Origin of the sequence: Aquamicrobium lusatiense (assembly GCF_014201615.1) — a bacterium.
Taxonomy (GTDB): Bacteria; Pseudomonadota; Alphaproteobacteria; order Rhizobiales; family Rhizobiaceae; genus Mesorhizobium; species Mesorhizobium lusatiense.
In genome coordinates, this window is sequence record NZ_JACHEU010000004.1 from 57,466 (window position 1) to 115,136 (window position 57,671).

The 57,671-nt window shown below is 63.7% G+C and carries 47 protein-coding genes and 1 pseudogene (2 of these 48 only partly in view); 28 read left to right on the plus strand and 20 right to left on the minus strand.

Going from position 1 to position 57,671, the window contains the following annotated elements:
• The 4 genes in view from HNR59_RS17400 to HNR59_RS17415 are tightly spaced (at most 10 nt apart) and all read right to left on the minus strand, a layout consistent with a single transcriptional unit that may run on beyond the window.
• On the minus strand, positions 1 to 824 hold the 5' portion of the coding sequence (locus HNR59_RS17400; protein ID WP_343060856.1) for an amidohydrolase family protein. Its footprint begins 430 nt before the window's first position; only the first 824 of its 1,254 coding nucleotides appear in the window; the start codon lies at positions 822 to 824; its stop codon lies off the left edge, out of view.
• Positions 825 to 826: 2 nt separating this feature from the next.
• Positions 827 to 1,660: an ABC transporter permease gene (locus HNR59_RS17405; RefSeq protein ID WP_183832459.1), complete on the minus strand. Its 834-nt coding sequence runs from the start codon at positions 1,658 to 1,660 to the stop codon at positions 827 to 829.
• 10 nt (positions 1,661 to 1,670) lie between these two features.
• The gene (locus HNR59_RS17410; protein WP_183832311.1) at positions 1,671 to 2,474 is read right to left on the minus strand and encodes an ABC transporter ATP-binding protein; all 804 of its coding nucleotides are present in this window, start codon (positions 2,472 to 2,474) and stop codon (positions 1,671 to 1,673) included.
• Complete coding sequence (locus HNR59_RS17415) at positions 2,471 to 3,283, minus strand: creatininase family protein (protein WP_183832312.1); 813 nt, start codon at positions 3,281 to 3,283, stop codon at positions 2,471 to 2,473. Before HNR59_RS17415 ends, HNR59_RS17410 begins: the two co-directional genes overlap by 4 nt.
• A 298-nt stretch (positions 3,284 to 3,581) precedes the next feature.
• On the opposite strand from HNR59_RS17415, the gene HNR59_RS17420 reads away from it, so the two are divergent.
• The 7 genes from HNR59_RS17420 (at position 3,582) to HNR59_RS17450 (ending at position 10,006) form a co-directional block, all read left to right on the plus strand.
• Positions 3,582 to 4,814: an NAD(P)/FAD-dependent oxidoreductase gene (locus HNR59_RS17420; protein ID WP_183832313.1), complete on the plus strand. Its 1,233-nt coding sequence runs from the start codon at positions 3,582 to 3,584 to the stop codon at positions 4,812 to 4,814.
• 63 nt (positions 4,815 to 4,877) lie between these two features.
• Positions 4,878 to 5,873 carry a D-erythronate dehydrogenase gene (gene denD, locus HNR59_RS17425; RefSeq protein ID WP_183832314.1) on the plus strand — a complete coding sequence of 332 codons (996 nt, stop codon included), beginning with the start codon at positions 4,878 to 4,880 and terminating at the stop codon, positions 5,871 to 5,873.
• Positions 5,870 to 6,808, plus strand: a complete 939-nt coding sequence (gene ltnD, locus HNR59_RS17430) for an L-threonate dehydrogenase (RefSeq protein WP_343060857.1) — start codon at positions 5,870 to 5,872, stop codon at positions 6,806 to 6,808. The genes denD and ltnD overlap by 4 nt, the downstream gene beginning before the upstream one ends.
• A 2-nt stretch (positions 6,809 to 6,810) precedes the next feature.
• A complete protein-coding gene (gene otnK, locus HNR59_RS17435; RefSeq protein WP_183832315.1) occupies positions 6,811 to 8,064 on the plus strand; it encodes a 3-oxo-tetronate kinase in 1,254 nt (417 codons plus the stop codon).
• 3 nt (positions 8,065 to 8,067) lie between these two features.
• The gene (gene otnC, locus HNR59_RS17440; RefSeq protein WP_183832316.1) at positions 8,068 to 8,718 is read left to right on the plus strand and encodes a 3-oxo-tetronate 4-phosphate decarboxylase; all 651 of its coding nucleotides are present in this window, start codon (positions 8,068 to 8,070) and stop codon (positions 8,716 to 8,718) included.
• Between the two features lie 2 nt (positions 8,719 to 8,720).
• The gene (locus HNR59_RS17445) at positions 8,721 to 9,488 is read left to right on the plus strand and encodes a hydroxypyruvate isomerase family protein (protein ID WP_183832317.1); all 768 of its coding nucleotides are present in this window, start codon (positions 8,721 to 8,723) and stop codon (positions 9,486 to 9,488) included.
• Between the two features lie 98 nt (positions 9,489 to 9,586).
• The gene (locus tag HNR59_RS17450) at positions 9,587 to 10,006 is read left to right on the plus strand and encodes an NAD-dependent epimerase/dehydratase family protein (RefSeq protein WP_183832318.1); all 420 of its coding nucleotides are present in this window, start codon (positions 9,587 to 9,589) and stop codon (positions 10,004 to 10,006) included.
• Between the two features lie 203 nt (positions 10,007 to 10,209).
• On the opposite strand, the gene HNR59_RS17455 is transcribed toward HNR59_RS17450, so the two are convergent.
• Positions 10,210 to 10,851, minus strand: coding sequence for a transglutaminase-like domain-containing protein (locus HNR59_RS17455; protein ID WP_183832319.1), 642 nt, complete (start codon positions 10,849 to 10,851; stop codon positions 10,210 to 10,212).
• A gap of 158 nt (positions 10,852 to 11,009) precedes the next feature.
• On the opposite strand from HNR59_RS17455, the pseudogene HNR59_RS17460 reads away from it, so the two are divergent.
• Both HNR59_RS17460 and HNR59_RS21045 read left to right on the plus strand, forming a co-directional pair.
• A pseudogene (locus HNR59_RS17460) lies at positions 11,010 to 11,339 on the plus strand (thiolase family protein); the annotation flags it as partial.
• Positions 11,340 to 11,350: 11 nt separating this feature from the next.
• On the plus strand, positions 11,351 to 11,593 hold the full coding sequence (locus HNR59_RS21045) for a hypothetical protein (RefSeq protein WP_425488676.1): 243 nt from the start codon (positions 11,351 to 11,353) through the stop codon (positions 11,591 to 11,593).
• Positions 11,594 to 11,617: 24 nt separating this feature from the next.
• Here HNR59_RS21045 and HNR59_RS17470 read toward each other — a convergent pair whose 3' ends face one another.
• Positions 11,618 to 12,214: a TetR/AcrR family transcriptional regulator gene (locus HNR59_RS17470; protein ID WP_183832322.1), complete on the minus strand. Its 597-nt coding sequence runs from the start codon at positions 12,212 to 12,214 to the stop codon at positions 11,618 to 11,620.
• Positions 12,215 to 12,633: 419 nt separating this feature from the next.
• Between HNR59_RS17470 and HNR59_RS17475 the strand changes: the two genes are divergently transcribed.
• The 7 genes from HNR59_RS17475 (at position 12,634) to paaZ (ending at position 21,448) form a co-directional block, all read left to right on the plus strand.
• Positions 12,634 to 13,470 carry an ATP-binding cassette domain-containing protein gene (locus tag HNR59_RS17475; RefSeq protein WP_183832323.1) on the plus strand — a complete coding sequence of 279 codons (837 nt, stop codon included), beginning with the start codon at positions 12,634 to 12,636 and terminating at the stop codon, positions 13,468 to 13,470.
• On the plus strand, positions 13,467 to 14,348 hold the full coding sequence (locus HNR59_RS17480; protein WP_183832324.1) for a branched-chain amino acid ABC transporter permease: 882 nt from the start codon (positions 13,467 to 13,469) through the stop codon (positions 14,346 to 14,348). Before HNR59_RS17475 ends, HNR59_RS17480 begins: the two co-directional genes overlap by 4 nt.
• A complete protein-coding gene (locus HNR59_RS17485) occupies positions 14,348 to 15,391 on the plus strand; it encodes a branched-chain amino acid ABC transporter permease (protein WP_183832325.1) in 1,044 nt (347 codons plus the stop codon). Before HNR59_RS17480 ends, HNR59_RS17485 begins: the two co-directional genes overlap by 1 nt.
• A 23-nt stretch (positions 15,392 to 15,414) precedes the next feature.
• Positions 15,415 to 16,596, plus strand: coding sequence for an ABC transporter substrate-binding protein (locus HNR59_RS17490; RefSeq protein WP_183832326.1), 1,182 nt, complete (start codon positions 15,415 to 15,417; stop codon positions 16,594 to 16,596).
• Positions 16,597 to 16,601: 5 nt separating this feature from the next.
• A complete protein-coding gene (locus tag HNR59_RS17495) occupies positions 16,602 to 17,411 on the plus strand; it encodes an ATP-binding cassette domain-containing protein (RefSeq protein ID WP_183832327.1) in 810 nt (269 codons plus the stop codon).
• Between the two features lie 73 nt (positions 17,412 to 17,484).
• Positions 17,485 to 19,296, plus strand: a complete 1,812-nt coding sequence (locus HNR59_RS17500; RefSeq protein ID WP_183832328.1) for an AMP-dependent synthetase/ligase — start codon at positions 17,485 to 17,487, stop codon at positions 19,294 to 19,296.
• A 94-nt stretch (positions 19,297 to 19,390) separates the two neighbouring features.
• A complete protein-coding gene (gene paaZ / locus HNR59_RS17505; RefSeq protein ID WP_183832329.1) occupies positions 19,391 to 21,448 on the plus strand; it encodes a phenylacetic acid degradation bifunctional protein PaaZ in 2,058 nt (685 codons plus the stop codon).
• Between the two features lie 177 nt (positions 21,449 to 21,625).
• Here paaZ and HNR59_RS17510 read toward each other — a convergent pair whose 3' ends face one another.
• On the minus strand, positions 21,626 to 22,222 hold the full coding sequence (locus HNR59_RS17510; protein WP_183832330.1) for a TetR/AcrR family transcriptional regulator: 597 nt from the start codon (positions 22,220 to 22,222) through the stop codon (positions 21,626 to 21,628).
• Between the two features lie 111 nt (positions 22,223 to 22,333).
• Positions 22,334 to 23,146, minus strand: coding sequence for a 2-(1,2-epoxy-1,2-dihydrophenyl)acetyl-CoA isomerase PaaG (gene paaG / locus HNR59_RS17515; protein ID WP_183832331.1), 813 nt, complete (start codon positions 23,144 to 23,146; stop codon positions 22,334 to 22,336).
• A 485-nt stretch (positions 23,147 to 23,631) separates the two neighbouring features.
• Here paaG and HNR59_RS17520 point away from each other — a divergent pair, with 485 nt between their 5' ends.
• The 3 genes from HNR59_RS17520 to HNR59_RS17530 all read left to right on the plus strand — a co-directional run bounded on the left by HNR59_RS17520 (position 23,632) and on the right by HNR59_RS17530 (position 28,677).
• The gene (locus HNR59_RS17520; protein WP_183832332.1) at positions 23,632 to 24,138 is read left to right on the plus strand and encodes a sigma-70 family RNA polymerase sigma factor; all 507 of its coding nucleotides are present in this window, start codon (positions 23,632 to 23,634) and stop codon (positions 24,136 to 24,138) included.
• A 62-nt stretch (positions 24,139 to 24,200) separates the two neighbouring features.
• Entirely contained in the window at positions 24,201 to 25,241 is a 1,041-nt protein-coding gene (locus HNR59_RS17525; RefSeq protein WP_183832333.1) for a FecR family protein, read from the plus strand.
• Between the two features lie 166 nt (positions 25,242 to 25,407).
• Positions 25,408 to 28,677 (plus strand): TonB-dependent receptor domain-containing protein, encoded by a 3,270-nt coding sequence (locus tag HNR59_RS17530; protein WP_183832334.1) that lies wholly within the window; start codon positions 25,408 to 25,410, stop codon positions 28,675 to 28,677.
• A 332-nt stretch (positions 28,678 to 29,009) separates the two neighbouring features.
• Here HNR59_RS17530 and HNR59_RS17535 read toward each other — a convergent pair whose 3' ends face one another.
• Both HNR59_RS17535 and HNR59_RS17540 read right to left on the minus strand, forming a co-directional pair.
• Positions 29,010 to 30,353, minus strand: coding sequence for a sigma-54-dependent transcriptional regulator (locus HNR59_RS17535; protein ID WP_183832335.1), 1,344 nt, complete (start codon positions 30,351 to 30,353; stop codon positions 29,010 to 29,012).
• Positions 30,350 to 32,152, minus strand: coding sequence for a sensor histidine kinase (locus HNR59_RS17540; RefSeq protein WP_246374816.1), 1,803 nt, complete (start codon positions 32,150 to 32,152; stop codon positions 30,350 to 30,352). The genes HNR59_RS17535 and HNR59_RS17540 overlap by 4 nt, the downstream gene beginning before the upstream one ends.
• A 386-nt stretch (positions 32,153 to 32,538) precedes the next feature.
• Between HNR59_RS17540 and HNR59_RS17545 the strand changes: the two genes are divergently transcribed.
• The 4 genes from HNR59_RS17545 to HNR59_RS17560 all read left to right on the plus strand — a co-directional run bounded on the left by HNR59_RS17545 (position 32,539) and on the right by HNR59_RS17560 (position 39,937).
• Positions 32,539 to 33,894 carry an MFS transporter gene (locus HNR59_RS17545; protein WP_183832337.1) on the plus strand — a complete coding sequence of 452 codons (1,356 nt, stop codon included), beginning with the start codon at positions 32,539 to 32,541 and terminating at the stop codon, positions 33,892 to 33,894.
• 578 nt (positions 33,895 to 34,472) lie between these two features.
• Positions 34,473 to 36,842: an AGE family epimerase/isomerase gene (locus HNR59_RS17550; RefSeq protein ID WP_183832338.1), complete on the plus strand. Its 2,370-nt coding sequence runs from the start codon at positions 34,473 to 34,475 to the stop codon at positions 36,840 to 36,842.
• A 111-nt stretch (positions 36,843 to 36,953) separates the two neighbouring features.
• A complete protein-coding gene (locus HNR59_RS17555) occupies positions 36,954 to 38,777 on the plus strand; it encodes a GumC family protein (protein ID WP_183832339.1) in 1,824 nt (607 codons plus the stop codon).
• Positions 38,774 to 39,937 (plus strand): glycosyltransferase family 4 protein, encoded by a 1,164-nt coding sequence (locus HNR59_RS17560; RefSeq protein WP_343060858.1) that lies wholly within the window; start codon positions 38,774 to 38,776, stop codon positions 39,935 to 39,937. Before HNR59_RS17555 ends, HNR59_RS17560 begins: the two co-directional genes overlap by 4 nt.
• Here the strand turns inward: HNR59_RS17560 and HNR59_RS20990 are convergent.
• A complete protein-coding gene (locus HNR59_RS20990; RefSeq protein WP_183832340.1) occupies positions 39,835 to 41,040 on the minus strand; it encodes a glycosyltransferase in 1,206 nt (401 codons plus the stop codon). The two genes, HNR59_RS17560 and HNR59_RS20990, sit on opposite strands and share 103 nt — an antisense overlap.
• Positions 41,041 to 41,188: 148 nt before the next feature.
• Between HNR59_RS20990 and HNR59_RS17570 the strand changes: the two genes are divergently transcribed.
• Positions 41,189 to 42,301: a glycosyltransferase family 4 protein gene (locus HNR59_RS17570; protein ID WP_183832341.1), complete on the plus strand. Its 1,113-nt coding sequence runs from the start codon at positions 41,189 to 41,191 to the stop codon at positions 42,299 to 42,301.
• Between the two features lie 175 nt (positions 42,302 to 42,476).
• Entirely contained in the window at positions 42,477 to 43,274 is a 798-nt protein-coding gene (locus HNR59_RS17575; protein ID WP_183832342.1) for a sugar transferase, read from the plus strand.
• Here HNR59_RS17575 and HNR59_RS17580 read toward each other — a convergent pair.
• A complete protein-coding gene (locus tag HNR59_RS17580; protein ID WP_183832343.1) occupies positions 43,228 to 43,605 on the minus strand; it encodes a hypothetical protein in 378 nt (125 codons plus the stop codon). The two genes, HNR59_RS17575 and HNR59_RS17580, sit on opposite strands and share 47 nt — an antisense overlap.
• A gap of 140 nt (positions 43,606 to 43,745) precedes the next feature.
• Between HNR59_RS17580 and HNR59_RS17585 the strand changes: the two genes are divergently transcribed.
• Positions 43,746 to 45,179: a hypothetical protein gene (locus tag HNR59_RS17585; RefSeq protein ID WP_183832344.1), complete on the plus strand. Its 1,434-nt coding sequence runs from the start codon at positions 43,746 to 43,748 to the stop codon at positions 45,177 to 45,179.
• 20 nt (positions 45,180 to 45,199) lie between these two features.
• Here the strand turns inward: HNR59_RS17585 and HNR59_RS17590 are convergent, their stop codons facing one another.
• Positions 45,200 to 46,543: a polysaccharide biosynthesis/export family protein gene (locus HNR59_RS17590; protein ID WP_425488677.1), complete on the minus strand. Its 1,344-nt coding sequence runs from the start codon at positions 46,541 to 46,543 to the stop codon at positions 45,200 to 45,202.
• A 93-nt stretch (positions 46,544 to 46,636) separates the two neighbouring features.
• On the minus strand, positions 46,637 to 47,515 hold the full coding sequence (locus tag HNR59_RS17595) for a glycosyltransferase family 2 protein (RefSeq protein WP_183832346.1): 879 nt from the start codon (positions 47,513 to 47,515) through the stop codon (positions 46,637 to 46,639).
• Positions 47,516 to 47,797: 282 nt separating this feature from the next.
• On the opposite strand from HNR59_RS17595, the gene HNR59_RS17600 reads away from it, so the two are divergent.
• Positions 47,798 to 49,060: a glycosyltransferase gene (locus HNR59_RS17600; protein ID WP_425488675.1), complete on the plus strand. Its 1,263-nt coding sequence runs from the start codon at positions 47,798 to 47,800 to the stop codon at positions 49,058 to 49,060.
• Here the strand turns inward: HNR59_RS17600 and HNR59_RS17605 are convergent.
• From HNR59_RS17605 to HNR59_RS17630, 6 genes are all read right to left on the minus strand, one after another.
• Positions 49,057 to 50,490 (minus strand): DUF4214 domain-containing protein, encoded by a 1,434-nt coding sequence (locus HNR59_RS17605; RefSeq protein ID WP_183832347.1) that lies wholly within the window; start codon positions 50,488 to 50,490, stop codon positions 49,057 to 49,059. The genes HNR59_RS17600 and HNR59_RS17605 overlap by 4 nt on opposite strands.
• Positions 50,487 to 51,929, minus strand: a complete 1,443-nt coding sequence (locus HNR59_RS17610; protein WP_183832348.1) for an aminotransferase class I/II-fold pyridoxal phosphate-dependent enzyme — start codon at positions 51,927 to 51,929, stop codon at positions 50,487 to 50,489. Before HNR59_RS17610 ends, HNR59_RS17605 begins: the two co-directional genes overlap by 4 nt.
• Positions 51,926 to 52,963 (minus strand): GHMP family kinase ATP-binding protein, encoded by a 1,038-nt coding sequence (locus HNR59_RS17615; RefSeq protein WP_183832349.1) that lies wholly within the window; start codon positions 52,961 to 52,963, stop codon positions 51,926 to 51,928. Before HNR59_RS17615 ends, HNR59_RS17610 begins: the two co-directional genes overlap by 4 nt.
• Before the next feature lie 181 nt (positions 52,964 to 53,144).
• Positions 53,145 to 54,077, minus strand: a complete 933-nt coding sequence (locus HNR59_RS17620) for an NAD-dependent epimerase/dehydratase family protein (RefSeq protein WP_183832350.1) — start codon at positions 54,075 to 54,077, stop codon at positions 53,145 to 53,147.
• A gap of 53 nt (positions 54,078 to 54,130) precedes the next feature.
• Positions 54,131 to 55,336, minus strand: coding sequence for an AGE family epimerase/isomerase (locus HNR59_RS17625; protein WP_183832351.1), 1,206 nt, complete (start codon positions 55,334 to 55,336; stop codon positions 54,131 to 54,133).
• 2 nt (positions 55,337 to 55,338) lie between these two features.
• Positions 55,339 to 56,604, minus strand: coding sequence for an HAD-IIIA family hydrolase (locus tag HNR59_RS17630; RefSeq protein ID WP_183832352.1), 1,266 nt, complete (start codon positions 56,602 to 56,604; stop codon positions 55,339 to 55,341).
• Between the two features lie 264 nt (positions 56,605 to 56,868).
• Here HNR59_RS17630 and HNR59_RS17635 point away from each other — a divergent pair, with 264 nt between their 5' ends.
• Positions 56,869 to 57,671: the 5' portion of an oligosaccharide flippase family protein gene (locus HNR59_RS17635; protein WP_183832353.1), read on the plus strand. 676 nt of this gene lie beyond the right edge of the window; 803 of the gene's 1,479 nt are visible here — the first part of the coding sequence; the start codon lies at positions 56,869 to 56,871; its stop codon lies beyond the right edge, outside the window.

The window sequence follows — 57,671 nt, forward strand, 5'->3', positions numbered from 1 at the left end:
ACGCCAGCGCGCGCGCCTGCCGCCAGTATTCGTTCCAGCTCGTCCGGCGCACGCAGCGACAGGGAGCAGGCATGGCCGCACAGCACGCGTCCGGCCATGCCGAAACGCGACGCGGCATCGATGATGAGCGACAGTCCGTCGGCTTCCGGCTCCAGTCCTTCATCGACATGAAAATCGAGGGTGAGATCATGGCGCGCGGCAAGGCTGAACATGGTTTCAACCTTGGTCGCCAGATCCGGGTTGCGGTAGAAGAAGGCACCGAACACGCCCCTGTCGGCCGCCACCCGCGCGGCGATGGCGCTTCCGGCTTCGGGTACGATATCTCCCAGAACGAGAGCTGCCGGTTGCAGATCGACACGGCCTTTCCATTCCTCGCGCAGCTCGCAGAGCACGGGCCATGCCGCCGGCACGTCCGGCGTCACCCAGTCGACGTGGCTGCGAACGGCACCGACGCCATGCGCGAAGGCTGCTTCCAGCGCGCGGCCTGCCCGCGCACGGATATCGGCGGCGGTCCAGTTCGGCCGGTCCTCTTCCATCAGCGCGATGGCATCGAACAGGGACTGGATCGGAGCCGGGTTTCCGGCTTTGATCCTTTGGATGGTGTGGGTCTTGTCGAGATGCACATGCACATCGGCCAGCAGCGGTGTCACGAAGCCGCCGCTAGCCTTCCCGACATCGCCGGGGTTTGCGGGAACGACATAGGCGACAAAGCCGTTCTTCACCACGATATCGTGGCGCCCGGAAAGCCCGGCCACGCCCACGCCCGACAGGCGCAACGTCCCGTCCGGCGCGTCTGTGCGTGGAATGTCGTGCCCTTTGGTCACGCTCAGGTCTCCCGACGGATTTCGCTTTCGTGCCAGCGTCCAAGCACGAGGCGCGACAGCCAGCTCGTGGCGAGGAAGATGACGATGCCGAGAACCGAAACGAGGAACAGGGCCGCGAACATGCGCGGGATCTCGTTGCGGAAGCTGGATTCCAGAATGCGCGAGGCGAGGCCCGTGTTCTGGCCGGCGGTGCCCGCGACAAACTCGGCCACCACAGCACCGATCAGCGCCAGACCGCCGGCGATCTTCAGCGCCGCCATGAAGTAGGGCAGGGCGCTGGGCGCCAGCAGAAAGCGGAGGCGCTGCAACGGCGTCGCACGGTAGAGCTTGAACAGGTCGCGTAGATTGTGGTCGGCGCTCCGCAGGCCGATCACCGTGTTCGACAGGATCGGGAAGAAGGCGACGATCCAGGCGCAGATGAGCAGCGCGGTGAAGGTGTCGCGCACATAGATGAGGATCAGCGGCGCAATCGCCACGACGGGCGTGACCTGAAGGATCACCGCGAAGGGGAAAAAGCTCATTTCCACGGTGCGGGACAGGGCGAAGATCATGCCCAGCAGAACGCCGCCGGCAATGGCGCAGGCCAGCGAAAGCATGGTCAGCCTCACCGTGAACATCATCGAGCTCATCAGCGAAGACCAGTCCTTCACCAGCGTTTGCGCGATCAGCGATGGTGCGGGGATGACGTAGTGAGGAACCTCATAGTAGCGGACCAGCCCTTCCCACACGAGAAGGGCGATCACGATGGCCATTGTCGGCATGATGACCGCCTGGCGGCGCTCGATGCGGGCGCGGCGGTTTTGTTCGGAATTGAGTACTGGCGTCTCGGTTGTCATGGCGAGGGCCTCAATGGTTGATGTCGTCATTTCCGAGCGTCTGATTGAGCGCGTCGGAAACGATTTCACAGCTTTCGGTATATTCGCGGGTGGTGCGGAAATTATCCGCACGGGGATAGCTTCCCGGAATAGCGATATCGGCGACGACGCGCCCCGGTCGGGCAGCCATCACCACGACGCGGTTGGACAGATAGACCGACTCATAAACGCTGTGGGTCACGAAGATCACGGTCAGCCCATGTTCCTGCCACAGGCGCAGAACGTCGTTGTTGAGCTTGAAGCGGGTCATTTCGTCGAGCGCTGCGAAGGGCTCGTCCATCAGCAGCAGACGGGGCTTGGTCACGATGGCGCGCGCAATCGAGACACGCATCTTCATGCCGCCCGAAAGCTCGCGCGGATAGGCTTTCGCAAACTTGCTCAGCCCCACCTGCGCCAGAACTTCCTCGACGCGCGGCGTTGCCTGTGCACGTGACATGCCGCCAAGCCGCAGCGGCAGGTAGACATTGTCGAACACGGATGCCCACGGCATGAGTGTCGGCTCCTGAAACACGAAGGCGACATCCTGCGGGCCGGTGCCGCTGCCCGGCGCATGGCCATTCACGGTGATAGAGCCGGCGGACACTTCCGACAGGCCTGCAATCATGCGCAGCGCGGTGCTCTTGCCACAGCCCGACGGTCCAAGGAAGCTGACGAACTGCCCGTCCTCGATGGAGAGCGACATGTCGCGGACAGCCACCACCCCCGTACCGTATTGCTTGTAGACGTTCCTGATTTCGATCAGTGGCTGCGAACCTGTCGTAGCTGCTGCGCTCATTGCGTGTCCTCACCCCAGGCCGGGTTGTTGTCGAGCCAGGTCAAAGGCGCGCGCTCCACCTCGGCGAGCACTTCGACGAGACGGTCGGCTGCATAATCGATGGTCTGGCGACCTTTTTCGGTCGTCGCGGCGGCGGCGTTGCCGGCAGCGCCGAAGGGGTTGATGTCATGCATCTGCCAGCCGGGCTTCGCGCCCGACAGCGCGATGTGACGATATTCGCTTTCAAAGGTTTCGGTGAGAGCCGAAAAATTCTGCGCCTTGTCCATCACCACCAGATCGGGGTGCATGGCAAGCATCACCGACGTCTCCATGTCGCCGGCATGAATGCCATGCAGCGTTTCATGCTCGTCATAGAGGCCATCCGGCAGGCCGTGCCCGAACCAGTTGACCGAAAACACCATCATGCCATGGCGCTGGCGCAGCTCGCGCGCAACGATATCCATGATGCTGATCTGCCCGCCATGGCTGTTGAGCAGCACCATCTTGCGAACGCCGCTGGCGGCAACGCAGGCACCGATCTCGCACCACATTGAAATAAGCGTCTGGGCGGAGAAGGTCAGCGTGCCGGGATACCGAGCGTGCTCATTGCTTTTGCCAACCGGCTGCGTGGGCAGAAAAAGCGTCCGGCTCGTTTCCGGCAGCCGCTCCACAATGGCTGCCACCATGCCGCTGACGATCGCGGCATCCACTGACAAAGGCAGATGCGGCCCATGTTGCTCCGTAGCGCCAACAGGCAGAACCGCGACGATGCCGCCACGATCGAGCCGGGAAAATTCCTCGCTCGTGTAATCCGACCAATATCTTTTCAAAATCAGAATTCCTCCCTCATGCTCCGCGCAGCTTCGCTACGAGAAAGCGCGGAGCAGCTTCAGATGCCGGCGCGCCTCCACGTCGCCACCAAAGCTGTTCTCCATCCCTGACGCAGCTGGCTTTCTCCCTGCTCCCAAGGGGCCGAAACTGCATCCTGAGCGATACTACTAAACGATCTGATCGATCGGTCAAACTAATTGTTTAAATTCTCCCGGGAATATGCAACCAAATGTCCTGCGGCCCTTCGAGGGAGCGAAGCGCGCAGTTCGTGCGGTGGGCCGTCAGTGGAGGATGTCGATGGTTGAAAGATGCATCATCGTGGGTGCCGGGCATGGCGGCTCGCAGGCCGCGGTCAGCCTGCGTCAGGAAGGATATTCCGGCGAGATCGTGCTGGTCAGCGATGAAAAGGACCTGCCGTATCATCGTCCGCCCCTGTCAAAATCCTACCTGAAGACCCCCGATGCGGAAGGGCTGGTGCTGCGCACGGAGGCCGTCTATCGCGACAATGCCGTAGAGCTGGAACTCGGCATATGTGCCGAACGGATCGATACGAGCGGGAAGCGGCTGGTTCTGGCTGGCGGGCGCGAGCTGGAATTCTCCGACCTCGTTCTGGCAACGGGTGCGCGGGCGAGGATGCCCGGGCTTCCCGGCATGGATCTCGATGGCGTCGTCACGCTGCGCACCATGGAAGACGCCCGCCGCATTCGTGCGGCGATGCCCCGGGTCGAGAATGTGGTGATTGTCGGCGGCGGTTTCATCGGCATGGAAATGGCGCATAGCTGCATCGGCCTCGGCAAGTCGGTTACGCTCATCGAAGCTGCGCCGCGGGTGCTTGCCCGTTCGGTCGCGCCGGTCGTTTCCGCCCATGTCGAGCAGCGCAGCCGATCTGTCGGCATCGACCTGATCACCGGCGCGCAGCTTGCCGCCATCCACGGCGAAAACGGGCGCGTTGCCGCCGTTTCCACCGCAGACGGCCGTCGTTTCGATGCAGACATGGTTGTGATGGGGATTGGCGCGGTGCCCAATGTGGAACTGGCCGCCGACGCGGGACTTGAAATCGCCAACGGCATCGTCGTCGATCCGAACCTGCGCAGCTCCGCAGCGAACATTCACGCCATCGGCGATTGCGTCAGCTTCGATCACCATCAGCTGGGAACGCGGGTCCGTCTGGAATCGGTGCAGAACGCAACCGACCATGCGCGGCATGTCGCGCTGGCCCTCACCGGGCGCGCACGTCCCTATGCCGAGGTTGCATGGTTCTGGTCCGATCAGGGCGACATGAAGCTTCAAACCGCCGGGCTGTCAGCCGGTGCGGACAATTGCATCGGATCGGGCGACCCCGAAGCCAACGCTTTCTCCGTCTATCATTTCAGCGGTCAAAGACTGGTCGCCGTCGATTCCATCAACCGGCCGGCGGATCATATGATCGCGCGCCGGCTTCTTGCAGCCGGCATCAGCCCCACGGCAGCGGATATCGCGGAAGGCCCCCAACGCCTCAAGCAAATGGCCAGCCCCGCCAGGGCAGGCTGAGCCCTACACATATTGCGCGGCTGCCGTGACGGTCGCGGAAACATCATTCGGAGTTCTGTGCAAATGCTTCACTGCCTTATCATCGGCGCGGCCGGCATGCTCGGCGACGGGCTGGCAAAGCGCCTCGTGAAGGATGGCCAAATCGGCGGCCGCAAGGTCGGGCGGATGACGCTGTTCGACATCGTTGCTGCCAATACGCCTTCAGCTGAAGAAATTGGCGTAACGGTCGAGACCGGCGATATTTCATTGCCGGAAACGGCGACAGATCTCATCGCATCCCGCCCCGACGTGATCTTCCATCTGGCGGCCATCGTATCGGGCGAGGCGGAGCGGGATTTCGAGAAAGGCTATCGCATCAATCTGGACGGCACCCGCCATCTGTTCGAGGCTATCCGCAAGGCGCATGAGGCGGATGGCTATTGCCCGCGCGTGGTCTTCACCTCCTCGCTTGCCGTGTTCGGCTCGCCCCTGCCTGATGTCATCGGCGACGACTACATCATCACGCCGCGCTCCAGCTACGGCACCCAGAAGGCCATCGGCGAACTGCTTCTGGCCGATTACAGCCGGCGCGGTTTCCTCGATGGTATTGGCATCCGCCTACCCACCATCTGCATTCGCCCGGGAAAGCCGAATGCGGCGGCTTCCGGCTTCTTCTCCGGTATCCTGCGCGAGCCGCTGGCGGGTCTGCCTGCAACCTTGCCGGTCGACACCTCCGTGCGCCACTGGTTCGCCAGCCCGCGCGCGGCGATCGGCTTCATGGCCCATGCCGCGGCGGTCAGCAGCGAGTTGCTGACCGAGCGCCGCAACATGACGATGCCCGGTGTTTCGGCAACGGTGGCCGATGAGATCGAGGCGCTGCGCACCACGGCCGGTGAGGCCGCAGTTGCCCTCATCCGCCATGAGAAAGACCCGGCCATCGAGGCGATCATCTCCACCTGGCCGCAGGCATTCGACGCCGGTCAGGCGCTCAGCCTCGGCTTCGAGGCTGACGAGTCGTTCGAAGCCATCGTGCGCGCTTATCTTGAGGATTACGCACCGGCTGTGGAGCGCGCATCGTGAGCGCAGCAGTGCAGGACACCACCGTCAGCGGAAAAAACTTCCTTCTGATCGGCCTTGGCGCAATGGGCTACGGCATGGGCCGTTCGCTGCTGCGCGCCGGCCTTCGCGTGGACGGCTTTGACCTGAATGCAGAAACGCAGGCACGCTTCCGCACCGAAGCAGGGCTTGACCGCACGCTGGCAGAAGCTGCAGGCGAAGCGGATGGTGCGATCCTCGTTGTGGTCAACGGCGCACAGACAAGCGAGGCCCTGTTCGGCGCGAATGGCCTTGCCGAAAGGCTGAAGCCGGGTGCGGTGGTGATCAGTTGCGCCACCATCGACCCGCAGCAGGCTATCGCTTTCGAGCAACGGCTTGCAGAAAAGGGCATTCTCTATCTCGATGCCCCGATCTCCGGCGGTTCGGCACGCGCCGCGCAGGGCAAGCTTTCGATCATGGCCTCCGGAAGGCCGGAAGCTTTTGCAAAAGCTGAGCCTGCGCTGGATGCCATGGCCGAAACCCTGTTCCGGCTGGGCGACAAGGCCGGGCCCGGCTCGGCGATGAAGAGCGTCAACCAGCTTCTGGCCGGCATTCATATCGCGGCCACCGCGGAAGCCTTTGCCTTCGGCATCGCGCAGGGGCTGGATGCGGACCAGATCATGCAGGTCATTCCCGCCTGCGCGGGCTCCTCATGGATGTTCCAGAACCGTGGTCCCTACATTGCCGATGGCGACTACCGGCCGCATTCGGCGGTCGATATCTTCGTCAAGGATCTGGGCATCGTCACCGAAGCGGCTTCCGGCGCAGCGCTAGACCTGCCCGTTTCACAGGCCGCGCTTGAGCGCTACCGTGCTGCTTCCGCCGCAGGCATGGGGCGCGAAGGAGATGTGGCGCTGGTCAAACTCTACGCTGCCCAAAGCGGCATCGACCTGCCGCCGAAACGCTACGAGGACAAGTGAACATGCTGCTGGGCTGCATAGGTGACGACTTCACCGGCTCTTCCGATCTGGCCAACACGCTGGTCAAAAGCGGCATGGCCACGACGCAATATTGCGGCGTACCGCAGGGCAGGGCCGATGCCGGCGTGGAAGCCGGGGTCGTGGCGCTGAAGACGCGCAGCATTGCGCCAGGGGAGGCTGTCGCGCAGTCGCTTGCGGCGCTGGACTGGCTGCGTGAACAAGGCTGCCGCCAGTTCTTCTTCAAATATTGCTCCACTTTCGATTCCACGCCGCAGGGCAATATCGGCCCCGTGGCAGAGGCGCTGGTGAAGGCGCTGGGCGCCGAAAAGGTGATCGTCTGTCCGGCTTTCCCGGCCACCGGCCGCACCATCTATCAGGGCCATCTGTTCGTGGGCGACAGGTTGCTCAGCGAATCCGGCATGGAGGCGCATCCGCTCACCCCGATGACCGATCCGGACATTCGCCGCTGGCTTCAGCGCCAGACCGCGCTGCCGGTTGGCCATGTCGGCTTCAGCGATGTGCGGCGCGGCGCGCAGGCCATCGGTGAAGCGCTCATCCGCCAGCAGGCGCAGGGCCACAAGCTGGTTGTCGTCGATGCGGTGCAGGATGAGGATCTGTTCGCCATCGGCGAGGCGGCAGCGGATCTTCCGCTGATCACCGGAGGCTCAGGTGTCGCCCTCGGCCTGCCGGAAAATTTCCGCCGCAAAGGGCTGATCGGAAACCGCGACGTTCAGTGGAAGGCGATTGATGGAGCCGGTGCCGTGCTTTCCGGCTCCTGCTCGCGTGCCACGCGGGCGCAGGTCGCGCATTACCGCGCCGGCCACCCTTCTCTGGAAATCAAGGCAGATGCCCTGATATCCGGCGACATGACTCTTGCCGCCGCCGCCGCATGGCTCCGGCAGAACCTCGACGGCGCGCCGCTGGTGTTTTCCTCCGCCGATCCGGAGGAGGTTGGCCGCGCTCAGAAACGTTACGGAACCGAAGAGCTTGCAGGCCGCATCGAAGCCTTCTTTGCCGGTCTGGCGGCACAGGCGCGCGAGCTTGGCGTGAAACGGCTGGTCTCCGCCGGCGGCGAAACATCCGGCGCGGTGGTGCAGGGCCTTGCCTGCGAAGCCTTGCAGGTTGGCCCCGAGATCGACCCCGGCGTGCCGATGCTGCGCCTTGGCGACGAGGATTTCGGCCTTGCCCTCAAGTCTGGTAATTTCGGCTCGGAGGATTTCTTCTCCAAGGCGCTGGCCATGCTGGAAGGGAGATAAGGGGTGAGCGAAGAGGCGCGTCTGCGTGAAACGATCTGCGCCATGGCGCGTTCGGTCTTCGATCGCGGCCTGACAGGCGGCGCATCCGGCAATATATCGGCGCGCCTGTCAGATGGCCGCTTGCTCGTCACGCCAACGGGGTCATCGCTGGGTACGCTCGACCCCGGCCGCCTTTCGCTGCTCGACACGCAAGGCCGCCTGATTTCCGGCGATGCGCCGACCAAGGAAATGCCGCTTCATTCGGCCTTCTACGAAACGCGCGGCGCGAAGTCCGGCGCCATCGTGCATCTGCATTCCACCCATTCGGTGGCGCTTTCGATGCTGCCGGAAACCGATCCCGACAATGTGCTGCCGCCGCTGACGCCCTATTCGGTGATGAGGCTCGGCAAGGTGAAGCTGCTGCCCTATTTCCGGCCGGGCGATGCGGCCATCGGCGAGGCGATCCGTGGCCTTGCCGGCAAGCGCGGCGCCATACTTCTGGCAAATCACGGGCCTGTGGTTGCCGCCAAGGATCTGGAAGCGGCACTTTACGCCATGGAAGAGCTTGAGGAGACCGCGCGTCTCGCGCTGCTCACGCGCGGCATGTCGCCCAGAATGCTGACGCCCGCGCAGGTGCGCGACATCGTCGATCATTTCAATATCGAGTGGGAATAATCATGAGCCTGTCCTTTTCAGCCAATCTCGGCTTCCTGTGGACGGAGCTGTCGCTGCCGGATGCGGTGCGCGCCGCAAAACGTGCCGGGTTCAGCGCTGTGGAATTGCACTGGCCTTATGCGACAGATGCTTCGGACCTGAAGCAGGCGCTGGCCGAAACCGACCTGCCGGTGCTCGGGCTCAACACATCGCGCGGCAATGTGGAAAATGGCGATTTCGGATTGTCCGCATTGCCGGGCCGCGAGCAGGATGCTCATGCCGCCATCGATCAGGCACTGGCGTATGCTGTGGAAATCGGCGCAACCGCTGTCCACGTGATGGCTGGCAAGATCGCTGCGCCGGAAGCACGCGAAACCTTCATCGCCAATCTGCGCTATGCCGCCGACAAGGCTAAACCTTCAGGCATCACGATCCTGATCGAGCCGATCAACCAGCACGATGCGCCGGGCTATTTCCTCAGCGACAATGCAACGGCTTCCGCCCTCATCGCAGAGGCCGGCCGCGACAACATCCGGATCATGTTCGACTGCTATCATGTCGGACGCTCGGGAAAGCCGGTGCTTGAGGAGTTCGAGGCCCACAAGCACAATATCGGCCATGTCCAGTTCGCCGCCGTTCCGGATCGCGGCGAACCGGACTCAGGCGAGGTCGATTTTTCTGCTGTTCTGCCGAAGCTGGCGGAAGGCGGCTATCGTGGCCACTTCGGCGCCGAATACAAGCCGCGCGGTACGACCGAAGCAGGACTTGGCTGGTTGGCAGCCTGGCGCTGAAAGCGTTGCGGAATCCTGATCGCCGCGAAGACTATCCGATCATCCTCCGGCAATTTTTCGAATGGCTGGAGGGAGGGATCGCCGATCTGTGCGCCGTGGTGCATGAGGCTGCCCAGTCCAAGGTGTTTGGCGAGGCGTTAGGACGCTTCTATGCGGACAAGCATGGAATGGAAGTTGTTGGGCTGCGGATTGCCTCGTTCCAGCCAAAGCCGACGACTGTGCGGCACCTCGGAACATGGCTCAGCCCGCGTGATTGCGTCGAACTGGTGAATTGCTCACTGCAGGCCAAAGGCATTCACTTTGAGGTCGTATATGGCGTCTCGGCGAATTCGCGCGAACTCTATACCGATCCCAATCGCGCTAACATCGGCTACATTCCTCTCGACAACGCGGAAAATTATGCTGCGGAAATTCTTGCGGCAATGAAGCCTGAAGACGAGCCGGAAATGGAGCGCGCTTTCCATGGCGCACTTTATGTGCCGGTTGGTTTCTCCGGAGATCTCAGCAAAATCTCCTGATCTGAACCGCTGTGCAGGCGACGCTACCCGGTTCTGAGCGTTTGCCGGCGCGCCCGTCGATCAGGTGGGCCCGCCGCGCCAGCAGTTTCTCAGGGTCTGCGATGGGACCAAACATCTCCCGGCGTCTTCCAGTGATTTTGGCATTTGGCTAGCTCTTGCACCACCAGTGACACGATTGCCTTCTTTGGCAGCTGGATCCCTGTTCAGATCGCCGATTGCAGGGCGCCTTGCGGGTCGAAAGCTTCGATCATGCGTGGATAGGCGCGGCGCATATCGTCCACGAAGGTGGTGTAGGGCATGTCGTCAAACTCGCCGATATAGTCGATGTATTCCATTCTAAGCCGGCCATCCCGCCCATAGGAATGAAAGATGGAATCATGTTTTCCGTCGAATTCCAGCGGCTCCATGCCCTGACGGTCGCACAATGCCTGGTCGAAGGCCGGCGTCGCCTTGACCCATTTTCCGTTGAGGAAAAGCAATGTGTAGGCATGCCAGCGGAAGATGTCGTCATCCATCAGTTCGGCGACGCGCGGTGAGGTCACATGATTGCGCACATTGGCAAAGCCCAGCCTTGCCGGCACCCCTACGGCTCGTGCCGAAGCAGCGAGAAGGATCGCTTTCGGCACGCAAAAGGATGAAGCTGCCTCCAGCACATTCGACGCGATGAACAGCTCTTCGCGAACGCCGAAACTGTTGAGCGAATAGGGGATCATGTCGCGCAGCCGGTAGTAGAGGCGCACCGCTTTCGACACATCATTGCCGCTGCCTGCCGTCTCCATCGCGAAGTCGCGGATCGACGGGTGCCCGAAATCCAGATAGCGCGTCGCCTTCAGCGCATTGTCCATGGTGTCCTCCCTTGCCGGCTCAGTATCGGGGCCGGTGTGCCGGCATACTGGCGCAAACCACGCTCCGGCATATCCGCCAGTTGAACTGCATCCACAATATAATTATAGACCGGACGGACGGTCAATTTCCAATTGCGGTGGATCGAAGCAGCTTCTGCATGCAGGACGCTTTCATTTGCGATGCGGTGCGCGCACCCATTGGCCGCTATGGCGGAACCCTGTCGGCGGTGCATGCCGATGACCTCTCAGCCATTCCGCTCGCCGGTCTTGTCCGGCGCAATCCGGACATGGCTGGGTCCATTGTGGATGACGTCATCTATGGCTGCGCCAATCAGGCCGGCGAAGACAACCGCAATGTGGCACGCATGGCCGTGCTGCTTGCCGTCATGCCTGTGTCCGTTCCGGGCACGACCGTCAACCGCCTGTGCAGGTCGGGCATGGCTGCCGAGGACATGGCTGCGCGGGCGATCCGGTCCGGCGATTGCGAGTGATGCTGGCCATGCCGCGCGAGCCTGTATTGCCTGATGATGCGCCCCATGTGAACCCCAATGGCGGTGCCATCGCGATGGGTCATCCGCCGGGCATGAGCGGCAGCGCCTCGTCACCAGTGCCATCTGTCAGCTTCAGCGGCGGGGTGGCCGTTATGGTCTGTGCACCATGTGTGGTGGGGATGGGGCAGGGCATTGCTCCGATCATCCAGCGGGTTCGACACCTTCTGCGGAAATGGACGCGCTGTCAGTGAAACGTGCATCTGGCTGCGGGGTGGTCAGACGAGGGACTTGCTGCCGGCGATGATCAGCCGGGTCACGATGTCGGCATAGGCATCGCGACTGATGGGACCGTTTGGCCTGAACCACATATACATCCAGTTCATCATGCCGAAGAGCGACATCGTGACCGGCATCAGCAGCGGTGTCTCGCCGTCAAGCTTCGGATTGATGTCGTTGAGGAGGGTGGAGAAGCGGGCCACGATGCTCCGCTCGATGGCGCGCAGCTGATCGGTCATCTCCTGCGGCAGCACGTTCTTTCCGGTAAGCTGCACCTGATGGTAGTTGTCGGCGTTGCGATAATGCTCAAGGAGCTGGCCGACGATAAGGCGAAGCCGCGTCTCCGCCGGCAGGTTGGCGTCATCTGCCTGCGCCAGCGCATCGTCCAGTTCGCTCAGATGCGTGTGCACGATGTCGAAGATCAGGGCGTCCTTGCTCGGATAATAATGATAGAGCAGCGCCTTCGATACGCCGCTGCGTGATGCGATCTGGGCCATCGAGGCCCGGTCTATTCCCAGTTCTGCAAAAGTGCTCGCAGCGGTTGTCAGGATGCTGCGTTGCTTTTCCTCGAAATCGGCTGCCCGTGTTCTGGCCATGTCCGCTTGATCCAGTCCTGTTGCGGCGCGTTGCCGGAATTTCATTTCATGGCGGGCAGAACAGTTGTTCGTGGGGACTGCTGGCAGGATTGTTGCCCTGATGCTGATGGCGCCCGATGCGCCCATATGTTCGCACTTGTTCCCGTTCTGAAAAAATCCCGCTAAGGGCTCAAAAAAAGTTCTTGCATAAACCGTCCGGTCAGTCAATTATAGCTTTATGTCCGATCCGGGGAAGGAGCGCTTGCCGTTCAGGTGGCAGCTTCTTCCGGATGGACAGGGAGATGATTTCAGGAATGGGCGCTGCCTGAAGGTTGCCGCGGACGAGTTCCCGGCAGGCCGTTGGTGCTGTGCGTTCTGCAAGCCGGGAGGCCAGTCGAAATGATGTCCGAACGCCTGCATGTGGCAGGGAGGGTTTTGCCGTGAGCGTTTCCGTTGCGCCCGGGCGGCTTGAGCTTGAGGGGCTTCATCTCTCCTTCGGGGGGCTGAAGGCCATCAGCGATGCTTCCTTCGTCGCCGAGCCTGGCAGGATCACCGCTCTGATCGGTCCGAACGGTGCCGGCAAGACCTCGATGTTCAACTGCATTTCGGGTTTCTACCAGCCGCAGCGCGGCGCGGTTCGCTTCGATGGGCGCGATGTCAGCGCCCTTGCGCCGCCGCAGCGCGCAAAGCTGGGTTTTGCCCGTACCTTCCAGAATATCGCGCTGTTTCGCGGCATGACGGTTCTGGACAACATCAAGCTTGGCCGTCATGCGCATATGCGCACCAATGTCCTGCAGGCGCTCACCTATTTCGGCAGGGCGGCGCGCGAGGAAATGGAACTTCGCGCGGAGATCGAGCGCGACATCATAGATTTTCTGGAGATCAACCATATCCGGCATATGCCGGTGGGTTCGCTCTCCTATGGCCTTCAGAAACGCGTCGAGCTGGCCCGCGCGCTGGCCATGCGTCCGCGCATCCTGCTGCTCGACGAGCCTGTCGCCGGCATGAACCGCGAGGAAACCGAGGACATGGCCCGCTTCATTCTCGATGTGAAGGAGGAGTGGGGCACCACGATCCTGATGGTCGAGCACGACATGGGCATGGTCATGGATATTTCCGACCATGTTGTCGTGCTCAATTTCGGTCAGGTCATCGCCCGCGGCCTGCCGCAAGAAGTGCAGAACAATCCCGATGTGGTTGCCGCCTATCTGGGATCGGGCGATCCGGCGGCGCTGATGAAGAAGCTGGCCGGTGAAGCCGCGGAGCGCGCCGCATGAGCGATTTTCTGTTTTTTCTTGAAGTGTCGCTGGCGGGTCTCGGCTCCGGTGCGCTGCTGTCGCTTACCGCACTGGCCTTCGTGCTGATCTACAAGGCAACGCAGGTCATCAACCTCGCCATCAGCGAGATCCTGATGATGGGCGCCTATATATTCTTTGCCTTTGCGGCAGGGCTCGGCCTGTCGCCATGGCTCGCGCTGCCGCTGGCCATCGCCGGCGGTGGCGTCATCGGCGGCATCGTCGAGCGCGGTGTCATCCGCCGCATGCTGGGCGAGAGCCCGATCTCGATCTTCATGGTCACCGTGGGGCTCGGTTCCGTTCTGGTCGGCCTCGTCGAGTTCATCTGGGGTGCCAATCCGCGCACCCTGCCTGATTTCATTGGCAGTGCTCCCGTCTTCATTGGCGAACTCTATGTGTCGCGCAAGATCGCGGTCGGCTTCTGTGTGGCGGCTGTCGTCATTGCCGTTTTCCTCGTGCTGTTTCGCTACTGGCGCGGCGGTGTCGCCCTGCGCGCCACGGCCAGCGATCAGGCTGCCGCCTATTCCTGCGGCATCAACGTGCCGGCCGTCTTCTCGCTGTCGTGGATCATCGGCTGTGGGGCAGCTGCCGGTGCAGGCGTTCTGCTTGGCGCCATCGGCGGTATCTCGCCCACGATGGGTGCCTTCGGCCTTTCGGCACTGGTGGTGGTCATCGTCGGCGGCATGGATTCGGTTGCCGGCGCGCTGATCGCGGGACTGGTCATCGGCCTCGTCGAGGCCTGGGCCGGCACCTATCTCGGCGGCGAATACAAGTCCGTCTCCACCTTCCTGATCCTGATCCTGATGCTGATGGTCCGGCCCTACGGCCTCTTCGGCACCCGCGAGATCGAGAGGCTCTGATGCGTATCGCCACTGCCAAGCAAACCTATCTTGCCGACGAGGCTCTGATCCGTACCCGCACCCAGATGGCATGGTGCGGCGTGCTGGCCGCCAGCCTGCTTGCAGCACCCTTCGTGCTGGACTCCTACTGGCTCTATCTGGCCTGCCTCGTGCTGATCAACGTCGCCAGCGCCACCGGCCTCAACATCCTCACCGGCTATACCGGTCTCGTCAGCCTCGGGCAGGCGGCGTTCATGTCGGTCGGCGCCTACACGGTCGCCTGGCTGGAGCGCAATACAGGCATGCCGTTCCTGCTGAACCTGCTGCTGGGCGGTGGGGTCGCGGCGGCTGTCGGCATGCTGGTCGGTATTCCTTCGCTGCGGGTCAAGGGCCTCTATCTGGCAATCGCCACCATCGGCGCCTCGATCATCCTGCACTTCGTCTTCCTGAACTGGACGTCGGTGACGGGTGGCGCACGCGGCCTGCAGGTGTCCCCCGCCAGCCTGTTTGGAACGCAGCTTACCACCTATTTCCAGCTTTACTGGGTGTTCATGCCGATCACCGTCGTGATGGTCATCGGGGCGGCCAATCTGTTCCGAACCCGCATTGGCCGCGCCTTCATCGCCATTCGCGACCGGGACATCTCGGCCGGCGTGCTGGGCATTCCGCTGCTGCGCTACAAGCTGATGAGCTTTGCCATTTCATCCTTCTATGCGGGTGTGGCGGGCGGAATGTGGGTCTACTTCTTCCGCGTGGTGAGCCCGGAGAGCCTGACGCTTGCCGATTCCATCTTCTTCCTCGCCGCGATCATCGTCGGTGGCATGGGATCCATTCTGGGTGCGATCCTCGGCGCCATTTTCATGACGCTCGTGCCGGAAGTGCTGCGCTATGCGGTCGAGGCTGCCTCGCCCTATGTGGCGGATGCCGGCTCGCTTCTGTCACCGATCCGCACCATCGCCTTTGGCGCGCTGATCATGCTGTTTCTGGTGTTTGAACCGCAGGGGCTGGCCGAAATCGTCCAGCGTATCCGCCGGTTCTTCCACCTGTGGCCTTTCAAGAAATAACCCCGAACAAGGAGGAGACCGGAATGTCGGGCATTACCAGGAGAATGTTCATGGCGCTGCTGGCGTCGTCGGTGCTGGCAACTGCCGCACCCGCTTTCGCGCAGCAGGACGTGGATGAAATCATCATCGGCGGCTCCATGCCGCTGACCGGCGTATTCGCCTTTGCGGGCGTGGCGATCGAAGCCGGGATCCGCGACTATGTGAAGATGATCAACGAGGAAGGCGGCATCAACGGCAAGCCGGTACGCTTCATCTATGAGGACACCGGCCACCAGATCGATCAGGCCGTAGCCATCTTCAACAAGCTGACGACCCAGCACCGGAACATCCACCTCTATTACGGCGATTCGACCGGTTTCTCCCGCACCATCAACCCGGAGCTGGAGCGGCGCGGCGACATCATGCTGACCAGCGTGTCCTTTGCCTCGGAGATCAACAATCCGGAGACCTTCTCCAACCAGTTCATTGCCGGTCCGGACTACTCGCAGATGGTCTCGATCCTGCTGGAGCACATCGCGAAGGAAAAGCCGGGCGCGCGCATCGTCTTCGTCAATTCCGACGGCGAATTCGGCCGCGATCCGATCGAACCCTCGACCGCCCGGGCGAAGGAGCTTGGTCTGGAAGTCGTCGAACAGATCATCACGCCGCCGGGCGCCGTCGATGTGTCGACCGAAGTTCTCAAGCTGCGCCGCGCACGGCCCGACTACACCATCTTCCACGGCTACATCCTGTCCCCTCTGCCGGAATTCATGACGCAGGCGAGGCAGCTCGGCCTTGAAACCAAGTTCATGGGCACGTTCTGGTCGATGGATTCCAGCATCTGGGAAGATGTGGGCGAGCATGCCGATGGCTTCATGGGCGTCATGCCTTATCGCTACTACTATGATGATGCGGCCGATGCTCCGATGCTGGAGCGCATCCGCCAGATGCGTCCTCAGTATCAGCCGACCGGCTACACGCAGGGCTTCCTCACCGCCATGCTGATGACGGAGGCGGCAAAGCGCGCGCTGGATGCCGGCAAGGAACTGAACGGCGCCAACCTGAAGGCCGCGCTGAACTCCATTCAGGATTTCGACACCGGCGGCATCATCGGCGTGCCGATCAGCATCTCGGGCAATTCCATTCCGGTGGGGCGCATCTACCAGTACAGCGCCAGCGCCAGGCGCATGGAGCCCGTGTCGGACTGGATCAGCCTGAAGGACTGACGAACGTGACCAGCCAAACCATCCTCTCGGTCGAGAACATCGAGGTCGTCTATAACAAGACGATCCAGGTGCTGCGCGGCCTGTCACTCTCCGTTGGACGCGGTCAGGTCGTGACGCTGCTGGGTTCCAACGGAGCCGGAAAGTCCACGACGCTGAAGGCCATATCGGGCCTTCTCGAACTAGAGGATGGTGCGGTGACGTCCGGAGCCATCGACTTCGACGGGCGCAAGGTCGCCGAAGACACGCCGCACGGCCTCGTGCGACGCGGTCTCTTCCACGTCATGGAAGGCCGGCGCATCTTCGAGGACCTCACAGTCGAGGAAAACCTCACCGCCGCCACCTATGCCCAGACCGGGCGTGGCACCAGGCCGCCGTCCTTCGATCTCGTCTATGGCTATTTCCCCCGCCTCTACGAGCGTCGCCACGGTCGCGCGGGCTATCTGTCGGGCGGAGAGCAGCAGATGCTGGCAATCGGCCGCGCGCTGATCGCCCAGCCCAAGCTCATCCTGCTGGACGAGCCATCGCTCGGGCTGTCACCTTTGCTGGTGGAGGAGATCTTCACCATCATCGCCCGCATCAACCGCGAGACCGGCGTGTCGATGCTGCTGGTCGAGCAAAACGCCGCGGTGGCCTTCGCCATCGCTCACTATGGCTACATCATGGAGAGCGGCAAGATCGTGCTCGACGGGCCGACGGAACGCCTCGTCAACGATCAGGACGTTCGCGAATTCTATCTCGGTATGAGTTCGGGCGAGGATGCCAGGAATTACCGCGACGTGAAGCACTACAAGCGGCGCAAGCGCTGGCTCTCCTGAAGAGCCGGCCGGCCGACCCGATTTGAAGCGTCGCCGGCGGATGCCGGCGCGGGCAGACATGGATTTGAAGGACATGGCACCGTCAAGCTTTCCCGAACTGACCCTGCCGCAGATTCTGCGCGAGCAGGCAAGGCGCACGCCGGACCGCATTGCTGTCCGGCAGAAGGATTTTGGCATCTGGAACCCGGTCAGCTGGGCGGCTTATTTCGAGCGCTCAGCTGCTGTCGGCCATGGCCTGCGCAAGCTCGGCCTGTCGCAGCAGGGGCACCTCGCCATCCTCTCCGAGAACCGCATCGAATGGGTTCTGGCCCAGCTTGGCGCGGGCATGATCGGGGCGGTGGCGATCGGCGTCTATCCGACCAGCCCGGCCAATGAAGTGGGCTATGTTCTGGAGCATTCCGATGCCGAGATCATCGTGTGCGAGGATCAGGAACAGGTCGACAAGGTGCTGGAGGTGCGCGACCAGCTTCCACGCCTGAAGAAGATCGTCGTCGTCGAAAAGAAAGGCATGCGGGCCTACCCGGGCGACATCGTCGTGTCCTTCGATGCCGTGGAAGAGTTGGGCGCTGCCGACCGCAAGGCTGATCCGGGCTTCGTCGATGCGTGTCTGGAGCGCCAGACGGCGGATGACATCGCCCTGATGATCTACACGTCCGGATCGACGGGCAAGCCCAAGGCGGCGATGCTGTCCTATCGCAACATCCGCGCGCAGGCCATCGCGGTTGCCGACCTGTTCGGCATCACGCCGGAGATGACGCATCTGTCCTATCTGCCGCTGTGCCATGTCGCGGAGCAGATGATGACCACCTTCGCGCCGATCTACTGCGGCACGCAGATCAATTTCGGCGAATCCCTGCGCACGGTTCAGGAAGACCTGCGCGAGATCGCGCCCTCGATGTTCCTTGGCGTCCCCCGCATCTGGGAAAAGCTGCATTCCTCGATCCATGTGCGCATGCTGGATTCCGGTCCCTGGCGCCGGAAACTGTTCGACTGGGCCTATGAGGGCTGCGAGCCGTTCGCCGAAAAGCCCCGCTCGGCCCGTACTCCGGCGGAGAAGCTGCGCTATCTGATCAGCTACATGCTGGTGTTCCGCGCCTTGCAGAATTACATCGGGCTGCGCAAGGCGAAGGTGGCGATGACCGGCGCCGCACCGATCTCGCCGCGCATCGTGCGCTTCTTCCGCACCATCGGCGTGCCGCTTGTGGAAATCTATGGCGCGACCGAAACCGGAGGCGTCGCCATCGGCCAGCGCGTCGGTGACGTGCGCTCCGGCTGCGTGGGCACGCCGTTACTTGGCGTCGAAGCCAGGCTTGGCGATCAGGACGAGGTTCTGGTCAGGGGCGACACGGTTTTTTCCGGCTACTACAAGGCTCCCGAAGCGACCGAGGCGACCATCCGGGATGGCTGGCTGCATACCGGCGACGTCGCCGTGGTTGAGGGCGGCCAGTACAGGATCGTCGATCGCCTGAAGGACATCATGATCACGGCTGGCGGCAAGAACCTCAGTCCTTCCGAGATCGAAAATACCGTCAAGGGCAGCCCCTACATCAAGGAATGCATCGTCATTGCCGAAGCGCGCAAGTTCGTCTCGGCCCTCATCCAGATCGATTACGAGACGGTAGGCAAATGGGCCGAGGAGGAGCGCATCGCCTACACCAATTTCAGGAATCTTTCGGAAAATCCAGGGGTACGCGAACTGGTGGAGAAGGAGATCGCCATCGCCAACGCCCAGCTTGCACAGGTGGCTGGCATCAAGCGCTTCCATCTGCTGACCAAGGAACTGGATCATGACGATGACGAGGTAACGGCGACCATGAAGGTCCGCCGCTCCAACATCCAGAAGAAATACACGGCGGAGATCGAGGCGCTCTACGCCAGGGCGTGAGCGCTCGTCCCCGCTGCCGCTCACGCTGGCCGCGCACGCCATGTGCGGCCGCGAACGCGTTTTCGCGCATATCAATCAGGTGAAGGATAAAGGCATGGAACTTTCAAGCGGGCAGGCCCGGAAGCTGCAGAGCTACATCGGCGGAAGCTGGCTGGAAGGCGCGGGCGAAGGCGTTGCCCTGCATGACGCCTCGACCGGCGAAGTGGTGGCGCTGGTGGATTCGACGGGGGTCGATTTCCGGACGGCGCTCGATTACGGGCGCCGGCATGGAGAAACGCTGCGGCGCATGTCGTTCCATGAGCGCGCCCTCATGCTCAAGTCCCTTGGCCAGATGCTGATGGAGCGCAAGGAGGAATTCTATGCGCTGTCCTTCGCAACGGGCGCGACCCGCAATGATGGCTGGATCGATATCGAAGGCGGCATCGGCACGCTGCTGTCCTATGCCTCAAAGGGACGGCGCGAACTGCCGAACACCCATCTTCTGCTGGATGGTGATCCCGAACCCCTGTCACGCGATTCCAGCTTCAGCGCCCAGCATGTGCTGACGCCGCTAACCGGCGTCGCCATTCACATCAACGCTTTCAACTTCCCCTGCTGGGGAATGCTGGAAAAGCTCGCGCCAACGTTGCTGGCCGGCATGCCGGCCATCGTCAAGCCGGCCAGTCAGACGGCTTTCCTCACTGAACTGATGGTGCGGCGCATCATCGAAAGCGGCCTTCTGCCGGAAGGCGCATTGCAGCTTATCTGTGGTTCCGTTGGCGATCTCCTCGATCATGTGGATGGTCAGGACGTCGTTACCTTCACCGGTTCCGCGGCGACCGGGCAGAGATTGCGCCGGCATCCGGCCATCGTTGCCAATTCAGTGCGCTTCTCCATGGAAGCCGACAGTCTCAATGCCGCCGTGCTTGGCCCCGACGCTGGCCCCGGCAGTGAGGAGTTCGATCTCTTCGTCAGGGAAGTGGTGCGCGAGATGACGGTCAAGGCCGGGCAGAAATGCACGGCCATCCGCAGGGTCATCGCGCCGCGCGCGCAATGTCCGGCGCTGATCGATGCGTTGCGTGAGCGCCTTGGCAAGACGACGCTGGGCAATCCGGCGGATGAGGGCGTGCGCATGGGGCCGCTGGCAAGCCTTGCGCAGCGCGAGGAGGTGCGGGCGCGCATCCGCGATCTGTCGCGTGCGGCTGAAGTCGTGTTCGGCGATCCGGATAATCCCCGGCTCGTCAGCGGCGATCCGCAGGCCGGAGCCTTCCTCAGCCCTGTGCTGCTTTATTGCGATGCACCGCTTGCGTCCGACGTCGTTCATGATGTCGAGGCTTTCGGGCCGGTTGCCACCGTCATGCCCTATGAGAGCACTGCCGAAGCCGTGGATCTGGCGCGCCGCGGCAAGGGCAGTCTCGTTGCCTCGGTCTTCACCAACGATGCCGGTTTCGCCCGGGACATGGCATTGGGGCTCGCACCCTTCCATGGCCGGGTGATGATCGGCAATCGGCTCAGCGCAAAAAGCTCGACCGGACACGGTTCGCCCTTGCCGATGCTCGTGCATGGCGGGCCGGGCCGGGCCGGGGGCGGGGAAGAGCTGGGGGGCATGCGTTCGGTAAAACACTACATGCAGCGCACCGCCATTCAGGGCGCCCCCGGCCTGATCAGTACCATCACCGGCAGGTGGCAGGAGGGAGCCGCTGCGGCCCATGGCGAGGAACACCCCTTCCGCAAATCGCTGGCCGAACTCAGACCTGGCGACCAGCTCGTCACGGCAACCCGCCGGATCACGCTGGAGGACATCGAACACTTCGCGGCCTTCACCGGCGATACGTTCTATGCCCATATGGATGAGGAAGCGGCAAAGGCAAACCCCTTCTTCGAAGGACGCGTGGCGCATGGCTACATGGTTGCGTCCTTCGCAGCGGGGCTGTTCGTTGATCCTGCTCCGGGTCCGGTACTGGCCAATTACGGCCTCGACAATCTCCGCTTTCTGATGCCGGTCTATCCGGGCGATACCTTGCAGGTTCGCCTGACATGCAAGGACATCAATCCTCGCGCCACCACGGATTATGGCGAGGTACGCTGGGATTGTCAGGTCACCAACCAGAACGGTGCTGTCGTCGCCAGTTATGATGTGCTGACCATGGTGGCCAGAACCCGTTCGCAGTGATGACCAGGGGATCGGGTGGCTCTGATCGGCCCACTCGCTCCCGGAAATTTGGGCTGAACGCATCAGTGCGTGCCGGCCAGAGCGTCTTGCCGCCGGATGGAAACATCTGGCGTCGCATAAATGCCGTCAAACAAAGAGATAGAGCGTTTCGCTGCTTCGGAGAAAAGCAGAAATGCTCTAGCGAACGGCCTTGACGCCCTCCAGGATCAGCCGGGTTGCCAGATCCGCATATTCCTCGCGACTCACCGGACCGCCGGGACGAAACCACATATAGACCCAGTTCAGCATCCCAAAGAGCGACATGGTAACGGGCATGAGATAGGGCCGGTTCTCATCTATGCCGGGATTGATTTCTTTCAGCAGTCCGGAAAAACGGCGCACGATGCGGCGCTCGATCGTCCTGAGTTCGTTCATCTGCTCCGGCGAGAGCGTATCGGTGCCATTGATCTGCACCTTGTGCTCATGATCCGCGTCCTCGTAATTGTGGAGCACTGCACGGATCAGCAGGTTGAGCCTTGTCTCGGGCGGTTCTGCTGGCCGGTCTGCAGTTTCGATGGCTTCATCCAGCTCGGTCAGATGGATGCGCACGATGTCGAAGATCAGCGCATCCTTACCCGGATAGTAATGGTAGAGCAGCGCCTTTGAAACGCCGCTGTGACTGGCAATCATCGACATGGATGCCTTGTCCATGCCCTGCTTTGCAAAAACGGCGGCGGCACTTTTGAGTATAGCGCGCTGCTTGTCCTCGAAATCAGCCGCCCTTGTGCGTGCCATGATCTTTTACTCTTCTTGTCCCCTCAGGCGGGGCGGCGGGCGCCCGGCCGTATTCAGCCGCCTATCCTGCGCCATCACCAAGGTCCGGCGCAAGATGCCACGGCATGAGCGCTATCTGCCTGTAAAGACGGGAGCGCGCTTTGCCAGAAATGCCGATACGCCTTCCGCATAGTCGCGGCTGCGGCCGGCCTGCCTTTGTAAATCGCGCTCCATGTCGAGCTGCGCGTCGAGCGTGTTGGCGGAGGCGGCATGGATTGCGTTTTTGATGAGCCCGAGCCCGACAGTCGGGCCGGCGGCCAGCCGCATAGCGACCGACCTGCTTTCCTCCGGCAGCCTGTCATCATCAACGACACGCCAGATCAGGCCCCATTGTGCGGCGGTTTCCGCATCCAGCGGTTCTGCAAGCAGGGCCAGCGCTTTGGCGCGGGCCTCGCCGATGCGGTTCGGCAGCAGCCAGGTTCCCCCGGAGTCCGGAACGAGGCCCAATCGCGAAAACGCCTGTATGAAGCGGGCCGAGCGCGCAGCTATGGTGATGTCGCAGGCAAGCGCGATATTGGCGCCGGCTCCTGCCGCCACGCCATTGACGGCGCAAACGACGGGCTTTTCCAACGCTCTGATCATCCGTACCAGCGGATTGTAGAAAGTTTCCAGAGAATGGCCGAGATCCGGCGCGCCTTTGGTGGGATCGCGGTCGGACAGGTCCTGCCCGGTGCAGAACCCGCGCCCTGTACCGGTGAGGAGTACAGCGCGTATTTCAGGATCGAGCTGCGCCTGCTCAAACCCCGCCCGGACTGCCAGATGAAGTTCCTCGTTGAATGCGTTGAGCTTTTCCGGCCGGTTGAGGGTGAGTGTCAATACACCCTCCGACACATCAGAGAGCAGCACGGCAGCGCCCGCAGGAGTGTTTGCAGAATTATTCCCCATGATCCTGCTTTTTATATAAACCGGCCGGACAGTCAATAATTTTTGAACTATTTTACCGTGTTGTCATGATGTCTGGCCTGCCTTATGGGCCTGCGCCATCATCCGTAGTCTTCCGAAATATCACGCAGTTACGTGGAGCGATCTCCGGCTGTTTTGTGTTGATACGAAAAAAAGCAGCGGGGCGACTTTTTCGTCACCGGCAGCGGGATGCATCCCCGGATGCTGCTATTGCGGTCATTTCTATCGGCTCCCCGTTGCCGACGCTTCAAGGGTCCTGAGGCGAACTCGCGGGGATGATCCGGGCTTGGTTGCGGCAGAAGATGGAGACATTGCCGGTGTCTCGGGGATAGCGGCGTGTCGTCATTGCCCTTCTGCGTGATTTTCATTATTTGGTGACATTGGGTAGCCGTAAGCCATCTCCCGCCATCTCAAAGCACACAGTCTTTGAACGATGGGTCAGTATCTCCGGTTAGGGCGATCGTGAGTTGGCGTCTTCCGACAGAAACCTGAGCGTTTATCTCGCGCACAGAGGCGAGCTTGTCGACTATGCGACGGCGATCGTCGGCGACCGTTCGCGTGGCGAAGACGTGGTGCAGGAGGCCTTCCTGCGCTTTCGCTCCTCCGCCAGCGAGCGGACGCTCGACGAGCCTCTCGGCTATCTGCGCCGCATCGTGCGCAACCTCGCCATCGACTGGACGCGGCGTCTTTCCAGTGAGCGCCGGACCGTCGATGACAAGGCGGAATACGGCTCCATTGCTGCCGACCGGCCGTCGCCGGAAGATGCGCTGGTCTCGCGCGACGAGCTGCGCCTCGTCATGGAAGCCATGGCCGAGTTGCCCGAGCGAACCCGCATTGCCCTGATGATGCACCGCTTCGACGGTTTCAAGCTCAGGGACATAGCAGCGCATCTCGGTATTTCCGTCGCACTTGCCCACGCGCTGGTTTATGAGGGGCTTGAACATTGCCGGCGGCGGCTTGCGCGAGGTGGGTGAGTGGCGTCGTCTTCCGGCATTTCTGAAAAATCGCCCATGCCATGCGTTCTATAGGTGAAGGCATGGAAACGCGGACAGCCGGCAGCAACGTTGCCGCAAAGTCATCCGGAGACGTTGCGATTCACGAAGCCGAAAACCCGAACAGGCCGAAAGACGAAGCGCTGCGCTGGCTGATCGCCTTGCAGGAAGAGCCGGACGACGCGGCTCTTGCTGCGCGCTTCGAGGTCTGGCTGGCGCAGGACGAGGCCAATGCTCGCGCCTGGGCGGAAGCGAGCCATGTCTGGGGCGTGCTCGGCGCGGCGGAGCCTGCTCTCGAGCGCCGCTACGGCTCGCCGGAAGCCACACGCTCGAAAGGCCGCCGGCCTGCGGTCCGCCGTCGCGGCCGGCTTGTCGCCACCGCGGCGATGGGCATTGTCGCCCTGTTTGCACTGGTGCTGCTGCAGCCTGCGCTCACGATCTGGATGATGGCTGATCATGCCACGGGCGTGGCGGAAACCCGCGCGATCCGGCTCGATGATGGCAGCGTGGCCTGGCTCGGCGCTGAAAGCGCCATTCAGGTTTCATTCGACAAAACCACCCGGCGCGTGACGCTTCTGTCAGGTGAAGCATACTTCGAGGTTCAGCGCGACGCCGGCCGTCCGTTCCGCGTCAGTGCCGACGGGGTCACCACCACTGTTCTCGGCACCGCCTTCGATGTGCGCTCCGATCCCGATGCCGTCTCGGTGGCAGTCAGTCATGGCAAGGTTGCGGTGGCATCGGCAAGAGCGCCCGGCATGGCGACGGATCCGCTGGAAGCCGGTGACTGGATCAGCATAGACCAGACCGGCCATGCAGAACGGGGCAGGGCCGATCCGGAACTGGCAGGGGGCTGGCGATCGGGCCTGCTGGTGGTGCAGGACCGGCCGGTGGAGGAGGTGGTGCGGGTGCTGGGCCGCTATCAGCGCGGGCGCATCATCATCACCGGCTCCGGGCTGGCTGCGCGGCGCGTTACCGGCATCTACGATCTCAATGCGCCAGCCGAAGCCTTGCTGGCGGTGGCCGAAACCCACGGCGCCACCGTGCGCCGCATCAGTCCGTGGCTGACCGTGGTGTCAGGTTGGTAGCAGCCGTTACCCGGTCCCTATCTTCCTGAAAATCCCGGGATTTTTCTGCACCACAAAAAACCTGAGCATTTTTCTCTGAAAAAAAGTCGGGCTGCTTCGTCCTTTCACTGAAAGGGCATGGCTGGGATTTGCGTATCCGGGAAACAGCAGAGCGATGGGGTGTGGAATGGTCGGGAAAAACTGTCACGGCGGAGCAAGGCGCAGGCTGGGCGCGGCGTTGTTGCTGAGTACGGCGCTGGTTTCGGTGCTGCCTGCCGGTCCGGTTCTGGCGCAGCAGGCCGCGACCGCGCAGGAGCAGCGGAATTTCGACATTCCGGCCCAGCAGCTCTCGACCGCCCTTGTGCTTTATGGCCGTCAGGCCGGGTTGCAGGTCTCCGTCGATGCAGCGGCTGTGCGTGGCGTCGCTGCGCCCGAGGTTCGTGGCAGGCTGACATCCGGTGCCGCGCTGGAGCGCCTGCTTGAAGGCAGCGGTCTGGCCTATCGTCTCAATGGCCGGGCGGTGGTGATCGCCGGTCGCGGCACCCTTGCAGCGAACCCCACGGATGGCGCCGGGGCTGTCGTGCTGGAAACGATTGACGTCACTGGCGGAACGGGTGGGGCGGGCCTGCGCGGTTCCGCCTGGCAGCCGTCTCCCGACGAAATCTACGAAACGCCCGCTTCCGTCGCCAATATCGATGCCGGAACGATTACCAGTCACGGTCACAATCTCAACAATGCCGTCCGTTCGGTTGCGGGCGTGTATAGCTGGGAGAATGCAGCCCAGCCGGGCATGGCCGTCAACATTCGCGGGCTGGAAGGCATGGGCCGCGTCACCAGCACCATCGATGGCGTGCGCCAGAACTACCGTTTCACGGGCCATGGACCCGCCGGTTACACCTATGTGGAGCCGTCGCTCATTTCCGGCGTCGACATCACCAAGGGTGCCATCGCCACCGCCGGCGGTGCCGGCACGCTGGCTGGTGCCGTCAATTACCGCACGCTTACCGTCGACGACGTGCTTTTGCCGCATGAGAAGGCGGCCGCGCAGATCACGGCCACTTTCGGCGGCAACAAGAACGACGACATGTCGATCACCAAGGCCGGCGGCGTGCGCTTCGACCTTGCCGGAAACGAGAACGGCGGCAGCGTCTTCGGCGCGGTCAACCTCACCAGCGTCGGCAATTACGAGGATGGTGATGGTACGCTGGTCAACAACAGCTGGCGCGACGTGAAGTCGGGCCTTCTGAAAGTTTCCCTCAGCCCGAACGACGAGCATCGCCTCGATCTCGGCGGCGTCTTCTACACCACCGACTTCGTCGCCAATTTCTACGGGCAGACGGTGACCAACAAGACCTTCACCGCCAAATACGCCTACACGCCCGACAGCAATCTCATCGACCTGCGGGTAAACGGCTATCTCAATCGCACGCAGTCTGAGTGGAAGGCGAACCCCGGCAGCAGCATCGTGGTGACGACCTATGACGGCCGGGTGATGACCACCGACTCGCTTGGCTTCGACGTCACCAATACTTCGCGGTGGGATTTCGACGGATACGGGCTCAAGCTCGACTATGGCGTCGAATATTATCGCGACGATTTTTCCGGAAACAGCAAGGCTGACGCCAATCCGGACGGGGTGTCCGGCGTGGGCGGCGGGTTCGTGCAGGGAACACTGTCGGCAGGCATGTTCGAGTTCATTCCAGCCTTGCGCTATGACATCTATACGATGGATAGTTCGGGCACGACTGGTAATGTGCCGGAAAACTACTGGACCATTCAGGATCATCTGACCGGTTCGACGCGTGATACGCTGACGAGGCCGTCCAATGCCATATTGAACAACACCACCCGATACACGGTTACGGAAACGCCTTTCGATGCACCGTGGCGTGGTGACTTCGACATCGACGAAGCGAAATTCAAGCTGAGCCCCAAGGTCACGCTGGCCGCTAAGCCGCTCGAATGGCTGCAGGTCTACGGCACCTATGAGGAGAGTTTCCGGGCTCCGACCGTCAATGAAATGTTCTTCGGCGGCTCCCACGGCAGCGGCGTAAACGCCAGTTTCCTGCCCAATCCGGCCCTCAGGCCCGAAGAGGCGAAAGGCTGGGAATTCGGCGCCAACATTCTGCGCAACGGCATTTTCACGCCGGATGATGCGCTGCGCCTCAAGACGGCATGGTACCAGAAGGACATAAAGAACTTCATCATTTCGCATTGCTTCGGCAGCGGCTCGATGTGCTGGTTCGAGAATGCGCCGGGCACCAGCCGCCTGCGCGGCGTCGAAGTGGATGCCAGCTACGACATCGGCTGGGGCTTCGCCGGCCTGACCTATGCCCGCAACAGGTCCGATCTCGAGTTCGGCTATGGTATTGGCGGCATGGGCGAGCCGAGCCGGCTGCCGGACGACTACATGACGCTGACTGCCGGCGTGCGCCTGCTCGATCGCAAGCTCACACTGGGCGCGCGCATGAACGACGTGGCCAAGGGAACGCTGGTTCAGGATAGCTGGGAAACGTCAGCCTATACGACCTACGACCTGTTCATGAACTACCAGCCGTCGGACAGGCTCAACCTCTTCGCCAATGTCACCAACCTGACCAATGTAAACTACATGCCGGCCATGTCGCAGGATGCCGCGCCGGGTCGGCGCATCTTTGGCGGCGCCACCGTCAAACTGGGCGAGGGACCCCTGTTCGGCCAGTTCGAGAGGCCGGTTCTCGGAGGCGTGTTCGGCAACACCGTGCATGACTATGACACAGCAAACGGCCGCAAGCTATGGAACGGCCCGCATGTCGGCATCGCCGCCGGATATTCATGGGCCGAGGCAAACACCGACCGCATCGTGCCCCCGGATACGCGCTCGCCGCTGGTGGGCTTCATCATTCCCTTCGACACCAGAGGCTATAGCGGCAAGCTGAGTGCCGGTTACGACCATCAGTTCGACAGCGGGCTGGTTCTTGGTGCGGACGCAGGGTTCAGCTTCGGTGATGTCAGTCTCGGCCAGACCACGGTCTGGACGGGCGTGCTGTGTTGTGGCGGTGTTGACCGCCGGCGTTACGCCGACATCAGCTCCAGGCTCGAATGGTCGAGCGCCCTGCGCGGCCGCGCCGGCTATTCCATGGGAACTTACCTGCCGTTCCTGACGGCGGGCGTCACATGGGCGAGCTACAGCCATTCCTTCGAGTTTTCGGATGCCAGCGCGGTGACTGTGCCGGGTGTCCCGAATATAGAGCATGACGGAACAACCTATGTCGGCTGGACGATCGGCGCGGGACTTGAGAAGGCCATTACCGAGAAGCTGTCGCTGCGCGGCGAATACAGCTATTCCGACTATGGCAAGAAAAGCGGATACGCTTTCCGCCAGACATCGAACGGCAGCACTTATGATGTCGACGGCGAATATGGCATCGACCTCAGGCAGCACGATTTCAAGGTCGGCCTGTCCTACAGGTTCTGATCGTCGGGAAGAAAGCCGTTCCCGTTGCATCTGTGCTGCGGGCACGGCGGATACCGGACCTTTGAGGATCACCCTGCCTCGAAAGATTTTCCGCGGTGATTGAGGATCTGTCAGAGTGAGCCGGGCAGTACAGATGGGGATCAGCAGCGGAACAGCCCTTTTGCGGTGCGGAAGCGTTTCGTCCCAGCTGCCGTGCAAACCTGCATAGTCTTCACGCTTGCCAAGGTGCTGCTCATGGACGAGGTTGGCATCGACCCCGCTCATCCAGCACCTGACGGGTAATCGTTTGAAGCGCCATGCCGCGTTATGAGTTCGCGCCTGAAATGACGTGGCTACGCATTCTGTTTGCGATAGGGGGCGGGGTTGATGCCGTGCCGGCTCAGTCGTGCATAGAGGCTGCGCCGCGGCAGATTCAGCGCCACGGCGGCGGCGGACACGTCGCCGCCCAGCCGGGCCAGCGTATCGCGCAGCAGGCCTTCCTCGAACCTGTCCATCTGCGCCGAAAGCGCCATGTCGATAGTGCCGGCCTCCGCGGGCATGCGCCCGTCCTGCCGCAGGCCGAGCGTGAGCTGCACCGCGTAATTCTGCAATTCACGCACGTTTCCCGGCCAGTCGTGCCGCAGCAGCCAGTCCAGAACCGGCGCATTGAGCACCGGACGGGGGCGATCGTGGAAGGAGGCGGCTTCATCGAGGAAGATCGACAGCAGCACGCCCAGATCCTCGCGTCTTTCCCTCAGCGGTGGGATGCGCAGCCGCACCGTCTCCAGCCGGTAGAGCAGATCGGCGCGGAAGCGCCCCGCCGCCACCTCGGCACGCAGGTCGGCCTTGGTGGCGGCGATGATGCGCAGGTCCACCTCGCGCGGCGAGACCCCGCCATTGCCGTGCAGGACACGGTCCTGCACCACGCTGAGCAGCCGTGCCTGCAGGGCGGGCGCGAGGCTGTCGATTTCGTCGAGGAAAAGCGTGCCACGGTCGGCTTCGGCGATCTGGCCGCGATGGATGCGCGTGCCGAACAGCACCTCGTCGGCGATCTGTTCCGGCAGGGCGGCGCAATCGACGGTGACGAGCGGACGGTTGCTGCGCATGCTCCAGCGGTGGAGCTGGCGCGCCACAAGCGCCTTGCCGGTGCCGGTCTCGCCCTCGATCAGCACGTCCACCTCCACCCGGGCGAGCTGGCGCATGGTGTCGCGCAGGCGCAGCATGGCCGGCGACTCGCCGACCAGCGGAAAGCCTTCGCTGACCTCGGCCACCGCCTGCCGCAGGCGCCGGTTCTCCAGCACCAGCCGCCGCGTTTCCATCGCCCGGCGCACCGAGGCGATCAGATGATCGGTGGGGAAGGGCTTGGCGATGAAGTCGAACGCACCCTGCTTCAGCGCCGCCACTGCCATGGCGATGTCGCCATGCCCGGTCATCAGGATCACCGGCAGTTCCGGATCGCGCGCCAGAACCGCGCTCAAAAGTGCATGGCCATCGAAGCGCGGCATGCGCAGGTCCGTCACCACCACGGCCGGCAGCTCGTGCGGGGACTGGCCGGAAAACAGGCTTTCCAGCGCCGACTGGCCGTCGCCGAAACTCTCGATCTCCAGCCCGGCTATGGAGAAGCTGTCGGCCAGCGCCGTGCGGAACGGCAGGTCGTCGTCGACGAGAAGGATGCGCATCGCAGCGTCGGTTGTCATGCGCACCTCATGCTGATCACGAAGGCGGCGCCGCCCAGCGGCGACGGTGCGGGTTCCAGCCCGCCGCCCAGCTCGCGCATGATGTCGCGTGCGATGCCGAGCCCAAGCCCCAGCCCGCCCGAGCGGCCGGTGACGAAGGGATCAAAGATCCGGTCGGCCAGCTCCGGCGCGATGCCGGGGCCATTATCGGCAACCGTCAGATTGAGCCTGTCGCCGGCGCGCGAGACCGTGACCTCGATACGCGGATCGGGGCGACCGGCCAGCGCATCCAGCGCATTCTGCAGGACGTTGACCAGAACCTGCTCCAGCCGGATACGGTTGGCCAGCACGGCCGGCTGACCATGTCGGGCCAGTGACGGCGCAAGTGACGGGCCCAGAGGCGAGGCAATCGACGCGGCGAGCGATGGGGGCAGCGACAGGTCGACGCCGAGCTTGCGGATCCGGTCGCCGACCAGGAGCAGGGTACCGGCCATCACCTCGTCCAGCGAAACGGACGTCACCTCGCCACCGCCCCCGCGCGCGAACTGGCGCATTTCCTGCGTGATCGCGCCGATGCGCGCCGTCAGCTCCACCGCGGAATCGAGGCCGGCGCCGACCCGGTCGAGCCGTCCGGCCTCAAGATGGTGGCGGGCGTTTTCCGCCAGCGTGCGGATGGTGGCGACCGGCTGGTTGATCTCGTGCACCAGCCCGGCCGTGATGGTTCCCAGCGAAGCGAGGCGATTGGCCTGCGCCAGCTCCTCACGTGCATCGCGGTAGCGCCGGTCGGCCCGCTCGCGCTCGGCCATCTGCTCTTCCAGCGCCAGCGTGCGCTCGGTGACGGCCTCTTCAAGCGTGCGCCGGTAGGCGGCAGCGCGCGCCGCGCGGGTGAACCACCACCACATGGCCGTGCCCAGCGCCATCAGCCCGGCGAAGGCCGGCAGGGCCAGCACCCATGCCCGCTCGCGCGCGGCGGCAAGCCCCGGCGCGGCATCCAGCATCTGCAACAGCCGCAACCGGGTGCCGGGTATCGGCAGTTCGGCAACGATCAGCCTTTCGCCATACGGCCCGCGCGCCTCGCCGGTTCCCGGCCAGTCGAGTTCGGCCACCTCCAGCGCCGCATCGGAATAGAGCCGGCTTTCCGCGATCCTCGCCCTTGCCTCATCCGACAGCGGCGAGAGAACCCGCATGACATCGGCAGCATCGGACGACGCCAGGATGATGCCCTCGGGATCGACCAGCAGCGCCCGCCCCGGATCGTTCGCCCACAATGCGGCCAGCGCCGCGAACTCGAACTTGACCACCACGATGCCGAGAGGGTCGGCAGCGCTTCCGATCCGCCGGGCGAAGAACAGGCCCGGCCGGCCGCTGATCGCGCCGGCGCCGTGATACTCCGCATTTCCCTTGGTCAGCGCGTCGGTGAAATAGGGCCTGAAGCTGAAATTCTCGCCGACGAAACTATCCGGCTGGTCGTAATTGGAGGCGGAAACGACAAGCGCATCGGAATCGGTCACGTAGATCACCGGCGTTCCGGTCTCCCGCGACAGCAGGGCGAGTTTCCTGTCGAGCCGCCGTGCCGCGCCCTGCGCCTCATTCGCACCGTCTCCCTGCACCCCGGCCGTGAGCGCCTCGGCAACGTCCCCATATTCGCCCAGCGCCACCGGCAGCACGCGGAAGCGGGCGAACTCGCTCTCGAACAGGCGCAGATGCTGCCGGGCGATCCGGGCCGCTTCCTCGTTCAATGCCGCAATGGCCTGATTTCGGGCAAGATCCGCCGCTACAGCCCAAACGCCGGCGGCCAGCACGGCGACAACGCCCGCCATGATAAGCCGGCGCCATATGAGCCCGCGCATTTCACCACTTTTCTGCATCAGTGCATAATATTGCACAAATGCGGGAATAGCTATGCAGATTTCTGCAAAAAATCGTGCGATTCTGAATCGCTCATCCCCGAAAGCATAGCATTATCATGCGGTTGCCCTTTTCACAGGCTGCTGCTGGCCTCCTTGTGCGGCAAAGTGCATGAAAAGTGGTCATCGGCATGCCAGCCATCAGGCGGGCACGGTCGCAACAGCGCATGATCGGCTTCCGGCCTGTCAGCAGGCGCGCTCCGGCCCAGCGCCAGTACGGGCGCTGTGCGGCTGGTTTCCGGCAAGATCCAACCCGCGCAGGCGGCCATGGCCGCCACGCACGGCACAAGGAGGAGAGAATGGTTTCATTACCCCATGACAGCACAGTTGCAGGTGTGGCGCCCGAACTGGCAAAGCCCTCAGGGCTCGACCGCCGCAGCCGGCTGAAAGCCATCATCGGCGGTTCCACCGGCAATCTGGTCGAGTGGTTCGACTGGTATGTCTATGCCGCGTTCGCTCTGTACTTCGCCCCGCACTTCTTCCCGGCCGGAGACCAGACCGCCCAGCTGCTGTCGTCGGCGGCAGTGTTCGCCGTCGGTTTTCTCATGCGCCCCATCGGCGCGTGGATCATGGGCATCTACTCGGACCGCAAGGGCCGCAAGGCGGGTCTGGCGCTTTCTGTGACGCTTATGTGCGCGGGCTCGCTTATCATCGCACTGACGCCGGACTACAACGCCATCGGCATTCTGGCGCCGATCCTTCTGGTGATCGCGCGGCTCATGCAGGGCCTGTCGGTCGGCGGTGAATATGGCGCCTCGGCGACCTACCTGTCGGAAATGGCGGGCAAGAGCCGTCGCGGCTTCTACTCTTCCTTCGCCTATGTCACGCTGATTTCCGGCCAGCTTCTGGCGCTGCTGGTGCTCATCGTGCTTCAGAACACGATGACCGATGAAGCGCTGAATTCCTGGGGCTGGCGCATTCCCTTCTTCATCGGCGCCTGTCTTGCCGTGGTGGTGTTCTGGCTGCGCCGCGGCCTCGACGAAACCGAGAGCTTCAAGAACGCGCAGGCCCATATTGCCCAGACAAAGGACGCACCCAAGTCCGGCTTCTGGGAACTGATCAGCAAGCACCCGAAGGAAACCGCGCTGGTCATGCTGCTGACCGCCGGCGGCACGCTCGCCTTCTATGCCTATTCGATCTACATGCAGAAGTTCCTCGTCAACACCTCCGGCTTTACCAAGGCCAAGGCGTCCGAAATCAGCGCCATCACGCTGTTCGTGTTCATGTGCCTTCAGCCGGTGGCGGGCGCCCTCTCGGACCGGATCGGACGCAAGCCGCTGATGATCTTCTTCGGCGTGTGCGGCGTGCTCTTCACCTATCCGATCTTCTCCACGCTGGAGGTGACGACCGACGCCTTCACCGCCGGCCTGCTCGCCATGGCCGCTCTGGTGATCGTGACGGGCTACACCTCGATCAACGCGGTGGTGAAGGCCGAGCTGTTCCCGGCCCACATCCGCGCGCTGGGCGTCGCCCTTCCCTATGCGCTGGCCAACACGATCTTCGGCGGCACGGCCGAGTTCGTCGCCTTGCAGTTCAAGAGCTCCGGCTGGGAACAGGGATTCTACTGGTATGTGACGGCCATGATCGGCGTCTCATTGGTCGTCTATGTGTTCATGAGCGACACGGCCAAGAACAGCGCCATCAAGGAAGACTGACAGGCACGGAACTGAAGGTTTTCCGCCGGATCCCCATCCGGGCGAAGACGCTGATCAGACAGGATGTACGCAGCGCAGATTCTCGATCGTCCAATGAATGCCGGGCCCATCCATGCCCGGCTTCAAATTGATGATCTGCGCTGCGGCGTCATCATGCGCCCGACTGCTCATGATTGTTGCTGCAATGAGTTTGCTCAAATGAAGAGCAGGGTTCCAGCATAACCATTGGAACAGGCATTTCAGTGCCTACACCCTCAGGCCATCTGATGGTGTCGCTGACCTGATCCCGCCAGCCAGTGCCCCCCTGCCGGCCGGGCTGTGCGATCCGGACCGGCAGCAAATGCAGAACCTTGCCTTGCTGTCCGATAAGCCTTCCGTGGGAAGGCTAACACTTATAGCCAGTCGCTAATCCAGGTTAATCGGCTCATCCTTTGACATCGCCTATGGTCCGGCTACTGGAACCTTGTGCGCAAATCTGCAGGCAGGGTCGGGGCGGATGCTCGCGGGTGAAACGCGCAGGACGGGCGCGCGTTCACGCAAGCGGGACACGAGGCAGATGGATCAAAGGGGAGCTGGCCATGGCCGAGCGCATTTCGTGCTTTGTGATGAGTGGCGGGGTCGGGTCGCGGCTGTGGCCGCTCTCCCGGGAAGACAATCCCAAGCAATTTCACGATCTGTCCGGCGACGGCTCGATGCTGATGAAGACGGTGCGCCGGCTGCAGGCGCGCGAGGCAGGGCATACGCCCATCCACGTCATTGCCGCCGAACGCAACGCGGCGCGCATCCGCACCGAGCTTGCCGGCCTCGACTATAGCGGTGGCGGCGCCATCTTCGAGCCTGTCGGTCGCAACACCGCCGCAGCTGTGGCAATCGCGGCGCTGCACACCATCAACAGCCATGGCGACGGCATCGTGCTCATCGTGCCATCGGATCACGTCATCTCGACCGATCTCGATTTCTGGGAGAGCGTCGAAGCCGGCATTCCGGCGGCTCAGGCGGGGCAGGTGGTGGTGTTCGGCATGAAGCCGACACGTCCGGAAACCGGCTACGGCTATATCGAGGCAGGCGAGGTGTTTGCCGGGCAGGACCGGGCCGGAAACGCCTTCGACTGTCCGGGCGTTCGCCGTGTGGTGCGTTTCGTCGAAAAGCCGGATGCGGAAACCGCAGGCCGCTATGTGGCGACATCGGATTTTTTCTGGAACACCGGCATTTTCCTGTTCAGGGCAAGCGTCATCCGCGCCGCGTTCCTCACGCATCACCGTGAGATCTGGCTGCAGGCGGAACACGCGCTCGATAGTGCCGCGCGCGATCTGTCGGGAACCTGGCTGCCGCTCGACGCCTATGCGCCGATCCCCTCCATTTCGGTCGACTATGCGATCATGGAGCACCTGTGCAACATCGCCATGGTGCCGGCGCGCTTCCGCTGGAGCGATCTGGGCTCGTGGCAATCGCTGCTGGAAGCCAGCCGCACCGACGAGCATGGCAATGTCGTGATCGGCGACGTCGTCGCCATAGATTGCGAGCGTTCCTATCTGCGCAGCAGTGGAAGGCTGCTGTCGGTCGTGGGCCTGAGGGATGTCGCGGTGGTGTCCACCGACGATGCGACCTTCGTGGCTCCTGTCGCCGAGAGCCAGAACGTCAGGCATGTCGTCGAGCAGCTTGAAAAATGGGGCCGGCTGGAGGTGAAGTTCACGCCCGCCCATGACCGCGTGGTGCTGCCCGGCGCATGGCGTGAGCGCGTCGCGCACTGGCTTTTCGAGGAAACGCTGCCGCGCTGGTCGAAGGCCGGCGTGGATGAACGCCATGGCGGTTTTCACGAGGCTTTCGCGTTCGATGGCACGCCGCTCGGCAAGCCGAAACGCATGCGCACCATGGCGCGACAGGTCTACGCCTATTCCGTCGCAAGACTGCGCGGCTGGGACGGGCCGGCCGACGAGCTGATCGCGCATGGCATCGCCTTCATGGAGCGGGGGCGTACCGAACGCGGCGGCTGGGCGCGCACGCTCAACGTCGACGGTTCCATCGCCGACCCGTGCGAGGATGCTTACGACCACGCATGCGTGCTTCTCGCTTTCGCCTGGGCTCACCGCGCCGGCAACAGGGATGCGCTGGCGCGCGGCGAGGAAGCCATGGCCTTCGTTGAGTCCTATCTGGAGGACGAGCGGCTGACCGGGTTCCTCGAAACCTGCGACGGCACCGACCTGCGGCGCTCCAACCCGCACATGCATATGCTGGAAGCGTTTCTAGCCTGGCACGAGGTCACCGGCGAGCGCAGCTATCTGCGTCGGGCAGCGCGTATCGTCGACCTGTTTCGCACGCATTTCTTCGATGCCGAAAGCTGGACCCTCGGCGAATATTTCGACAATGAATGGAAGCCGGTACAAGGCGGGCAGGGACTGTGGACAGAGCCCGGTCATCATTTCGAGTGGGCCTCGCTTCTGGTCGATTTTGCGGCGCGCAGCAAGCAGAGCGACCTCATTGCCTATGCACGCAAGCTCTATGCTTCGGCGGTGGCCAGCGGGCTGAACCGCGCCACCGGGCTGGCCTATGGAGCTGTTTCGCGCGACGGGCTGCCGCTCGACCTGATCTCGCGAAGCTGGCCGCAGGCCGAGGCGATCAAGGCGGCCATCGCGCTCGACCGCGCCGATGGGCCTGACCTCAAGCCGGAGATCGAGGCTCGTGTGGGGCGGCTGTTCCGCTGGCACATAGACCCGGCCCCGACCGGCTTCTGGATCGATCGCATAGACGAGCGTGGCAGGGCCGTGGCCAATGAAGTGCCGGCCAGCATCTTCTACCATCTCGTAACGGCGCTGATGCAATATCTCGACAAGACCGAAGGCGCGCTCGTGCATCCGTTGCCGGCTGCCGGTCAAACCGGGGCGGCGAAAGCGGCCGACGAGAACATCCGCGCCGTTTCCCGGGAACCTGCACTTCGCGAGATCGCCTGATTTGATGTTCGGCGAGGGTTCCTGCCTACCTCGATTGGCCGTGTTTTCGCGGCCGGGACGCGGCGCTAGGCTTGCAGGCGAAGGGCAGGTGAAATCAGGGGGCGCGGAGCCATGCTGGAGCGGCAATGGGCAGCGGCGACAGCCAGGGACTGGCGAGGCAGCGGCGGTTCCGCCGAATTCGTCAACCTGTCGGACATCCTGTCTTTTTTCAGCAGGTACATCGTCTCGATCCTGCTGTGCGCGCTGGTCGGTGTCGTGGGAGCCAGTCTCTATCTGGCGACGTCCGACCGGATTTTCACCGCCCGCACCCAGATCCTGATCGAGCCGAAACTGCCGCAGTTCATGCAGCAGCAGATGGTCGAGGTGCATTTGTCCCTCGATACGGCCCAGATCGAAAGCCAGCTCGCGCTGCTGCGCTCGCAGAAGATCGCCATGATGGTGATCGATGAACTCGACCTCGCGCGCAATCCGGCTTTCGTGGACATGGGCGGGCTGCGTCTGGGGGAGAGGCTGGAAAAACTGCGTTCGCTGATAACCGGAACGCCTTACAGGCCCGGTCCGGCAAGGGTCGACGAAGCACAGGATGAGGCTCTGACACCGCAGCAGAAGGCGGCCGAAGTCTTTGCCGGCAATCTCGACGTCCAGCGGGTGGGGGTCTCCTATGCGATCGATATTCATTTCAAATCGCAGGATCCGGCGCTGGCCGCGCGTATCGCCAATGCGACGGCGGACGCTTTCGTCCGCGAGCAGATGGAAAACCGTGCGGCTTCCGCCCGCGAAGGCGTCGCGTGGCTGGAAAAACGCATCGACGAGGCGGGTGCCCAGATGAACAAGGCGACACAGGTCGCGCAGGAGTTCCGCGCCACCTACGACTATCGCGTGGACCGGCCGGACGAAGCGCCGACCGGCGACGCGCGCGCCGATGCACCGACGCTGGAGCAACTGGAAGTCGCGGCCGAAACCTACCGCAAGATGTATGAGAGCCTTCTTGCCGCCTACACCAGCGCGGTGAACCAGCAACCCTTCCTCATCGCCAATTCGCGCGTCATCACCCCGGCGGTGCAGCCGATGGTGCAGAGCCATCCACGCAAGCGGCTCACCCTGATCTTCGGGGCCTTTGCCGGCCTCATGCTGGGGGTCGGCGTTGCCTTCGTCCGCCACAGCCTGGACCGCACCCTGCGCAGCCCACGCCAGATCGGCGAGGAACTGGGGCTCGTCTGCACCGGCGAACTGCCGCATTCCGGTTTGCGCAAGGCCGCCGGACTCTGCGAGGAGGTGATACGCCATCCGCATTCCCCCTTCAGCATGGGCCTGAGAGGGGCGAGGGCCGTTATCAGTCTGGCCGATTCCGGCAAGCCGAGGCTTTGCATCGGCGTGACCGCCGCACTGCCCGGCCAGGTGAAAAGCGCGGTGGCCGGAAATCTTGCCGCGCTCTACGCGACATCGGGCGTGCAGACGCTGCTGATCGATCTGGACACGCAATCGACGCTGACGAAGGCGTTGCAAAGCCCGCTCTCCAGCATTGAGCCGACACGTCAGAACGGCGGTGCGCACCCGCCCGCTGCCGCAGTTCGGACCGTTTCGCCCGCGGGCTTCGACTTCATGGCGAATGAGGAGCGCGGAACGGGAAGTCTCGCGCTGCCTGCCAATATGCAGGATCTGCTCGGGACGCTCGATCGCTACAAGGTGATCGTCGTCGACCTGCCGGCTTATGAGCACGGCGCCGACGGGCTGCTGGTCTGCCCGCTTCTCGACGGCGTCATGGTGGTGGCCGAAAGCGGCAGCACGCCGCTGGATTCGCTTGCCGATCTGGCCCGCACCCTGCGCATCGCCAATGCTCCCATATTGGGTGTTCTGCTGGCGCACAGGCGCCGCCTTGCCCGATTGCGCGTGCGCCGCCGGTCCAGCGGCCGGCCGGCCCCGCGACCGGCATGATGGAAGGCGCGCGGCATTGGGCGATCAACGGCCGCTTCCTGGCGCAGCCCGTCACAGGCGTGCAGCGCTATGCGCGCGAGGTCGTAAAAGCGCTCGATGCCCGCATCGCGGCCGGCGATCCGCTGGCCCGCGGCCTCGACGTGGAGTTGCTGGTGCCGCCGGTCATCGGGGATGAGCTGGCGCTCACGGCGATCCGCACCCGTTCCATCGGCCGCCTCGGCGGGCATGGCTGGGAGCAGGCCGAGCTTCCGGCGGGGGTCAGGAGCAGTCTCGTCAGCCTGTGCAACAGCGGCCCTTTTGCGACACGCAGGCAGATCCTGTGCATCCATGATGTCAACACGCGCGCCTGTCCGCAAAGTTATTCGCTGCCGTTTCGCCTGCTCTACCGCACGCTGATCCCGGCGCTTGCGGCAAGGGTCCGCCACGTCACCACGGTCTCCGGCTATTCGGCCGGGCAACTGGTGCGCTACGGCCTGTGCAGTGCGGACAGGATCACCATCGCACCGGACGGCTACGAGCATGCGCTGCGCTGGACCTCGCATCACTCGATACGCACGCATTCCACTGCCGGTGCCGGAACCATCGTGCTTCTGGGCAGCCGCGCTCCTCACAAGAACATCGATCTTGTCCTGGGGATGAGCGATCGCCTTGCGGAGGCCGGCCTGCGGGTCGCGGTGGTCGGGCTTTCGGACGGCCGCGTCTTCGGCCGGACACAGGAGCAGACCGGCGCGAATATCGGCTGGCTTGGCAGGATCGGCGACGATGAGCTTGCCGCGCTGCTGGAAGATTGCCTGTGTCTCGCCTTTCCCTCGCTCGTCGAGGGGTTCGGGCTGCCGATGCTTGAGGCGATGGCGCGGGGCTGCCCCGTGGTGGCGTCGGACCGCGCCAGCCTTCCCGAGATCGGCGGCGATGCGGTGCTTTATGCGCCGCCGGACCGTGCCGACATCTGGTTCGATTGCTTCATGCAACTGGCCGGCGATGCGAAGCTGCGGCGCGCGCTGACCGAGCGCGGCCGCAGGCAGGCGGAGAAATTTCGTTGGGACGAAACGGCAAAACGCTATCTGGAACTGATGGCGGGGATGGATGGGCTGGCGCCAGCCAGTGCCGGGTCGCCGGCCAGACCTTCGCTGGTCTCGGCGACGACGCGATCGAAGCTGTAGGCGCGGGCATAGTGCCGGGCCGCCTCCTGTGCCGCCGCAAGCGCTACCGGATCGCCAAGGAGGGTCGCGACGGTCCGGCGCTCCAGCGGCAGGACGCAGTTTTCATAGCCGGGCAGCAGGCCTTTCAGGGCGCCGGGGGCGGCAAAGACCGGGCGTCCCGCCGAAAGCGCCTCGATGAGCTTGATCTTGGTGCCGGTTCCTTCGACAGGGCAGATCGCGGCGCGGGCCTGCGCATAAAGGGCGGCAAGATCATCGACGAAACCGAGCAGCTCCACGCCGTTTTGTGCCGACAGCCGCCTGTCGCGGCACACGCTGCCGGCAATGGCGATCTTCAGCGGCAGGTTCCAGCCGCCATAGGCGCTCAGGAAACCGCTGATGGCATCCCCGTTCCAGCGGTTGTTGGAACCCACGAACACGAGATCGTAGACAGGCGGCACGTCGGTTTCCGCAGCCGCGTTCCAGCTGCGCAACGACGGCGGCACGATGCGCACGCGCTCGCCTTCCAGAAGCGATTTCAGGAATTGCCCTTCGCTGTACGAGATCGACCAGATCTCGTCGGCCTGCCCGAGATAGAACAGCTCGCGCTTGAGGACGAGCATGGAGCGCGTGTCCGGCTGCCCGGACGGGTTGTCGCCGATCAGCTCCAGTGCGGCAAGGTCATGCGTGTCGACGATCATGCGCGGGCCGGGGCTCCCGTTGAGATGGGATATGCCCCAGGGATAGCTCACAAGCGCCAGCTTCAGGTCCGGATCGCGCTGGAGCCGGTCGAATTCCGGCGTCAGCATCGGCAGCCATGTGCGCAGGGCGCGCGTCGCGGGCCAGCTACCCAGATAGGCGATGAGGCCCTTGAGCTTCTGGATGAAGGCCAGTTTCCAGTTCCAGTCATCGAGCACGAGGTCGACGCCGGGGAAACGGGCGCGGAAGGTCTCGATCCCTTTCGCGTTCCACGGCCATTGGTGATGGTTGCGATAGGAATAGACGGCCACGCGCCAGCCAAGGGCGAGCAGCATCTCGATGTCCTGACAGGCGCGCACATGGCAGCCGTCGGTCATGGTGCTGAAACAGCCTGCGAAGAAGAAGATAGCAAGATTCCGCTTCTCCACCCGTGCCTCCCGAGGCGTCGCGTTCCCGAGCATTGTGAGCGAAATCTCAATCCGAAATCATTGACGTGTCAAACGGATCGTGAGGCAATAGCCTACCGTTTCCGGATGATCCCGATATGGATGCCGGTAACCGCCGGGGGGCGATGCAATGGGTGAGGCTGGCAAGTCCGCAACGGTGTATGTCAACGGCCGTTTCCTGCGCGGCCCCATCACGGGGACCTCGCGGGTGGCCGAGGAGGTTCTGGCCTGCTGGGACGCGGCGATGCTGGCCGGAGACGAGCGCTTTGCGGGCATGTCGGTCGAGGTGCTGTGTCCGGCAAATGCGGTGCGCTCCCTGCCGCTGCGGGCGATCCCGATCCACCGCCGGGATGTGCTTGGCGGCAAGTTCTGGGAGCCGGTCGATCTCGGCCTGATGGCGAGGAAGGGAACGCTGGTGAACTTCGCCAATGTGGCGCCCCTGTATCACCCGCGCATGCTGACCTACATGCACGATGCGCAGATGTTCCTCTATCCGCAATCCTATCCGCGAGGGGAGTTGCGCACCCACCGGCCGCTGATGCGGCTTGCCGGGCGCCTGTCGCGCCGGGTGATCACGGTTTCAGAATTTTCCAGCCGCATGCTGCAGCGCTTCGGCATCGCGCCGGCTTCGAAAATCGCCGTCATCCATAACGGGGCCGACCACATCCTGCGGGTTGAGCCGGATAGTTCGGTGCTCGCGAGGTTCGGCCTGCAACCGCAAAACTACGTGCTGATGCTGGGCAGCGCCTTTGCCTACAAGAATATCGAGGTGATCTACCGCGCCTTCGCCCGGATGGGGGCAGGTCCCCTCAGGCTGGCGGTGATTGCAAGGGCGGACCTGCGCAAGGCGGTCGGCGCTGTGCAGGACGTCGGCGACAGGCTCGTCGTCGTTTCGGACGTCAGCGACGCCGATCTGCGGGCGCTCTACCGCCATGCGCTGGTGTTTGTCCAGCCGGCCCGGACCGAGGGCTTCGCGATGACCCAGCTTGAGGCGCTCAATTCGGGGGCGCCCGTCATCACCTGCGCGCTGGGCAGCATGCCGGAAGTGCTGGGGGAGGACGTGGCCTACGCCGATCCGGATTCGCCCGAGGAATGGGCGCGGGCGATCCTGCGCTTCGAAAGCGATCCGCGCTTTCGAAGCGCGATGGTGGCGCGCGGGCAGGCGATGGCGGCCCGCTACACCTGGCAAAGAACGGCCGATGCCTTGTGGCGCGAGGTCGTCCGGGTCGCCAAAGGGCGCTGAAGGCGGGGTGCCGCACACCCGGCAGGACAGCCAAGCCAGCATTTTGTCGTAACCCGCTCGCTGCCCGCTTCGCCAGCTACCACTATTGAGCCGCTTGCGGGTGGACGGCTCTTTTCGACATGCTGCCTGCATAACAACAAGCAGGCACAGGCAGGCGGCAAGGGGCGTCTTTGGCATGTCGATCAGAGAGAGATCCTACGCCGGAAGCAGCGCGCTTCCGGGGCGAGGGCGGTCGTTCCTGGACCGCAGGCGCGTTTCGGCTTCAGCTTTTCAGCAGCATCGGCCGCTGGAGACGCAGGGCGCGGCGGTTTCCATACCGGCGGTCGTGCCGGGTGGCTCCCTCCATCTGTGGCAGCGCCCGCTCGGCGGCAGGTCGAAGCGGGTTATCGACGTGGCGGTTGCCGCCACGGCGCTGATGCTGGCGTTGCCGCTGATGCTGGCGATTGCCCTGCTCATCAGGCTGACCTGTAAGGGGCCTGTCATGTTTTCCCATCCACGGGTCGGCTTCAACGGAAGCACGTTTCGCTGCTACAAGTTCCGCACCATGGTGATCGATGCCGAGCAGCGCCTTCAGACGCATCTGGCGTCCGATCCGCAGGCGGCGGAGGAATGGCGCAAGGCGCGCAAGCTGAAGCGCGATCCGCGCCTGACGGTGCTCGGCAGCCTGTTGCGCAAATCGAGCCTCGATGAACTGCCGCAGCTGTTCAATATTTTGCGCGGCGACATGAGCTGTGTCGGACCGCGTCCGATCGTTGCCGAGGAACTGCACCGCTACGGCCCGTATGTGAAGGATTATCTGCATGCCAGACCCGGCCTCACCGGCCTGTGGCAGGTCACCGGCCGTAATCTGGTGGACTATACCGGGCGGGTGCTGCTCGACGCGCAATATGTGCGCAACTGGTCGCTGCACACGGATTTGCTGATCCTCATCCGGACGGCCGGCGCAGTGATGAGGTTCGATCGGGCCTCCTGAGGCCGGATGCCCGGGTCGACGCTGGGTCGGGCTGGGGCGGTGCGGGCTGGAGCCGGTCGGGCTGGCCGGAAGCATGTTCAGGGACGGTTCCGGCATCTGTCCGGCGACGGCCCGGCACGGTAAGGGCGAGGCCGATCAGGTAGCATCCCTGCAATGTCAGGATCAGGTAAAGGGTCCTGGAAAGGATGAGCTTGAGAGACCAATCCAGAAGGACGCCGGTCAGGATCGAAACCATGACCATGATGAGCGTGGCGACAAGGATCACAGGCGCCAGAAAACGCGCGCCGATGAAAAGCCCTGCTGCGCCTGCCGTGATGAGTGCGAGGGTCACACCGGTCTCCTTCCCGTTGCCTCTGCACCGCGACCCGCCTGCTGCGAAGAAGAACAGACTCGCTCCCTTCTGTGAAGTCGCTTTCGGTGCCGCGCGCATCGCGGGCTGGCGCCGCGTTTCGGCATGTGCGGGCTGAGCCGATGCAGCCCTCGGTCGCAGGGGTGATCGTCTGCGCGGCAATCATCGTTTTCGTGCGCCTCATGGGATGGTCGATGATCGTCGCCTTCATGGCCTCGCTCGCCTTCGGGGCCACGGCCATCGGAACGCTCTCCGCGCTTGGCGGATCTTCGCCGCAGATCTACACGGTCTTCGCCGCGCTGCTCCTGACGACAGCCGTGGCGCGCAAGGGCATCTGGCGCGAGCTGGCGGCGGTGTTCAGCCGTATCGGCGCAGCCTCCGTGATCGTGGTGCTGATGTTCCATGCGCTGATCGGTGCAATCCTGTTTCCAAGGCTGTTTGCGGGCCAGACCAGCGTGTTCATCGCATCGCGCAGCAGCCGGGGCGTTTACGAGACCGCGCTCGGTCCGTCCTCCGCAAATGTCACCCAGACCGCCTATTTCACGCTTGGCATTCTTGTGTTCGTGGCGCTTTGCCTGCTGTTGAGGCGCCGGGAAACGCTTGTCGACGTCAGGCGGGGGTTCTTTCTCTGGTTCGGGCTGCATACGCTCATGGGCATGGTGGATCTTGCCGGCAAGATGGCGGGGGCGGGGGATGTGCTGGCGCCGATCCGCACCGCCAGCTATGCGATGCTCACCCTCACCATTGAGGGCGGCTTCTGGCGGATCGCGGGCTCCTATGCCGAGGCTTCGGCCTTCGGCGCGGTGTCGCTGGCCGGGCTGGCCTTCAGCTACACATACTGGCGCAGGACAAATTCCCGTTTCGCGGCGGCGATAGCGGTGGCGCTGTTCCTGCTGCTTCTCCTGTCCACCTCGACCACGGCCTATGTCGGGCTGGCACTGCTTGGAATTCCCGTGGCGCTGTCCCTGCTTCGCTCGCTGGCATCGGCGAAGCCCGACCTGCAGGATGTGATGCTGACGGCCATGATGGCGCTGCTGTGCCTCGTGATCATGGCCATCAGCCTCTACAATGCGCAGTTCTTCGAGCCCCTTGTGCGGCTGATCGACCAGATGGTGACCCACAAGATGTCTTCGGCTTCCGGGCAGGAGCGCGCCTACTGGAACTACAAGAGCATGCAGGCTTTCTTCGATACGAACGGGCTCGGCATCGGCCTTGGAAGCTCGCGCGCGTCGAGCTGGCCGATCGCGGTGCTGTCACAGCTTGGCGTGGTCGGCGGCACCCTTGTCGCCGTGCTGCTGGCAGCTCTCCTGTGGCCGCCTGGCCGCCTGAGGCAGCCCGTCGATGCCGAGGCCGATGCGATCATGGCCAGCGCGCGGGCCAGCGCCCTGGCTGCGCTGCTGGCTGCTTCGCTCGCCGGCGGCCTTGCCGATCCGGGAATGGGATTTTTCGTGCCGCTGGCCGTGGTGATGGCCTGCTCCGCCAGAATATGGGCGTCGCCGCTGCCGCGCGGACACGCATTCGGCCAAGCCGGTCCGCAGCTTTCCGCACACCGATGAATGGAAGCGTGGGGGCATTTCTATCGCGCTGTGGAGTCGGCGCCGGCGATCTTGGCGGAACCCATTTCCACTGACGCGGGGTTGAGGGTCGTTTCAGGCGCATCCGCCTGGCTGCCGATCGCCTTCAGATATTCCGGCGGCATCGGGATCTCCACCTTCACCGTATCGCCCGGCAGCACCGGGCTCGCCATGGTCGCCGCGATTTCGAGGATGCTTCCATCCGCAGCCGGCCGGTAGATCGTATAGATCGGTTCGGCCTGTTCCATGCTGGCGCGGCGGGCCATCAGTCTGGGTGCTGCCAGTTCCGATTCGAAGATCAGGCGCGCGGTGGTTTCGGCCTTGCGGTCCAGCGCATCCAGCTCGATCTGCGTGTCGCGCAGCGCGTTGGTGATCTCGTTGCGGCGCGTGTCCTGCATTTCGATGATCTGGATTTCGGTGCGGCTGATTTCCTGCCGGCTGCGCAGCAGGCTGGTTTCGGCGGCGAGCCGTTCGCTCTGTATCTGCGCAAGTGCCCGTTCGAGCGAAAGTTCGCGGGGAGCGGCGGCGAGCCCGCGCTCCACCAGAGAGGCTACGCTGCCCAGCTCCTTCTGCACAAGCTCCACCTGCTTGTCGAGAAACACGAGCTGCGCCCCGAGCGACGTCACTTCCTTTTCCAGAAAGTCGCGAAGGTTCCTGAGGGCACGAATCTGTGTCTCGATGCCTTCCCGGCGCGCCTTGAAGATCGATTCCTCCTGCCGCATCAGCAGGGCAACCTCGTCGTCGTCACTGATCGCGACAAGTTGCGGCGGAAAGTCGACGGAAGCTGCCTGCGCCAGTTCCGCCCCGAGCCGGGCCTTGCGCGCCAGCAGATTGATCCTGTTGAGCCCGATCAGCTTTGCTTCGCCCTGACCCTGTATGATCTCGCGCTCATAGCGATCCATGCGCTCCTCGCGCAGCCGTATTCCGCCGGCGATGCCGAGCGCCTGCATCACGGTAAGGCCGGGACGATAGGCGAATTCGCCTGATTGCGTGACCTGTCCCAGAATGTAGAAGGGGCGATATTGCACCACCTCGACGGCGGTGTCGGGCTTGCGGCCGAGCCCCATGTTGCGCACCAGACTGTCGCCTATGGCGCTGGCCAGTTCGGCGGTGGTGCGCCCGGCGGCGCCGACCTCGCCTGCCAGCGGCAGCGAGAGCGCGCCCGAGGAACTGACGATGAACACATCGTTGAGCGCCGTCCATTCAAAGACGGTGTCGCGCGACGCCCGCCATTCGAACACCTTGATGCGCACCCTGTCCTGCGCGCCGAGCCGGTATTCCTCGCCCTGTGCGGGGGCCATGCCCAGCACGAGGGCGGCGGATGCCACGCAGATCGACAGGATCATGCCGGGCCGCGATGCCGCTTTGCCTGAAGCGGGCTGCGGGCGTTTCAGATGGGGGCGTGAGGGAAATGAGGTGAAGCGCATATGCCGTTCTCATCACTGGATCTGAAGGATGTATTCAGGTTCGACGCGCCCTTTCAGCAGGTGGCCGAGGGCCATCAGGTTGCCGCGCAGGCGTCCGCGCCGGTCGATATGGGTTTCGGGGTTGATGCTGCGGACAGTGTTGGCGGCGATGTTGCGCGCCATCAGCTTCAGCGCGAAGCTGGCGGGCATCGTGCCCTTGCGCAGCAGGTAGACCGGATTCACGACCTGCGAATAACCGAAGCGCAATCCGCTCATGCGTCCGCCCCTGACCGCCATGTGGACGCTGCGGATGGCCGGCAGGGAGACAATCCTGCCGCGCCGCCCGAGCTGGGTGGTGAAGTCGATGTCCTCCTGCCAGCTATAGAGCGCCAGCCGCTCGTCGAAGCGCAGGTCGCCGATCATGGCGGTGCGGATCGTCATGTTGCCGCCTTGCGCGCCGATCTGGTCGGCCGCGTCGTCGCCTGCCTCGTCAACCACGTCCGCCGCGCGCAGGGCTGCCAGACCGTCAGCCCATGAAATTTCTCCGGTCGTCGCGCCATCCCTGATGATGTGGCCCATGACCACCGCCCAGTCGGGGTTCTGCTCAAGCGCCCGGCAGGCGCGCTCCAGATAGCGTGTCGCAGGGATCAGGTCGTCGTCGAGATAGGTGATGACGTCGAAGCGGCCGAGCGCCATTTCAAGGCCGCGGTTGCGCTGCGCCGATATGCACTTGATGCCGAACACCTTGCTGACCGGAAAGCGTGTCTTTACGTTGGGAACCTGCGTGTCGTCGGTGGTCGAGAGGATGACTTCATCGGGAAGCTTCGTCTGTTCTCCCAGCCACACGAGAAGCCGGCCGAGAACCTCCCTGCGCCCGTAGGTTGGAATGATCACAGCATGTGTGAGAGCCATCGTGCATTCCCCCTGCCGTTGCGGAGCGGCGTCTGCCGCGACGCGGTTGCCATCGATGATCCTAGTGGGCGGCAATGCAGGATGCAGCCTGCAAATAAGGTGTCGGTTGCGGCGATTGTAGCTCCATGGAGGTAGCGGCATTACGCCTTTGGGCTGTGTCCGGACCGCAGCGATCCCCCCTTCACGCCATTCGACCAGCTTGTTCCTTCACCTTGCCCCGTAAGAAACTCCAACCTCATGCCCTTCGGCAGAAAGGGCGGTCAAATGGGGTGGGTTCGCAACATGCATCAGGCACGCCAGAACGGCTGGGCGCACGGTGAGCGCCTCGATCCGGGGTTGCGCGGGGCAGGGTTGGACGCGGCAGAATGGGACAGGCTGGCCGACAGCGAACTGCCCATGCCGGCAGTGGACCGCAACGCGCGCATCGCGGTGGTTCACGACTGGTGCCCGAATTTTCGCGGCGGCGAGCGGGTGCTGGCGCGCATATGCAGCGTGTTTCCCAAAGCGGAGGTGTTCACCCTGTTCGACTTCCTGCCGCGCGAGGTGAAGGAGGAGTATTTCCCCGACGTCGTCTTCCATACCTCGGTCGCCAACCGGCTGCCGCTGGTGCACAAATATCACCGCGCGCTGTTCTTCCTCTGCCCGTTCCTGATCGAGCAGTTCGACGTCACCGGTTACGATGCTGTCATCTCGTCCTCGGCCGCCTTCTCCAGAGGCGTGCTGACCCGGCCCGACCAGCCGCATCTGTGCTATGTGCACAGTCCGATCCGCTATGCGTGGGACGAGCAGTTCTCCTATCTCCAGCAGGGTCGGTTCGGTTTCGGGCCGAAGGGACTGGCCTTCCGCTACCTGCTGCACAAGCTGCGCATGTGGGACATGCGCACGGCCCATGGACCGGACCTCATGCTCGCCAATTCGAGCTATGTGCGCGCGCGTATCAGGCGCATTTACGGGCGCGAGGCGATGGTGGTTCATCCGCCGGTGCCGACGGGCGAACTGTACTATGTGCCCGTCAAGGAAGACTATTACGTCACTGCGGCGTTCCATGCGCCCTACAAGCGGCTGGACGTCGTTGTCGAGGCGTTCACCCGTATGCCGTCGCGCCGTCTCGTGGTGGTGGGCGACGAGGCGCAGTCGAAGCATCTGCGATCGCGGGCCGGTCCCAATATCAGCTTCACCGGCCATCTGCCGCGCAAGGACTATGTGGCCAATATCGCCCATGCCCGCGCGATGGTGTTCGCCGGTTGCGAGGATTTCGGCATTGCGCTCGCCGAAGCTCAATATTGCGGAACGCCGCTGATCGCGTTCGGGAGGGGCGGTGCCAGCGATATCGTGCGGCCGCTGGGGCAGGTGCGCGAGCCGACCGGGGTGCTGTTTGCCCGTCAGGACCCCCGGAGCCTTATCGACGCCGTCGGGCATTTCGAGGCCAATGAGGAGGCGATCGCGCCGCTGGCCTGCCACCTCAATGCCGAGCGCTTTTCGGAGGCGCGGTTCGATCGCGAGATCCTGCAGGCCATGGCCTCGCTGCCGGCCATGCACGGTTAAGGGTGCTCGCTTTCCTGCGCAAACAGCAGCGGATGGGCCGAGCGGAACTCGTCCGAGCGGATGATTTCCTGTGCCAGTTGCGGCGGCGTCAATTCGCGACGGTCGAGGCGGGCGAGATAGTCGGACAGGCCCCTTCCATCCGGCTCTCGGCTGAGCAGCAGCATATAGACCGCTTTTATGTAGTCAGCATTCGTCATGCGCGCGACGGGATGCGCGCGCATGAACTCGCTCGTTTCCAGAAGCTCCGCCAGCGCTGCCGCTGTGCTTTGCCCACGCTTCAGGGCGAGGGAAACGCGCCATTGCTCGGCTGGGGCCGGCAGGCGGTGCAGTGCAAGGCAATAGAGATAGGCTGCCTGATTGGCATGGTTGGCCACCGACGTGTCGAGCGCCTTCCGGTCGCAGCCGGGGGCTGGGGGAAGCGCTGGTGCCGCATCTTCGGCATCGCCTTCCGCCGCGATGAAACCCCTGGCGGTGCTGTAAGCCAGCTTGACGCCATCGGGCGTCCATCTGCCTTCGTCCGTCTTGCGCAGGCGCGCCAGCCCCATGGTGGCCTCGAAGCTCGGCGCCCAATAGGGCTCGTCCAGCAGTTCGTAGATATGGGCGGCCTCGATGCGGTATTCGGCCCGCAGTTCGCGAAACTGGCGCATCATCTCCAGCAGCCCGTCGGCCTGATCCTGTTCGCCCTTTTCGCCGGAGCGGTTGAACTCGGTGATCCAGACCGGCTTGCCGAGGGTACTGAGATAGTCGAGCGGCCGCTTCAGGTCGTCGCCATAGTGGTGCCAGACCGAAATGTCCCAGTCGATGCCATCCGCCTTCATGCGTTCGAAGGCTCCGGTGTGGCCCCAGCCCGCGGTGCCCATAGCCTTGCGGATTGTAGGGTCCGCCGCCTCCGCCCCGTCGGAAAGCCCGCGCAGCACGGCGCTCACCTTTTTCCAGCGCGGCGTGAAATAGTGCGAGGGATCGTCGCCTCCGGCGGTGCCCCATGAACAGTCATATTGCGTGCCGTCGTCGCGCATCTCGCAGGCGCTGATCAGGGCATGGATTTCCATCTCGTTGCCGAGTTCCCACACGCGAATGTCATCCCTGAAGCGGGAAACCAGCGTTTCCGCCATGGCGTAGGATTTTGCATAAAGGTCGCCGATGGTTTCGGTATCGAGGTCGAAATCGGGCGTGATCACCGGCAATATGTCGATGCCGCGCGCCTTCGCCTCTTTAACCAGAGCCGCGAGCCCGGAAATATGATCGAGGCTGGAAACGTTCACCCGGTAGGACGTCATGCCGAGATCGCGCACATAGTCGAGCTGCTGCTCGAAGGAGATGTCGGGATAGGCCGTGAAAGGATGGCCGTTGACGCCCCATCGAAAGTCTTCGCTCCATGCGGCGCTGACGCTGAGCAGGCCGGCCAGAGCCATGCAGAGCCGGACGATCATTCCGACTCGCTCCGGCCTCCATCGCCGGTGAGCACGCCAGCGAAGATTTCGGCGATGCGGGTGACCGTCTGCGCGTCCACCTTGCGCGAGGTCGGCAGATTGATGCCGCACGCCGAAAGCCGCTCGCCATGCGGGCATTTGCGGGCGTAGCGCCGGTAGGCCGGCATCGAGGACAGGCCGTGAAAGAAGGGCCGCAGGTCGATATTGGCCTGCCTGCACGCCTCGATGAGCCGTGGTCGCGCTTCAGCCGGCACCAGCGCGCAGGAAAACCACGTCACCGGCTCATATCTGGCCGGCATCGGCGGCGGGAAGGCGATGCCCGGCAGGTGCCCGAGCGCTGCCTCATAGCCCTCATGCACCCTGCGGCGCATTGCAAGAAAGGCGTCCATGCGCTCCAGCTGGGCACAGCCGATGGAGGCCTGAAGATTGGTCATGCGGAAATTGTAGCCCGCTTCCTCGTGCCAGTAGCGGCGCTCCGGGTGCATGCCGTGGTCACGCAGCATGCGCATGCGCCGGGCGAGGTCTGCGTCGCGGGTCACGCAGATGCCGCCTTCGCCGGTGGTGACGATCTTGTTGGCGAAGAAGGAGAAGCTGGCGACGTCTGAGAACGATCCGACCGGCTGGCCGTCATAGGCCGCGCCATGGGCCTCGGCGCAATCCTCGATGACGAACAGCCCGTGCCGCAGCGCGAGGTCGCGGATCTCGGTCATCGGCGCCGGCCGGCCGAAGACATGCACCGGCATCACCGCGCGCGTGCGCGGCGTGATCGCGCGCTCGATTGCCTCGGGCGTGATGCACCATGTCAGCGGATCGACATCGACCAGAACCGGCGTGGCTCCCAGGTGGATGACCACATTGGCCGAGGCGGCGAAGGTCAGGTCCGGCACGATCACCTCGTCGCCGGGGCCGATGCCGAGTGCGGCCAGCGCAAGGTGCAGGGAAACCGTGCCGTTGGAGGTGGCGACGCCGTGGCTCATGCCGGTGCGCGCGGCGAAGGACGATTCAAACCGGGTGATGTAGTCGCCGGTCGAGGAAATCCATGTCGAGAGAAACGCGTCCATGAGGTTGCGCAGTTCGGCATGGGAAAGATCCGGCTCGGCCACCGGCAGGAAGGTTGCATCGGGGCGTTTTTCGATGCCGACGATGCGCCGACGCTCATCCAGCACCGGCGCAACGGCCGAATCCGTATCGTTGAGGCTGCCGGGCCTGACGATATCGCCAAGGCTGGCGTGCCCGAGATGGACGCCATCGTGCAGGGCCTGCCTCAGGTCCTGAAGCTTCAGGCGGCCGATGGCCTCGCCGTCGCCATTGGTGACGAAGACCAGCCCGTAGCCGTTGTCGAGCGCGCGCTCGATGGCCGCCCACAGCCCGTCCGTGGCGCGGCAGACGAAGCCGGCCACTCCGGCTTCGGTTTCGATGCCGGCGACATGGAGGTTCATGATACCCGTGCCGCCGATGTAAGATAATTCGAGGTCAGGTCGGGGTTGTAGAGAATCACCGATGTGCCGTCGTGCTCCATCCGGAACGGAACGAAGGTGAGGCTGGACAGCGCCGAAAGCACGGATGCGCGCGCTTCAGGCGGCACGAACATCAGCAGGAAGCCGCCGCCGCCGGCGCCCAGCAGCTTGCCGCCCAGCGCTCCCGCCTTGCGTGCGGCGTCGTAGCAGCCGTCGATGGTCGGATTGGAGACGGAGCTGTCGAGTTTGCGCTTCTCCATCCATGCATGGTGCAGCAGCCGCCCGAACTCCGCGAGCGGGCAGTTGGGGTCGGTCAGGATCCGCTCGCCCTCGGCCACCATGTCGTACATGGCGCGTAATTCGCGCGTACGGTCGTCGAAGCGGGCGACCTTCTTCTTCTCGATGGCGTCGGCGGAGCGGGTGAAGCCGGTGAAGAACATCATCAGCGAGTCTTCCAGAAGCGCGCGCCGCGCCGGCGTGATGTTGACCGGCCGCACCCGATGGTCGCCGCCAGGGCTGAAGTCGATGCGGTTGAGTCCGCCAAGGGCGGCTGCGATCTGGTCCTGGCAGCCGACGGTCTCCTTCAGCAGCTCCTGCTCCACGAAGATCGCCTCGCGGGCCAGCACATGCTTGGGGCTCAGCCGGCCGAGATTGCCGAAATAGGCATGCAGCAGGGAGACGGTGAAGGCGGAGGAGGAGCCGAGGCCGGTCTGCGAGGGCAGGTCGGCGTTGTAGATCACCTCATAGCCGCTGTCGTCGGCCGCACCATAGTGCTTGAGCACCTCGCGCACCACCGGATGGCGGATTTCGTTCATGCAGCGCACCTCCTCCAGCATGCCCCATGCGACCCGGTAGTTGAAGTCGAACACTGCCGGCAGGCGCCGCAGCTGGACGTAGATGTACTTGTTGATGGTGGTGGAGAGCACGGCTCCCGGCTCGGGCCGGTTGAACCAGGTCGGATGATCGGTGCCGCCGCCGAAGAAGGACACCCGCAAGGGACTTCTGACGATGATCATGGATATGCCCCCAATGCCAGAGATTCAGCAATCGGTCCGGCAGGCGATGGCCGTCGGGCCTTAACCAGTATTTCCAGAGGTGTTCTGCTGCGCAAACCGGGCGTTCGGCGGTCGGGCTACCCTTTTCGGGGGAGCATCGGGCCTTCGGGCGTATGCGCCGCACCTTCTTGCGGAATGGCGCCTAGACATTCGCGTAACGCGAGTTGCGGATCATCCTGTAGCCGCGGATGAGTTCCCCGATGCCGTCGTCGAGGCTCCAGTCCGGCATCCAGCCGGTGCGCTCCAGCTTCTCGTTGGAAACGATGTAGTCGCGCTTGTCCGGGTCCTCGCCGATGGGCGCTTCCAGATAGACGAATTGCGGCACATGCGCCCTGATGCGCTCGCACAGCTCCAGCTTGGAGAGGTTGGCGCTGGACAGGCCCAGATTGTAGGGCTGGCCGCGCATGGCGTCGAAGTTGGCAAGCGCGTGCTCGAACCCCTTCACCACGTCGCGCACATGGATGTAGTTGCGCTTGAAATGCCCCTCGAAGATGACGACGGCGCGGTCGGTCACGGCCCGCCATGTGAAGTCGTTGACCAGCAGGTCGATGCGCATGCGCGGCGACATGCCGAACACCGTCGCCAGCCGCAGCGTCACCCCTCGCGCATTTTCCAGCACGGCCGCCTCGGCCTCCACCTTGGTGGTGCCGTAGAGCGAGATCGGGTTGAGCGGCGTTTCCTCGGTGCAGAAAATGCCCTGTTCGCCGATGCCATAGCCGGAATTGGTGGTTGGGTAGACGATCATCTGCGCCGGCGACGTGCGTTTCGTCAGCGCAACCACCGCATCCCGGTTCAGGGTCGTGGCGGTGATCGGATCCTGCCTGCACAGCGGCGCGCCGACGAGTGCTGCAAGCGGGATCACCGCATCGGCTCCCGGCACCAGTTCGTCCAGAAGCCGCTCGTCCCGCGCATCGCCCCGCACGGGCTGGAAAGCCGCATAGCGGCAGCAGGGCACAAGCTCCGTGGTGCCGCGCTCGAAAGTGTCGAGCACGGTAACGCCGTGGCCGTGTTCAAGCAGCGTGGGAACCAGAACCGAGCCGATATAGCCCGCCCCGCCGGTAACCAGTATGTGCATCGTCATCCCCGATAAAGCGTTAGAAGGAAAAAGCTTCCGGCCGGCGCTGTCCCTCATCCGGCAAAGGCGTCGTCCACCTGCGGCGCGATCCTGAGCATTTCCGCGAAGGCGATCATCAGGTGGTAGAGCGTCGAGGCTGGCACATGGTCTGTTACCGGCCTCCGCTCCGCGTCGATCCTGTCCATCCACGTTCCGGGCAGTCCCTGATCGAGGAAATGGTCGAACAGGACGCGTGTGCTGCTGGCGAATACCGGGCGCGGATCGATGCCGAACAGCTCGAACATGGCCACCGCCGCCTGAATGCGCTCGGTGTTGGGCCATACGCGCGAGCCGGCATCCAGAACCATGCCGTCGTCGCGCACGGCGCTGAGCGTCAGCCAGTCGTCATGCTCGACGCCGTGGGTTTCGGCGAACCATGTCAGTCCCTCCACGAAAGGACGCATGTCGCGGCCGGTGAGGTGCTGATAGCGCGCCAGTATCCAGGCCCATTCAAACTGGTGGCCGGGCTCTATGGCGCGCCCCTCGGCAGTATGAAGCCGTTTCCAGCGCTCGTCGAACTGTTCGCCGAGCGTCGAGGTGCGGGGGTCGAAGAAGCGCGTTGCGAAGAGATCGACGATCTCGTCGGCAAGGCGGCGGAAACGCTCGCCGCCGCCGGCTTCGAGATTGATCAGCGCGGCCTCCAGTAGATGCATGTGCGGGTTCTGGAGTCGTGCGCCGGAGGCAGGCTTCTCCACCAGAAAACCCTGACCGCCGGGGTGGCGCATATGCGCCTCGATGAAATCGAGCGTGCGAAGCGCCCACAGGCGGGCGGCATCGTCCCCGGATGCGCGCCGGTACCAGCCGAATGCGTAGAGGATGAAGGCGAGGTCGTAGAGGTCGGGCGTCGCATCCTTCACGCGCCCGTCGGGGCTGAGCAGCCGCGCCCAGCCGCCGTCCGGCCCGAGCCACGCGTTGCGGGTGAGGAAATCGTGGCCGAAGCGGGCGCATTCGAGCGCGTCTTTCTGGCCGAGCAGGGCCGCATGGCTGAAGACATAGATCTGCCGGCCGATGACGCGGGTGCGCTTGAAATCGACCGGCCGCGCCGACCCGTCGAAGGCCATCTGCTCGACATAGCCGCCCTGCCTCCAGTCGACGCCGTTTGCAGCCCACAGCGGAACGGCGCAATCGAGCATCCACTGGCTGGCCCGTTGAATGGCGGTGTCGGCCTGCCATCCGTGATCGATCCTGATTTTCTGGCGCGTGGCTGTGAGGTAGGGCATGGTCAACCTGCCTGCATGGCTGGAGTTTCAGTGAAAATCGGTTTCGGTAGCGGGCCAGCGACCGGCCGCACGGCGGCCAGCGCCTGCCGCACGGTGGCGAGCAGATTGCCGCCGTCGAACAGCATGCCCGGCATGCCCGCCCGGTTCGCAGCCTCGATGTCGCTGTCGCGGTCGCCTGTGAGAAAGCTGCCCCGATCGCGTATGCGCCATTCGCGCCGCGCTTTGAGCAGCATGCCCGGATTGGGCTTGCGGTCGGGATGCGAGGGGTGCCTGTACCGGCGGATCGTTGCATCCGGATGGAACGGGCAATGGTAGAAGGCGTCGATATGGGCGCCGATGTCGGCAAGCTCGGTCTGCATGCGGGCATGGAAGGCATGCACATCCGCTTCGTGGTAGAAACCATGGGCGACGCCTGCCTGATTGGTGACCACGAACACAAGGTAGCCCGCCTCGTTGAGGGCGAGCACCGCTTCGCGCGCGCCTTCGATCCACTGGAGCTGTTCGGGCCGGTGGGTGTAGCCGCGATCGGTGTTGAGCACGCCGTCACGGTCGAGAAAGGCGGCGGGCCGCGCCAGCCTGAAAGGCAGGTCGCGTCGGGCCTGCGCCAGCGTTTCCGGCAGGCCGATATCGAGGAAATAGCCGTCGAAGACCCGGCCATCGACGGCCCCTTGCCGCACAAGTTCGGGAAAGACGTCCTGCTCGATCGAGCAGGGGCCGGCAATGTGATCGAGAACCGCGCGGTTGAGCAGGTAGAGCCCGCCATTGATGAGACCCGGACCTGTTGCGGCCTTCTTCTCGGTGAAGGCGGTGATGCGTCGGCCGTGGAGTTCGACCGAACCGTAGCGGCCGGTGTCCTCCATGCTGCGCAGGGCCATCCGCGCCAGCCTGTCGCGCGGCGGGGCGACCGCCAGCGCGCGCAGGTTGATGTCGAACCACGAATCTCCGTTCGCGAGCAGGAACCACGGATCGAGCATGCCGGCGGCATGGCGAAGCGCGCCGCCGGTTCCGGCGGGTTCCGGTTCGCGGATGACGCGGATGGTGGCGCCCCTGATCTGCCGGCCATGATAGAGGCGTTCGACGCTGTCGCCCAGATGGCCGGCCAGCAGCACGATGTCTGTAAAGCCATGGCGCGCCGCCTCTTCGATGAGCAGGTCAAGCAACAATATGTCGGGCGCGATCGCAAGCAACGGCTTCGGTGTGGTTGCCGTCAGTTTGCCGAGACGCGTTCCCTTGCCCCCGACGAGGAAGACTGCCTGCCTGACAGCCATGCCACGTACCCCCCGTGGTTTGCCGGCAGCTTGTTGCGCGGTCGGCCGATGCTGATTTGCGCCATCAGCTTCCGCGCCTCTGCGTGAACCATCAACGCGACAATAAGGGGTAGCCCCCTCGCCAAGCTGTTGACTTGCTACCTCGGCTGATCGCTTGCCATGGCGCCGGTGGTGGCAGCATGCTGGCCCTCGCTCTGGAAAGCCCGGTCAACAGCTTCGATCGGGCCCGTTCCGACCGGACGACAGCCATGGGGGAAAGCCGCAATGGTGCTGAAGCAGCAGGCGAGGCTGGGCGCCTATTGGCTGGTGGGCTCGCAGGTGGTCAACATGGTGACGGCCTTCCTGCTCGCCGTCTTCCTCGCCCGCGTCCTCGAAATCTACCAGTTCGGCCTGATGACGCTTTCAACGGTCGTCTTCTTCATCGGCACGCTGGTGACGACGGCGGCCTTCCGCGAGACGCTGATCGTGCGGCAGGATCTTGGCCGGGACACGATATCGGCATTGTTCTGGCTGAGCCTCGGCCTGTCCGTCGTCGTCGCCGGCGGCTGTGCGCTGGCTGCCGCCCCCGTCGCCCGTATTCTCGGCACGCCCGAGTTCGAAACGCTGATGTGGGTCGTTGCCGGCTCCATACTCGCCAACGGCATCGGCGGCATTCCGGGCGCGATCCGCGTGGTCAGGCGCGACTTCGCCCGCATCGGCATGCAGACGGGCGTGCTGTCGCTGGTGCTCGCGCCGGTCACCGTGGTCATGGCGCTGCAGGGCTACGGTGCGCTGAGCGCCGTGATGACGGCCTTCATCTATCATTGCATCACCTGTGCCCTGAACTGGTACTGCGCCGGCTGGACGCCGCTGTGGCGTGTATCGCCGCGCGCCATCGGAGCCGTGCGCTCGACCCTGCTGGTCATGTGCGGGCAGCAGGGTCTCGATGTCGCCAATTCGCAGATCGACAGGGGCATCATCGGTTCGCTTCTGGGGCCGCACGCGCTCGGCCTCTACTCGATCGGCCGGCGGCTGAACGATCTCATGATGGACGCCATCATCGGCCCCTCGGTCAGTGTCACCATGCC

Excerpts from the sequence above, each read along its gene's own strand:
- HNR59_RS17535 (WP_183832335.1), bottom strand. The coding sequence starts at position 30,353 with ATGACAACCGACGCTGCGATGCGCATCCTTCTCGTCGACGACGACCTG.
- HNR59_RS17500 (WP_183832328.1), top strand. The coding sequence starts at position 17,485 with ATGGCACCGTCAAGCTTTCCCGAACTGACCCTGCCGCAGATTCTGCGC.
- HNR59_RS17625 (WP_183832351.1), bottom strand. The coding sequence starts at position 55,336 with ATGCCCTACCTCACAGCCACGCGCCAGAAAATCAGGATCGATCACGGA.
- HNR59_RS17620 (WP_183832350.1), bottom strand. The coding sequence starts at position 54,077 with ATGCACATACTGGTTACCGGCGGGGCGGGCTATATCGGCTCGGTTCTG.
- HNR59_RS17630 (WP_183832352.1), bottom strand. The coding sequence starts at position 56,604 with ATGGCTGTCAGGCAGGCAGTCTTCCTCGTCGGGGGCAAGGGAACGCGT.
- HNR59_RS17555 (WP_183832339.1), top strand. The coding sequence starts at position 36,954 with ATGCTGGAGCGGCAATGGGCAGCGGCGACAGCCAGGGACTGGCGAGGC.
- HNR59_RS17445 (WP_183832317.1), top strand. The coding sequence starts at position 8,721 with ATGAGCCTGTCCTTTTCAGCCAATCTCGGCTTCCTGTGGACGGAGCTG.
- HNR59_RS17585 (WP_183832344.1), top strand. The coding sequence starts at position 43,746 with ATGCAGCCCTCGGTCGCAGGGGTGATCGTCTGCGCGGCAATCATCGTT.
- HNR59_RS17525 (WP_183832333.1), top strand. The coding sequence starts at position 24,201 with ATGGAAACGCGGACAGCCGGCAGCAACGTTGCCGCAAAGTCATCCGGA.
- paaZ (WP_183832329.1), top strand. The coding sequence starts at position 19,391 with ATGGAACTTTCAAGCGGGCAGGCCCGGAAGCTGCAGAGCTACATCGGC.
- HNR59_RS17490 (WP_183832326.1), top strand. The coding sequence starts at position 15,415 with ATGTCGGGCATTACCAGGAGAATGTTCATGGCGCTGCTGGCGTCGTCG.
- HNR59_RS17590 (WP_425488677.1), bottom strand. The coding sequence starts at position 46,543 with ATGATCCTGTCGATCTGCGTGGCATCCGCCGCCCTCGTGCTGGGCATG.
- HNR59_RS17610 (WP_183832348.1), bottom strand. The coding sequence starts at position 51,929 with ATGAACCTCCATGTCGCCGGCATCGAAACCGAAGCCGGAGTGGCCGGC.
- HNR59_RS17420 (WP_183832313.1), top strand. The coding sequence starts at position 3,582 with ATGGTTGAAAGATGCATCATCGTGGGTGCCGGGCATGGCGGCTCGCAG.
- denD (WP_183832314.1), top strand. The coding sequence starts at position 4,878 with ATGCTTCACTGCCTTATCATCGGCGCGGCCGGCATGCTCGGCGACGGG.
- HNR59_RS17545 (WP_183832337.1), top strand. The coding sequence starts at position 32,539 with ATGGTTTCATTACCCCATGACAGCACAGTTGCAGGTGTGGCGCCCGAA.
- HNR59_RS17510 (WP_183832330.1), bottom strand. The coding sequence starts at position 22,222 with ATGGCACGCACAAGGGCGGCTGATTTCGAGGACAAGCAGCGCGCTATA.
- HNR59_RS17570 (WP_183832341.1), top strand. The coding sequence starts at position 41,189 with ATGGGTGAGGCTGGCAAGTCCGCAACGGTGTATGTCAACGGCCGTTTC.
- HNR59_RS17405 (WP_183832459.1), bottom strand. The coding sequence starts at position 1,660 with ATGACAACCGAGACGCCAGTACTCAATTCCGAACAAAACCGCCGCGCC.
- HNR59_RS17480 (WP_183832324.1), top strand. The coding sequence starts at position 13,467 with ATGAGCGATTTTCTGTTTTTTCTTGAAGTGTCGCTGGCGGGTCTCGGC.
- otnK (WP_183832315.1), top strand. The coding sequence starts at position 6,811 with ATGCTGCTGGGCTGCATAGGTGACGACTTCACCGGCTCTTCCGATCTG.
- HNR59_RS17595 (WP_183832346.1), bottom strand. The coding sequence starts at position 47,515 with ATGGCTCTCACACATGCTGTGATCATTCCAACCTACGGGCGCAGGGAG.
- HNR59_RS17485 (WP_183832325.1), top strand. The coding sequence starts at position 14,348 with ATGCGTATCGCCACTGCCAAGCAAACCTATCTTGCCGACGAGGCTCTG.
- HNR59_RS17470 (WP_183832322.1), bottom strand. The coding sequence starts at position 12,214 with ATGGCCAGAACACGGGCAGCCGATTTCGAGGAAAAGCAACGCAGCATC.
- HNR59_RS17550 (WP_183832338.1), top strand. The coding sequence starts at position 34,473 with ATGGCCGAGCGCATTTCGTGCTTTGTGATGAGTGGCGGGGTCGGGTCG.
- HNR59_RS17540 (WP_246374816.1), bottom strand. The coding sequence starts at position 32,152 with ATGGCGGGCGTTGTCGCCGTGCTGGCCGCCGGCGTTTGGGCTGTAGCG.
- HNR59_RS17575 (WP_183832342.1), top strand. The coding sequence starts at position 42,477 with ATGTCGATCAGAGAGAGATCCTACGCCGGAAGCAGCGCGCTTCCGGGG.
- HNR59_RS17410 (WP_183832311.1), bottom strand. The coding sequence starts at position 2,474 with ATGAGCGCAGCAGCTACGACAGGTTCGCAGCCACTGATCGAAATCAGG.
- HNR59_RS17560 (WP_343060858.1), top strand. The coding sequence starts at position 38,774 with ATGATGGAAGGCGCGCGGCATTGGGCGATCAACGGCCGCTTCCTGGCG.
- paaG (WP_183832331.1), bottom strand. The coding sequence starts at position 23,146 with ATGGGGAATAATTCTGCAAACACTCCTGCGGGCGCTGCCGTGCTGCTC.
- HNR59_RS17615 (WP_183832349.1), bottom strand. The coding sequence starts at position 52,963 with ATGATCATCGTCAGAAGTCCCTTGCGGGTGTCCTTCTTCGGCGGCGGC.
- HNR59_RS17600 (WP_425488675.1), top strand. The coding sequence starts at position 47,798 with ATGCATCAGGCACGCCAGAACGGCTGGGCGCACGGTGAGCGCCTCGAT.
- HNR59_RS17530 (WP_183832334.1), top strand. The coding sequence starts at position 25,408 with ATGGTCGGGAAAAACTGTCACGGCGGAGCAAGGCGCAGGCTGGGCGCG.
- HNR59_RS21045 (WP_425488676.1), top strand. The coding sequence starts at position 11,351 with ATGCCGCGCGAGCCTGTATTGCCTGATGATGCGCCCCATGTGAACCCC.
- HNR59_RS17605 (WP_183832347.1), bottom strand. The coding sequence starts at position 50,490 with ATGATCGTCCGGCTCTGCATGGCTCTGGCCGGCCTGCTCAGCGTCAGC.
- HNR59_RS17455 (WP_183832319.1), bottom strand. The coding sequence starts at position 10,851 with ATGGACAATGCGCTGAAGGCGACGCGCTATCTGGATTTCGGGCACCCG.